The following is a 46,683-nucleotide window of genomic DNA, read 5'->3' on the forward strand; positions in this document are numbered from 1 at the left end:
TTACGGGGGCCGTCAGCAACGACAGCGCGCGGCGCGTCGGGTTAGCAATCGCCAATTCGCCCTTGGTCAAAACGGCTATTGCGGGTGAGGATGCCAATTGGGGCCGCGTCGTAATGGCCGTGGGTAAAGCCGGCGAACCGGCAAACCGCGATACGCTTTCGATCCGCTTTGGCGCAACATTGGTCGCGCGCAACGGCCTTGCGGTTGCGGATTATGATGAAGCGCCAGTCGCGCGCCATTTACAGCAAAAAGAAATCGAGATCGGCGTCGATCTGGGCCTTGGGTCAGGACACGCCACAGTGTGGACGTGCGATCTGACCCATGGTTACATAAGCATCAACGCCGATTATCGCAGCTAGGGCCCTGCCCTTAAAGCGCGGCTTCGAGCCAGCTTTTCAATTGTGCCTTGGGCGCAGCGCCGACCTTAGTGTCGGCAATTTCGCCGCCCTTGAACAGGATCATCGTCGGAATCCCGCGCACGCCATATTTGGCAGGCGTATCGGGGTGGTCATCAATGTTCAGTTTCACAATCTCGACCTGTCCGGCCAATTCTTCACTGATTTCCTCAAGGCTTGGGCCAATCATTTTACATGGGCCGCACCATTCGGCCCAGAAATCGACCAATACGGGTTTGCCTGATGCCAGCACGGTTGCGGCGAAGTCATTATCACCAACGGTTTTGGTAGCCATATCAATCTCCTTTGTTACACCCCATGTATTCGCCCCGCCAAGGACTGACAAGCACCATGCGCAATAGTTTTGCTTGAAGCGTCAAGAGGCGGGGTAATATGTTGCCAAGATAGCATCTGAAAGCGTGATGAAATGCGGCGCGTGGGTGAACAGCAGTGATACTTCAATCCGCGAAGCTGGGAAAATCGTCTGCAATGCGGCGCGATAATGCGCCATTTGCCGCAAATGTGGGACCGGAACACCGTGTTCATCTTGCGGCACCTGCCGACCCGTTTTGAAATCGATCGCACGCACCAGACCGGGTTCAACCAACAATCGGTCAATCCGTCCATTGATAACCGTTTCGCCTACCACGGCAACCAATGGCACCTCGGCGCGTGCGGATGGACCAAAAAACGGGGCCCATTGCGGACTTTCCAAAATAGCGCGAACCTCGGCGATAAGGCTGGCCTGGTCAATATCATTATCAGGCATCTGCGCCGCCAAATATTGCTCCGCCTTTTGCAGCGATACCTTGTCAGTCATGCGCTCCAATAGAGCGTGGATCAGCTTGCCACGGGCCGCCGCTTTGCGCATCGCCGAATTGGCTGGCGCGTCACCATAATCGTCATCGTCCAAACGCGATGGGACTAAAGGACGCGGCGGGCGTTGCTCGGCTGGCGCTGGCGCGAAAAGCCAATGCGGTGCGGCAACCAAAGGTTCCGTCAGTGCAGCGGCATTTATGCTGCCCTCTGGGGGCGCCAAGGAGGCACCATGTAGTCCAACATGACGCATCACCCTGCCCCAGCGCGCTTCATCCTCCCAATCGGCCCCAAGCGCCGCCATGCCCCGCTGCAAAAGCGCATACCAGCTTTCGACTGGCGGCTCTCCCTTGCGGCTAATGCCCAAAGACCCAGCCATAATGAGCCGCTCCTCGGCGCGCGTAATCGCGACGTAGAGCAAACGCTTATGCTCCTGCAGCTCGCGGGTCTTCTGCATGTCGATAATGTCTAACAACCGGCCGGATTGTTCTGCCTTGCGGATCGGCAATAATGGCGTGCGATGCCCCTCGTCCATCAACAGTTCAACAGACTGGTCCGGTTTTTTCGTCGGGTCAGATGTGACATCGGCCAAAATGACCACGGGAGCCTGCAACCCCTTTGCACCATGGACGGTCATGATCCTGACCTCCTTGCTGCTACTGCTATCGCCCTCGCGTTTGATTTCGGCGTCACCACGGTCAAACCATGCAATGAATTTTTGTAAGCCCCCGCTATGTTGCTGTTCAAATTGCAACGCGGAATTCAACATTTCTTCAATGGGTACCAAAACCTCATTGCCCAGCCGCGCGGTGAATTTCCGCCGCGCGCCGATGGGGCCTGACAATATTTGCTCAAGGAAATGATAGACCGTCGTGAAATCGGCCATTGCCAGAATGTCGCGCAGCGGGGCGATCTGTTCCTCAAGCTCAGGCCGATCACGAATATGCTGCCAAAGACTGCCCTTGCGGTCGCCGACATAGCCATATTGGAGCAACGTTTCTTGAGACCAGCCAATAATGGGCGAAACCAACACACAGGCCAGGCTAAAATCATCATTGGGCTGAAGCACAAATTTTATCGCGGCCAGCAAATCCTGCACCACCAAAGGCTGCAACAATCGAAGCCTGTCGATACCGGCAACGGGCACATTGCGTTCGTGCAATTGCGCCACCAGCATCGACGCCATGTCGCCGCGCCTGCGCAACAGAAACATGATATCGCCCGGTTCAAGGGGGCGCCCCTTGCTGACCAACCAAGGTTTTGCGTCAATCAGCGCCTTGACATGGTCCGCCAGCCTTTCGGCCAGCGCGCGTTTTTCGTCGCTGAACCAATCTTCTTCCTCGTCCGAAACACTGTCATCCTGCTCATTGGGTTTGGCGGATATGGGCTCCAGCAACTCGACCATGCCGATATGCGGCTTGTCGCCATAATGCGCGGCGATTTCACCTTTTATGCCGAAACTTTCAGGACCAGCTTCTTCGATAACGGCATTCACAAAATCGAGGATTGGCGGTGTCGAACGGAAGCTTTGCGACAGGGTAAGCCAGTTCAACGCGGATCCCGATTTACCGATACGCTCGGCAAAGGAGACGCCCGCTGCTTCATAGCGTTCAGGGGCGGTCCCTTGGAAACCGTAAATGGCTTGTTTGAAATCGCCGACGGAAAATAAAGTACGTATCCTGTCGGGCTTCACACCCATGCCGCTGTAAAAATCGTCGCTAAGTGCGCTGATGATATCCCACTGCGCGGCGTTGGTGTCCTGCGCTTCGTCGACCAATATATGATCGATCTGCCGATCCAGCTTAAACCGCACCCAATCGGCCATTTGACCATGTTGCAGCAACGCCGCCGTGCGCCGGATCATGTCGTCGAAATCCACCGCCCCAAGCGCGTGTTTCGCCTTGCTATATTGGGCTGCAAATTCTTTGCCCACCAACAAGGCCCGCGCCAACCTATCGGCATATTGCGCGCGCGCGACTTCGCCGAGCAACGCATTGGTCCATACGAACATCTCCAACGCTTGTGCGGCATAATCATCCGAAATTGGTGTAAAGTTCTTAGACGAATTCTGCATTTCGCCGTCCTTGGTTGACCAGCAACCATGGAGCTCCGCGAATGAAGCGGCCCGCTCGGTCGGAGAACAAGACAGCCAGTTCTGAAGCACCGCCGCACGCTTGCCGCCACGGCTGTCGGCTTTATTTTTGCCCCAGACCAAATTGGCGTCTATAATGCATTGCAGCTTAGCGCGCGGAATATGTTCGTCGGCAAACGCCGCCTCCAACATTTCTTCCACGGAACCTGAAAAGCTGACATCCGCCAACCGCCGCGCCCAGACCACTGCGCCTGCGTCATCAGGGATAGACGCCATCACGTCCGGCGCAGCAGCCGTGCGGTGTAAGAAGCGCAAGGCGCCATCCTCACCCATGTTCAGGCTCAATTCCTGCAAATTGGCAATGATCTTGAGGTCATCGCGCGCTTCGGCATCAAGGACCAAGTTTGCAAGCGCTGCGTCGAGCAACTCGCGCTGCTCGCGTCCCTCCACCGGCTTAAAGCCCGGGACCAATCCTGCCTCTTGCGGAAAACTGCCGAGCAACGATTGGCAGAAGCTGTGGATGGTCAAAATCTGCAACCCGCCGCCGGGCGCATCCAGAACCTTGGCGAACAATTGCCGCGCTTTCTTGCGGGCGTCAGGACTATAATCTGCACCGATTGCTTTAAGGTCCTCGCCCAAAGCTGTGCCGTCCATCTGCACCCAAGTCGCCAAAAGCTGATTGATGCGGTCGGCCATTTCGGACGCGCCAGCCTTGGTAAAGGTGATGCACAACAGATTTTCCGGCTCGACATCATTTTCCAGCAACAGCCGAATGACGCGCGCGGTGAGCACTTGCGTTTTGCCTGTTCCTGCCGATGCGCTGAGCCAAATATTGTCGCGCGGCACAACGGCGTCACTTTGCGCCGGTATCAACGGGTGCAGCTTTTTGGATTCCGCGCTCATACCGCCTCTTCCGAAATTGCCTGACGGCCATTCCATTCCTGCAAGCGCATCAATTGGTCATAATCGCCATAAAAAGCGAATTCAGGGTGCAGTTTTGCGGTAAAGGGTGCTTCACCCAATATCCACTTGCCGATCGCGATCTCTGCTTGTTCAACCGCAAAGGCAACGAAGTCTCCGCGCTCCGGCTTGTTGTCCGCGGGGCGCGTGCTTGTGGGCACGACAATATGCCCGAAAACATCCTTTTTCTTGGCAAGGCTCCAATATTCAAAGTTGCTCGCCATGCCTGACACGCCCTTGATAGCCATCTCCTGTGCCATATAACCGATAAGGCCAAGTTGCAGTGCAAAGCCCGCATTAACTTGCTTGGTCGATGGCGGCGTGCCGGTTTTATAATCGATGATGACCAAATCGCCATCTGCGGTCCGGTCAATACGGTCGACCCGCCCCCTGACGGCAATGCCTTTGATATGGACGGTGCCGGGTTGCTCGGCAACCGCCACGACGCGGCCTTTTTCGGTCATCAGGCGTTTGGTTTCATCGGCCACCCAACGTAAACCAGCGGCAATGCGCGGCTGCCATAATGTGCGCAGCAAGGGGTCACTCGCCTCTTGCGCCAGCAACGCATCAGCGCGCGCAACGAGCTTATCAACCGCGCAATCGTCGTGCGTGAACCATTTTTCCAATATATCGTGCACCAGGCTCCCGCGCCAAGCAAAGCTGGGCTCGGCATCAACCTTTTCCAACACCGGAAGTCCCAAGATACGCTTGGCGTAAAAGGAATAAGGGTCAGATTTCAACTGATCGAAATCGGTGACAGACAAGGAAACCAAACGCTGCTCCGCGCTCGGCATCGGCAATGGCCGCGTGGTGAACGGCTCCTTTTCGGTAGGGCGATCCAGCGCGTCGGCCCATGCCAATAGTTGATCGTCAACCGCAAGCGCCTCCCCCATTAGCGCTTTGATCCGCAGCAAAAAGCGCGAAGCGACCGTGGGCCCGCCACGATCCCGCCGCGCGCGCGTCAGCAACACCTCTTGCGCGCCCAACGCCGTCGCCAAGTCATGCGCCGAAAGGCCAATATTCCGGTCCAAAGTCGGCAATTTCAAGTGGCGCCTTATAGCAGGGGCCAGCCAAGGATCGGGCTGCGCAATTTGCGGCCATGTGCCTTCGTTCAAGCCTGAACAAATCAACAGGTCCGCCTGTTGCAGGCGCGCTTCTAACAAACCGTAAATCGCAACGCGGGGGTGCCCACCATAAGGCGGACGAACAACCGCGCCGGAGAAAATTTCCTTGAACGTCGCAACCAAGCCCGTTGCGTCGACACGGCCAAGGGTGGACAAATCGCTCGCGCTTACATCCTCCCAATTTCGTCCCAGTTCGCGACCGCTTGCCCCACGCCAAATCCCGCCATCGGTAAGCGCCGTTGCAACATCGCGCAATGTGGCAAGAACATCGCCAAACGGCTGACCATCGGCGTTCTCTAGCGGTGACAAAAGCGCGGTAACGCCACACCACCATCCGATAAGCGCTTCATTTGGTTTGCGCGCCGTCTGCAACCGCCGCGTGATCGCCGCAAGCCCAATGCCGCTGGCAGTGCCACGCAATGCAAGATCAAGCTGCCGTACATGGTCCAGCCAGTCGAGCCTTTGTGGGCCGGCAAACACCAAAGGGTGCTTGGCAATGGCCAATATGCTCGACGCGGAAAAGCGGCTCCAAATGGCGTCCACCAGCGCGAGCACAAGCGTGCCCGGCGGTGTTTGCAGCAACGGTATGCCTGCGCTGTCGTCAACATCTATATTCCAGCGACGTAGCTGCCCAGCCACCCGAACGGCCAATTCGCGATCCGGCGTAATGAGGGCAACGCGCTTTGCGGCAACTTCCAGCGCGCCCCTAATGCGCACAGCGATTGCCTTGGCCTCTTGCGCGCTGTCTTCTGCCTCAATCCATTTAGCCTGCGGAAGACTTTTGCGCGGTGTTGGCAGCTGCTGCCAATCGATGCTATGTTCCGGCAGGCAGAATATCTCTGAAATCGCCACGGCTTCTGGCTCTGCTCTGGCGGTCGGGAGGACGTCAATCTCGCTGCGGTCGATGCCCATGAGTTCCAACAAATGCTTCAAATGAAACTGCGGATGGACCTCGACATTATGACGGCGCCAAAGGCCTGAGCCATCGTCGATGGAGGGCGATAGATCATCCCAACGCGCGTCAGACAGGTTAAGGTCAACCCCCGGTAAGATGACCTGCCCGTTTGGCATAAGTGCCACACGGCGCAGCAAGCGGGCCACCGCCTTTGCAGAGGTCGTTATTCCCACCGCTATGATGGGATCTGTACCCATATTGTGCGCCAAACGCTGTTCAAGCGCCGCCAACAAATGGTTCCGGCGCTCGGCTGGTCCCATTAATTTGCGCGCGGTTAACGCCGCCTGATATGCGGGCAATATCTGCAAAAGCGCGCCATATGCGCTTTGCCAATGCCCAGCCAAATCGGCTTCGATTTTGATGTCGACGAAATGGCTAAAATCAACCTGATCAACCTCAAGCGCATCGATCAATTCTGCCAACTTGCGTGCAAGTCGCAACGCTTCCGCAGGCGAAAGTGGGTCATCACCGGGCTGCTGGTCTTTCACGAGCTTAGCCAAAAGCATGAGCCGCTCAAATGGAGCAATTACCGGCCATATTGCGCTGTCTACATCAATCGGGTCAAGCATCGGTCCCAAGGCTTCGTCCAATTGCATGTCACCAACGGCAACCATATGCGGCAACAGCATACCGGGCGCTGCCAGCCGGACAAAAGCCTCCGTCATTGCCTTGATTGCGCGGTTATTCGGCAGGAGGAGCAGGTTGTTGCTGATCGCAAGCGGGTCCGCGCCCGCCGACTGCAATATCCATTGCGCGGTTACATCACATAGGTCATTGCCCAAAGGTACATTGAAAATATGGGCACGCGGGGCGGAGCCTTTATCCACCTTATCGTTCCGCCAACTTCGCTTCGGTTGCCGCAATTGCCGCTGGATAGCCGACGTCGAACCACAGCCCCTCATGCACGATACCCATGCAACGGCCTTGGGCTATAGCGCGATCCCAGAATATGTTGGTGGAAAACACGTCCGAAGGCGGATCGACAATGAGGCGCTTTGACAGCATCTGAATACCGGTCCACACATAAGACGCAGGCGCGTCCCCTTGGCGACGCGACAGGCGTCCGTCTGCATCCATGTTAAAGTCACCAATGCCTTGGCTATTATACGCGGTCTCTAACGGAATGAGGAGCATGAGAACGTCCATGCGCTCATCATCCCAATGCGCCATGAGCTGCGAGATCGCATTCTCGCCCGCATTGGTCCACCAATTATCGGCGTTGACGCAAATAAAGGGATCATCGGAAATGAGCGGCAAGGCGTGCACCAAACCGCCGCCTGTGTCGCGCAACAGATCACGTTCGTCGGAGATACGCACATCCAAGTCAGCCGCTGCAACTGCCAAATGTTGCTCTACTTGCTCCGCCCGATAATGGACGTTGACGACGATCTTGCCGACCCCGGCATCGCGCAAATGGCCAAGCACATGATCGAGTAAGGCAATGCCGCTTACTTCGATCAGGGGCTTTGGCCGGTCAGCGGTCAGGGGCATCATGCGCGTCCCCTTGCCCGCCGCCATGATCATCGCTGTATCGACATGCTTAACCATCGACGTTTAAATCCGAAGGTATTTTATGGCGTATGTCCGAAGGGATATGCGTGTCGAACCAAATTTTGATCGGCGCAAGGTCCGGATGGGCCAAGTCGCGCTCCAACAGCCCCCACATGCGGGGCAGGAACGACAAATAACGTTCCTTGCCATCGCGCTTCCATAGCCGGGTAAATATACCAATAATCTTGGTATTCCGCTGCGCGCCTAATAAGGCATAATGAGCGTCAAAATCAGCCCCGGGTTTTGCTGCATCATGATAATATGCCAGCATCTCCGCCTCAAGCGCGGGCGAAACGTCGCGGCGTGCGTCTTGCAGCAAGGACACCAGATCATAAGCCGGATGGCCCACCAAAGCATCCTGAAAATCAATAATCCCCTGCTGTCCATCGTCCAGCAGCATGATATTTTCGGCGTGATAATCCCGTAACACGGTGACTTTTTGATAATCCGCAAGCGGAGCCAGCGCGTGGGTCCAGATGCGATCAAATTCGCGCCCATCAAATGACAATCCCATGGCCGGCATAAACCATTCGGACAACAACTGCACTTCGCGCATATATGTCGTTATGTCATAGCCTTGCGCTTGCACAGGAGGAGTTTGCGCCAAAACGACGAGAGCATCAATGGCTGCGCGATATACTGCGGTCTCATCTTCAGGATGTTCGTCCAGATGCTCGCGCATCCGCCGGTCGCCAAAATCCTCGATCAGCAAAAGGCCGCGGGTCAGGTCGGTGGCAAAAATTTCGGGCGCGCGAAACTGATGTCCGTTCAAATATTGCGCCATATGAATGAATGGGCGCGGATCTTCATGCGGAGGCGGCGCATCCATCAAAATCGCCTTGCCGCGCTTGGCGCAGGCCACGCGAAAATAGCGGCGGAAAGACGCGTCACCTGCAACAGGCGACACTTGCGCGCCTTCCCAGCCATGTAAGCGCAGAAATGCGTCCAAGCCAGCGGGCGGCGCCATGTTAGTTGCTTGTGTCATCATTATCCATTTTCAAAGTCAGTATTCGGCTTCCGTCCGATTGCGGTGCTATGTCGATGCTATGGCTTGGTACCACATAAGCGGAACCAAAGCGTTCGGCCCACTCAACCAGCGTGATGCGTTCACTGCGTTCATCCGCCAGCCCCAGTTCGTCCAATTCGTCTGCATCATCGAGGCGATACAAATCGACATGGGCAACGGCAACCAAAACATCTGGCGGTTCATAGCTGTGAACGATGGCGTAAGATGGGCTGGCGACTTCGCCCTCAAAACCAAGGCCCGATAATATTCCTGCGCACAACACGGTTTTGCCTGCACCAAGCGGGCCATTAATCGCGACCCAATCTGACCGCTTTAAATCTTTAGCGAGTGCATGGCCAAAGGCGCGCATATCCTCATCTGTTGCAATAATCATTTCTTCGGTAGCGCCATGATGATTGTGGTTCCCTCTCCTTGTGCAGAGTGCAAATGGAAAGTGCCTCCATGCGATTCAATGATTTGCCGCGCCAAGGGCAAGCCAAGCCCGCGGGTCATGGCGTCAGCAGCGTCTCCGTCTCCGTCTCCGTCTCCGGTGGGCATACCCTCAGGCGAGAGCCGCTGAACATCTTTATCGTCAATCCCCGGGCCGTTATCGGAGACGACAAGTTCAAGCATGTCATCTCGCCATCGTGCGAAGAACAACACTTCACCGCCCTGACGATGGTAACGAATAGCATTGTCCAATACTTGGCCGACGGCCTGGATAATGCGTTTGGAATCGAGCGATATGCCGCCCTTTGCCTCGCCGCACTCCACCTTTAACATGACGCCAGTTGCCTCTGCCATCTGCGTCTTGGCCGTAGCAATTTGTTCCACTAGGGCTGGCACATCAATATAATCAAACGCGAGCGGCAAGGCACCTGCCTCAACCTGACTATAATCGAGCACGGTATTGATTTGTTCTGAAAGCCGGTCAGCCGATTGCACGATGGCATCGACATATTCCATCGCTTGCGGCGGCAAATCACCTGCGATTCCCGCCTTTAGCAAGTCCGCAAAACCACTTATCGATGTCAGCGGCGTGCGGAATTCATAGCTCATATTGGCCAAAAACTTGCCCTTGATCGCATCTGCATCTTGCAAAGCGCTATTCCGGTCGCGCAAGGCTTGCTCTATTTTCAACGTGTCAGACATGTCGAGCATGGTGAACAATGTATTGCCGTCGGGCAGCGGTATAGTCGCAATTTGGAACATGCGGCCATCAGCGAAGATCGCCTTGCCCTCGCGCTGCGACCGGTTGGACGAAGTCATCCTAATCAGTTCACCGAGGACCGTTATCTGTGTGGGTTCTTTCAGATGCTCTGCCAATAGCGGCAAAAGTTCATCTAAGCGGGGGTGCTTGATCAGTTGATCATCGGATAGTTTCCACGTTTCGGCAAAAAGCCTGTTCCAAATACTTAACCGCCCATCGGCCGCAAAAACGGCAATCGCTCCGAACAGATTATCAAAGGTCGCGGTCCGCACGCGCAGCAAAATATCCCGCGCGCGCGCCAGTTGCGCCTGTTCCGTGCGGTCTTCAAAAATCATAAGCAGCCCCCCATCGGGGATTGGCTGGACCAAAACACGCAAATGTGTGCCGTCAGGAAGCAGCCAGTTTTCTTCGGCAGGGTCGGACGCGCGAAACCACTCCTCACGCTCTTTGCGCCACGCCGGAAAATCACGCACTTCAGGTAGCTTGCCATTTTCGCGCATACGGTCCAGCACACGCGCAAATTCCGGCTTTTCTGAGATCCATTGGTCGCGAAAAGAGAACAGGCTTTGAAATGGCAGATTAGCAAAACTGAGCCCATGGCGCGCATCGAATTGCGCAACGCCCGCAGACATAAGGTTCAAAAGGTCGCGTTGCGCCTCCGACAACTCACGCACTTCTAATTGTGTGTCGACTAGGTCCTGAACATCAATCGCAACTCCGGCGACACCCGATGCGCCCAATGGAATATCGAACACCCGCAACTGACGGCGCTCCCCGTTCAGCGTCGCGGAAACTATACGCTCTTTTTGCGTATTTTCAGCGGCAGCTTCGGCAGCATAATCGGCCGCGCTCCTGCCATTTTCAGGCTCCAGTAATTCAATGCCATCATCGACCACCTGCAGCCCATCCGTCGCGCCCACGGCTTCAACATATGCCTGGTTCACAAAATGCAGGTTCATGTCCGGTCGACGGTGCCACATGGGAATGGGGGCCGCTTCAATCAGGCCAGCCAAGGCCGAAAATGCGGAACGCGCTTCGTCAGATTCGCGCGTCCGCTGTTCCAGTTCACGCACATTTTCGGTGGAATCAAAAAACCACAATGAAGCTGCGCCATTGGGGTAAATGACATTGTCCGCAATACTGCCAACGACCGTCAGCCTCCGGTCGGCCCCTTTAACTGCCAAGTTCAGTGTGAACCTCTTCCCCGTGCGCTGCGTTTCGCGCACGCGAGCTTCCAGTTCGGCCAAATCCTTTTGCCCAAGGCCGGCATTATCGCGTCCGCCCAGTTCCGCAAGTGAGCCGGCAGGTTCGTCCAAACCAAGCATTCGCGCGAAGCGTTCCGCCGCCTCTATCCTGCCATCACTTTTTACCACCACAGGGAAAGCTGGAGCCGTTTCCAAAAGGCGCCCAAGGCGCACCGACTGGCGCAGCACTTGGGCCGCTTTGTTGCGCATCGACAGCCCTATCCAAATAGCAACAGCGGCTCCTACAAGCCAAAGCGCCATTAAAATCCCTATAAGTGCAATGGGCAGGCCAGTGCCTGTCATCGTCATGCGCCCTCTATGTTGCCGCAGATATGCTAATGCCCAAATGCGCTGCACACGCAACGAAAAAAGCCCGCTACGTTTCCGCAGCAGGCTTTCTTTTCATCTCAAACTGAAATGTGATTAATAACGATAATGGTCGGGTTTGAATGGCCCCTCAGTCGAAACGCCGATATATCCGGCCTGCTTGTCCGTCAGCTTGGTCAACTTCACGCCGAGCTTTTCGAGATGAAGCGTCGCGACTTTCTCGTCGAGATGCTTAGGCAGAACATAGACTTGGTTGTTATAATTGTCGCCATTTGTCCAAAGCTCGATCTGCGCGAGCACTTGATTGGTGAAGCTTGCCGACATCACAAAACTTGGATGTCCGGTTGCACAACCCAAGTTCACCAAGCGGCCCTTCGCAAGGACAATGATCTGCTTTCCGTCTGGGAACTGAACGAGATCGGTTCCTGGCTTCACTTCAGTCCAGCTATAGTTTGATAAAGCCGCGATTTGAATTTCACTGTCAAAGTGACCGATGTTGCACACGATGCTCATGGGCTTCATGTTCATCATATGCTCAGCCGTGATAACGTCGGCATTGCCGGTTGCTGTGCAGAAGATATCCGCGCGTTGCACGGCCTCTTCCATTGTCACAACTTCAAAACCTTCCATGGCGGCCTGCAATGCGCAGATTGGATCTACTTCCGTGACCATGACACGCGCGCCGCCATTACGGAGCGACTGCGCCGAGCCCTTACCAACATCCCCAAAGCCAGCAACGCATGCAACCTTACCGGCGAGCATGACATCAGTGGCACGACGAATGGCGTCGACCAGCGATTCCTTGCAGCCGTACAAATTGTCGAACTTCGACTTGGTAACGCTGTCATTGACGTTGATTGCGGGGAATGGCAGCTCGCCCTTCTTCGCAATCTCGTACAAGCGGTGAACGCCCGTGGTTGTTTCCTCCGAAACGCCCTTCAAATTCTTCACCGTTTGCGTGAGATAACCCGGCTTTTTGGCAACAAATGCCTTTAACGCGCGCTGGAATTCGACTTCTTCTTCATTCTCTGGTTCACCAAAGCTTTCGCCACGCTCAAGCTTTGCGCCCCACAAAGCGAACATGGTTGCATCGCCGCCATCGTCGAGGATGATGTTCGCAGTGGTCTCGTCGCCCCAATCAAAGATGCGGCCGACATAATCCCAATAATCCGCAAGGCTTTCGCCCTTGACAGCAAACACAGGAATATTCTGCGCCGCAATGGCGGCGGCGGCATGGTCTTGTGTTGAGAAAATGTTGCAAGTTGCCCAACGCACATCTGCGCCAAGCGCCGTCAGCGTTTCGATAAGCACTGCGGTTTGTATCGTCATGTGCAGTGAACCAACAATGCGCGCCCCCTTCAAAGGCTGTGACGCCCCAAATTCTTCGCGCAACGCCATCAGGCCGGGCATTTCGGTTTCAGCAATGTTAATTTCTTTACGGCCAAAATCGGCCTCGCCTATATCGGCAATGACATAATCGTTAAAAGCCACAGGCTTATTCTCCGGGAGGTTTTAGATGCCCCGGCTCATAGCTGTGGATTTTTTGGAAATCAAATATAAAGATTGCTTTATATGTATTTCCAATAGGTGTGTTGTTCGGAACATAACGCTTTCACATCCCATTAACCGCAAAAAATGGGGCGTTAAACATAGTCTACTTGACTTGGTAAAGCGCGTCCCAGATGAAGCGGCAACACCCTATCTTGCTAAAGGAAATTTCTCATGAGCATCTCTATTGGCGACAAAATCCCTGACGTCAAACTGGTCAAGGCGACCGCCGAAGGCCCTCAACCCGTTCAGTCCGCCGATTATTTCGCTGGACGCCGCGTTGCATTATTCTCCGTACCCGGCGCATTCACGCCGACATGCTCGGCACGCCACCTTCCTGGCTATGTCGAAAAGTCTGCGGAGCTCACTGCCAAGGGCATTGACGAAATCGCGTGCACCGCTGTCAATGATGCCTTTGTTTTGGGCGCTTGGAACAAGTCGGGCGGTTCGGACGCAATCACGATGCTCGCCGACGGAAATGGTGATTTTGCTGCTGCGCTCGGCCTTGAAATGGACGGTAGCGCCTATGGCATGGGCAAGCGCGGGCAGCGCTTCTCGCTCATCGTCAACGACGGTGTGGTTGAGCAAGTCAATGTCGAAGCACCGGGTGATTTCAATGTAAGTTCAGCAGAATATATGCTCGGACAGCTCTGATTTTTCTTAAAATCCGACTAGACGATATTTGAAAGGGAGAGGCGACTCTCCCTTTTTTGTTGCCAAAATCGTAAAATTGGGTGAAGCGTGCTTATGCCTAGTGACTATGCTCAAAACATAATTAATCAACTTGTTACCGAATATGAATCTTCGGTAAAAAGGCTTCAATCCGCGCTTGCTGCTTATTTGAAGGACAGGGTTCCACCCTCTGCAGATCAGCGCGCAAACAATGACTTTTGCTATCCCGAACTCGTCATCACTTATGCTGGTAAGACCCGCGAGAGCAAATCGAACCTCGCCTTTGGCAAGCTGGAGAAGATTGGCACGTTCCGGACGACCTTCACTAAGCCCGATCTTTTTGCCGATTATATTGGCGTGCAGCTCGACCTTTTGGATGAGCAATATGAACTCGAGATTTCGGTTGGCCGCAGTCGCCAAGAGATACCCTTCCCTTATGTTCTCGATGGTTCCGCCGATTTGGAGCTTGGGACCGTTAGCCCGAACGAACTTGCGCGCCATTTCCCCACCACGGAATTGGCCGATATTGGCGACGAAATCGCCGATGGCCTTCTACGCGTCAGGGGCAATAATAGTTCGCCACTCGCTTTGTTTGATGGTCTCCGCACCGATTTTTCATTGGCCCGTTTACGCCACTATACGGGCGCGCCAGCCGAGCATGTGCAGCATTATATCCTGTTTACCAACTACCACCGTTATGTTGATGAATTTGTCAGTTGGGCATGCAAGCAGGTCGGTAAGGGCCGCTATACCGCTTTGTCTGGTGCAGGTGGCCTATATGTGGATCAGCCAACAGATAATGCAACGCAGCTTGTCGCCGACAGCACATGGCGTCGGCACCAGATGCCGGCCTATCATCTGATCGCGCCGGACCGTTCGGGCATAACCTTGGTCAATATTGGCGTTGGGCCATCTAATGCCAAAACGATTTGCGACCATTTGGCGGTGCTTCGGCCCGAAGCTTGGTTGATGATTGGTCATTGCGGCGGCCTTCGTGAGACTCAGCGGATTGGCGATTATGTCCTCGCCCATGCTTATTTGCGCGATGACCATATCTTGGACGAAGTGCTGCCTCCGGAAATTCCCATCCCGCCGATTGCGGAAGTGCAGCAAGCCTTGGCGAGTGCGGCAGAAGATGTGTCAGGCACCAGCGGTGCGGATCTCAAAAGGCGGATGCGCACAGGCACTGTTGTTACCACCGATGACCGAAATTGGGAATTGCGCTATTCCGCCTCGGCGCTTCGTTTCTCGCAAAGCCGCGCGATTGCTATCGACATGGAGTCCGCAACGATTGCGGCGCAGGGCTATCGTTTCCGCGTACCGTACGGCACATTGTTATGTGTTTCCGACAAACCGCTGCACGGCGAGATAAAGTTACCCGGTCAAGCAAACCGTTTTTACGAAGAGGCGATTGCCGCACATTTACAGATCGGCATTCAAACATGTGAGTTGCTTCGTGAGGCTGGAAATAGCTTACACAGCCGCAAGTTGCGCGCATTCAACGAACCCCCATTCCGATAAGCACGCAGGAACGAACGCGGCTCCAAACGATTATCGTCATTGCATTACAACCCAAGGAGGAACGGCTGATGTCAAGAAAGCCCGAAACAAATAGTGTGTTCAACACGATTTTGACCAGATTACGCGATCTGGCCGATACCCTTTCCGGAAAGGCGCGTTCGGCGGCGGAGACTGCGTCTACCACCGCCAAGTCAGCCGTCGATTCCGCCTCTACTGCCGCCGCCAACGCAGGCACAATCATTAAGGAAAATCCGGGCAAGTCCGCTGCCGTGGCTGGCGCTGTTATTGCAACGGCCGCCGCCGCTGCAGTGGCTGGCAAGAAAGCATATGCGCGCAAGACTGCGAGCGATGCGAAGCCTGCGGCGAAGAAGCCCGCGGCCAAAACAGCTGCTGTTAAAAAGACGGCTGTGAAGAAGCCAGTGGTCAAGCCTGCTGCAAAGCCTGCCGCTGCTGCGAAGCCTGCCGCGCGGGCCCAGCCAGCCGCAAAGAAGCCTGCTCCAGCAAAACCCGCAGCAAAACCCACCGCCTAACAGAAATAATGCAAATGGCCCCGCGCTTTGCGGCGGGGCCATTTTTAGCTACCAGCCCTTTTTAACACCCTTATTCTGCGTCTTGAGCCATTTCATCAACGGCGCAAAATATTCCAGCATCGGCTTGCCTGACATTTCGCGCGTGCCGGTAAATGCCTGAAGCGCATCTGGCCACGGCTTTGATGCCCCCATTTCGAGCATTGCGTTCAACCGTGTTCCAACATCCTTGTTGCCGTAGAACGAGCAACGGTGCAGCGGCCCCTTCCATCCGGAAATATCGCAAGCGGCCTTGTAAAACTGGAACTGCAATATGCGGGCAAGAAAATAGCGCGTATATGGCGTGTTGCCGGGGATATGATATTTGGCCCCCGCATCAAAACGGTCGGCCGGGCGTTCCACAGGTGGAATAATACCCTGATACTGCAGGCGCAAATCAGTCCAGCCTTTGTTATAGTTCGCAGGTGCGATTGCGCCGTTGAACACGTCCCAACGCCATTTATCGATGAGTAAGCCAAATGGCAGAAACGCGACCTTGTCCATGGCTTGACGCAGCAACAGGCCATTGTCCTTATCTGCGCCCGGAACCTGGGCCGGATCCAGCAAGCCGATCTGGACGAGATAATTTGGCGTTATCGACAAAGCGATGGCGTCGCCAATCGCCTCGTGAAAACCATCATTGGCACCATTTAAATATAGATAAGGCTGCTTGTTATAAGCGCGCTGATAATAATTATGACCAAGTTCATGGTGAATAGTCACAAAATCGCCCGTGTTGACCTTGATGCACATTTTGATGCGCAGATCATCAACATTATCCACATTCCAAGCTGAAGCGTGGCAAACAACTTCGCGATCGGCAGGCTTGATAAACTGCGCGCGATCCCAAAAGGTCTTTGGCAATGGCGCAAAACCCAGCGACGAGAAGAAGCCTTCGCCAACTTTCACCATGTCTTTTTCTGCTTTGCCACGACTGGCACCAAAATCCGCCATGTCAGTTTGCTTATAACCCTTGGCTACCAGCAATTCGCCAATGTCATAACCGATGTCGCCAGAACCGGCAGGCGCCACAATGTCATAGATATTACCCCATTCCTGCGCCCACATGTTACCGAGCAAATCTGCGCGGATTGGTCCGGTTTTAGACTGAACGGCATCGCCATATTTTTTGTTCAGCTGCGTGCGGACATAGGTGTGCAACTCGTCATAGAGCGGCTTTACCTCACGCCATAATGTGTCGGTCAGCTTGGCAAAGTCATCCGCAGGCATATCATAGCCAGACCGCCACATCGCGCCCACATCGGCATAGCCAAGTTCGGCTGCACCCTGATTGGCTATTTCTACCATGCGCCTGTATTCGGGTCCCATGGGGGCGCCGAGATTGTCGTGCCAGCTTACCCACATTTCCTTCAACTCTTCAGGATTGCGGTTCGAACCCATTTCGGCCTCAATATCGGAACCGTTTATGGCTTTGCCACGCAACGTGCCCCGGCCCTTGCCATAAGCCGACTGCAACTTGGTTGATATGGTCGCAAGCTCCGCCGCCGCATCTGGCGTCGTCGGCGCGGGCAATACTATACCGCCGCGCAGGATATCCAACTTGCGCTTTGTGTCATAAGACAGGCTAGGAAGCGCCTGATATTTGGCAGCTTCAAGTGCATAACTAACTGCCTTTTCTGTGCCGATCTCACCATACCGTGCCGCGATGGCGTCCGTGTCATCGGTCAGATAGGTGGAATTAATCCACGCGACACGGCCAGCCTCGATGGAGAAGTCAAACAGGTCCTTTTCGGCGCGGGCAACAAAGGCATCTGCATCAGATACCGTTGGTGCAGATGCAGTCGCCGGAGCATCCTGCGCCATGGCGATGCTGGGGGCGGAAAGCGTGGCGAATGCCAAAGCGGCAATGGATACAAGATTTTTCATATTAAGGTCCTGACAGGTAATGAGGCGCGATGGTGAAACTTCCGGTCTTTCGCGTCAAGCCGCACGGCTTTTCCAGCTTCGAATGGCCAAGGCGACCAGAACGCCTAAGAATGTCACAAGAAACAATATCATTTTTACAGGCCGCGCCGTTGCCGCCACAGTTGCAAGCATATCATGCCCGCCGGTAACGGCCGCCTGAATGAGTTGGCTTATGGTCTCAGCATAATCGGCAAGGGCAAAACCGACGGCTGCGACCATGATGACCTTACCAAGCCGTGCAGTCATCGCTTGCGGCGAGGCCGCAAACATCCGCCCGCCTGCAAAAGCGCCCCATGCATAAACCCCAATAAAGATGAGGTCTAACTCCATGCTGTAAATGGCCAAGTCCATGACACCTGCGGCCACCCAACCTGCATGAATGGCTTCCACGCGCACTGCATTTCCCGCTGCCTGATGGTCGCTCATGCCCAATGGTGTGGCTTCAGTGACCAGCCAGACATTGGTGACAATTTGTGCCGCAAGCAACAAAATACCGAACAGCCAGAACCTCCAAAAACGTCTTTCCAGAACACTTTCCTCGCGCATAGCTACACAAGCTCCAAAATATTCGCCAACGCCCCTGACAGAGCATCCTCGCGCGTTAGATGATAGGTTGTGTAGTCATGCAATTGCCCGCCATGATCGCGCTTATATTCTAGCACGAGCTTACCGCCCAATCGCTCCACCGCCGTGCGTGAACGGAAATTATCTGCGCCAACCTGAAACACAACAATACGCACAAATTGGAATATATGCCTTAGCATCAGCGCCTTTACCTCGCGATTGATGCCTGTCCGCCAATATGCCGTCGCAAAGAAGGTACCGCCAATTTCTATTTCTGACGTTGTCGGATCATAACTGGCAAAGCGCGTGCCGCCGATGATATCATTTGTCGCGCGGTCCAAAATGGCAAAGGCACCCTGCGATGCCATGGCATCGGCAAAAAAGTCGTCAAAAACTTCCCTTTTGTACCGATCACGAAACGGATGCATGGCCCAAATCTCCGGGTCAGACGCCACGGCATAGAGCGAGTCATAATCCGTCGTCCATAACGGCCGCAGCACCACCCGCTCACCCATCAATTCGGGCTGAATGTCGAAAGGCGGCAACGTCACCATGGGTCACCCGTCAATGCCGCGACACAGGCTTGCCCCAGTTCCGGCTTGGTTACCGCGCTCATATGGTTGCCGGGCACTGTAAACAGTTTCCCATGTTGCAACAGCGCCGCGAGGTCGGCTGCGGAGCCATTATCGTGATCTTGTTCACCACACACAACAGCAACCGGCAGGGTCCAACTGGCAATTTCGGCCGCATCGGTGTCGACAAAGCTATCCAAAATATGCCGCAATGCCGCTGGGTCACCACCGGTGGTTTTCAGGAACGCCTCCGCCATCCATGCAGGCGAGCCCTTTTCATGCTGCCCCAAATTGTCGAAGACATTACGAAAATGCGCGCCCCGGTTTCCGGTATGCGTGAGGCCTTCCAGACCCATGCCTGAAATAATGGCCCTACCGGGTGCTGCGCCACGCGCGAGCATCCGCGAAACCGTCCGCCCGCCAAGCGAATAACCGCCAAGGTCATAATCGGTGATATCCAAATGCGCGAGCAACGCAAATTGGTCATCTGCCAGAATATCGCGCGTATAAAATTTGGGGTCATGGGGTTTGCCACTTATGCCATGCGCGCGCAGGTCCGGCATGATTACGCGGTACCCCGCACTGGCCAGGGCTGCGGCATGGCCATATTTTATCCAATTGGTGTCGGCTTCGGACATAAACCCGTGGATGAGCAGCAACGGTCGCCCCTGCCCCGTCTCGCGCCACGCGATCTCGACGCCATCGGCGGCTTGGAAACTGTCGGATATAATCATCAGTGACTTCTTTGCCTTCTCGGATTTGACCTTGCTCTATTGCCACGCCCGTTTCTGTCAGGGAAGTTTTTTCCGGTGATTGCGCCTTATACCCCTAATCGCCTTGCATATAATAAGCATAGCTATTATGTGCTAAGCATGAGCGACGATCTTGGTTTTCTTTTGGGTGATGCCGCACGCCTGCTGCGACGGTCGTTTGACGAACGGGCGCGGGTCATGGGAGTGACACGTCCCCAATGGCGCGTGCTTGCGTTGCTGAAGCGTTTCGATGGCAGCACGCAAGTAACCGTCGCGGACATGCTTGATGTAGAACCCATCACGCTTGGTAGAATGGTTGACCGGCTGCAGGATGCGGGCTTGGTAGAGCGTCGGGCGGACCCAGCAGATCGCCGGAGTTGGCGGCTTCATCTAACCCCCGACGGCGAGCAAAAAATTGAGGCTTTGCGTCCAACCGCCCTTGCGCTGTTTGACGACGCATTGGCTGGACTGGATGCCGCCCAACGTTTGGAATTGGAAGCCATGTTGAATATCATTCGCGCGAATTTGACACGCAAGCCGCTTGAGGTGTCGCATGGCTGACGCTGACCCGCACATTGACGTCAGGGCAAACATCCCGGCCAAGCCCCGCCGTTTCGCGCGCTTGGCCCTGCTCGGTTCAGTTCCATTGCTGCTCGTCGGCGGTGCGACCGCATATTATATTGCGAACGACCATTATGTATCGACGGACAATGCCTATGTTCAACAGGACAAGGTTTCGATTTCGGCTGAGGTCGGCGGGCGCATTATTGATGTGGCTGTTCAGGAAAATGATGTCGTCAACGCAGGTGATCTCTTGTTCCGGATTGACCCTGCGCCCTACCGCATTGCCATTGAACAAGCCGACGCAACAATTGCGGCCGCACAAGTGCGCGTATCGTCCCTTCAAACCGAATATCAGACCACTGGCGTAGATATCGAAAGTGCGCTTGAAGACGTTGCATTTTACGAAAAAGAATATCAGCGGCAAAGCGCGCTCATGCAGGCTGGTTTTACGACGCGCGCCCGTTTGCAGGCGGCTGAACACGCTTTGTCTGACGCGCGTAGCCGCGTTGCATCGGCTCAGGCCAACGCCACAAAGGCGCGCGCGGCACTCGCCTCTGGCCCTGCCGCACCTGGAATCAATCCGGCCATAAAGGCGGGTCAAGCGCAACGCGAACAAGCGCTGTTGAACCTTGCGCGTACCGAAGTGCGCGCGCCTGTGTCCGGCGTGGTAAGTCAGGCCGACCGTTTACAGCTCGGCCAGATGATGGTTCAGGGCCTACCTGGGGTGACCATAGTTGCCAGCAATAAAAGCTGGATTGAGGCAAATTTCAAAGAAACCGACCTTGCCCATATGCGGGTTGGACAGCCTGCGGAAATAACCTTCGATGCGTATCCGGAACTGAAAGTTCGCGGTAAAGTATCGAGCATTGGCGCTGGGACTGGGTCGGAATTTTCTGTGCTGCCAGCACAGAACGCCAATGGAAATTGGGTGAAGGTAACGCAGCGCGTGCCTGTGCGGATCGCCATTACCGACAAGCCAAAGCGTGCAATGATTGCGGGGCTGTCGGCACATGTCCGCATCGATACCGATAAGTAATCCGCTCGATCAACCGGCCTATCCGGTTAAGCACAAGGCACTGCTGACGCTTGCCGTCATGGGTGCGACGATTATCCAGATATTGGACTCGACCATCGCCAATGTGGCTATCCCACATATGCAAACCAGCCTTGGTGCGACGATGGATACCATCACCTGGGTCCTGACCAGCTACATTGTGGCCAGCGCCGTTGCGATGCCTATCACGGGTTGGCTTGCCGACCGGGTCGGTTCGCGAAATCTGTTTCTGGGCGCGGTGGCTGGGTTTATCCTGGCGTCTATGCTGTGTGGTATCGCAACGAGCCTATCTGAAATGGTGGCGTTTCGGATACTTCAAGGCGTATGCGCCGCGTTCATCGGTCCGCTTTCCCAAACCATCATGCTCGACATCAACAAGCCGTCGGAGGCACCGCGGGCGATGTCGATCTGGGGTATGGGGATCATGATAGCGCCTATCTTGGGCCCGATGATTGGCGGGTGGCTAACCGAAAATTACAACTGGCGCTGGGTATTTTATATCAACCTACCCATCGGCATTCCCACCTTGGCAATTTTGTGGTGGCTATTACCTTCCCGCCCGATCAATCGCCGCGAACTTGATCGCTTCGGCTTTGCTATGCTGGCGATTGGCTTGGCGACCCTACAGTTGTTGCTTGATCGCGGGCAGCAGGAGGATTGGCTGCAAAGCTGGGAAATCATTATTGAGTTGATCATCGTATTGGCGGCACTTTGGATGTTTGCCGTCCATCAAATGACAACGCGTCGTCCAATGTTTGAGCGGCTGTTGGTGACCGACCGTAACTTCCTCATTTCGCTGAACATGATGTTGCTGGTGGGTATGATGATGTTCGGTATTTTCGCATTGTTGCCACCTATGCTCCAGAATCTATATGGATACAGCGTCTATGACACTGGCGTGCTGCTCGCGCCGCGCGGAGTAGGCATAATATTTGCCATGTTTATAGCCGCCAAATTGACCGATAAAGTCGACCCGCGTATCTTGATCTTTATCGGCTTTCTCATGACCGCTGCATCCATGTGGATCATGACCCGCTGGTCCTTAAACATGGACTGGCATTGGATCGTCTACACCGGCCTATTCCAAGGTTTTGGCATGGGTTTAGTTTTCATCCCGCTCAATGGCGTCGCATTTTCCACGCTGCCGATGCGGATGCGGACCGATGGCTCAAGCCTGTTATATTTGTTCCGAAGCTTGGGCGGCAGTTTCGGCATATCTGTCATGACGACCATGCTCGCCCGCAATATGCAGACAAGCCACGAAGACCTCGCATCACATGTCACGGCTTCATCAATGCGCGCAATTGACCCGTCAACGGCGGACCGTTTAGGGTCGATGGGCGAAGCTGCAATGCAAATGGTCAATTTGGAGATCAACCGGCAGGCAGCTATGATTGCCTATCTCGACGACTTCAAACTGATGATGATCATATTGATTGTCGTTAGCCCGCTGGTTTTCTTTTTGAAACCGGGCGACTCCACGCCGGGACAACAACCAGCTATGGCGGACTGACCGCTATTTAGAGCGCTTTGCCAGCCCTTTTTGCTCCATGCGCCAAAGCGCCATATCGATACGATCCTGCCCAAAAAAGGGTTCGCCGTCGAAAACGAGGGTTGGCACACCCCAATGCCCCGCCGCCTCAAGTGCGGCTTGGTTGGCGGCGATTTCTGCGTCAAGAGCTTTTGCGTCGTTGATCGCTTCGGCATCCAACTCTGCCAAATCCAATCCCGCGCGCATTGCCGCACCTGCCAAATGGTCGCCCTCATGCCAGTTTTCTGCCCCGCCCCAAATAAGCCGTGAGACTTCGTCGCAAAAGGCAAGGCTCTTGCCACGCCGCGCCGCCACTTGGCCCAATCGGGTCAGACGAAAAATATAGGGCTGCTCGTCCGCAATCTTGCGTGTACGCACATCCTGCACAATCGGGTCGGGCCTAGGTGGGCCAAACGGAATGCCATGAAACTGCGCGACGCGGAACATATCGGTAAAGGTATAGCGCAACCAATTGGGGTGGCTGCGTTCAAAAAAGTCAGGTTCGCGGATGGCGAGCGGATAGACCGGACGCAAATTTAACGTCAGGTCATATTCTTGCGCGAGCGCACTATATCGCCGCGTAGCAAGGTAGCTATACGGGCTGCGAAACGACCAGAAAACATCGGCTTGCAGCCCCATAACTTATCCCTTTTTCAAATGCCGCCGCCCAAGCAATTCGGCAATCTGCACCGCATTCAGCGCGGCCCCTTTGCGTAAGTTATCCGACACGCACCAGAAGGCAAGGCCATTGTCGACCGTCGGGTCTTCGCGCACGCGGCTGACATAAGTCGCATCGTCACCTGCGGCCTCAATCGGGGTCGTATAGCCACCGTCTTCGCGCTTATCGATCAGCATGATGCCTGGGGCCTCACGCAGAATCTCCTGCGCAGTTTCCGCCGACATTTCCCGCTCATATTCAATATTCACCGCTTCGCTGTGGCCAACAAAGACAGGAACACGCACGCAAGTTGCCGTCAGCTTGATTTTCGGGTCGAGGATCTTCTTGACCTCAACCATCATCTTCCACTCTTCCTTGGTATAACCATCGTCGAGAAAGCTATCGATATGCGGAATGACGTTAAACGCGATTTGCTTGGTGAATTTTTTGGCATCGGCGCTGTCGCCGACAAATATGTTGCGGCTCTGTTCGAACAATTCGTCCATGCCCTCTTTGCCCGCGCCCGACACCGACTGGTAGGTCGATACGACAACGCGGGTAATCTTGGCATAATCGTGCAGCGGTTTCAACGCGACGACCAATTGCGCCGTTGAACAGTTCGGGTTGGCAATGATGTTCTTGCGCTTATAGGTATCGATAGCATCTGGGTTGACCTCTGGCACGATCAATGGAACGTCGGGGTCCATCCGGAAAAGCGAGCTGTTATCGATCACCACGCAGCCAGCAGCAGCGGCAATCGGCGCATATTTCATAGTCGCTTCCGAACCAATGGCAAAAATAGCCATATCCCAGCCCGTCCAATCGAAATTCTCGATATTCTGGATCTTCAGCATCTTATCGGTATCGCCATATTCGATTTCGATACCTTGGCTGCGCGATGATGCCAGCACCGCAACTTCATCGGCAGGGAATGCGCGTTCGGCCAAGATGTTGACGACTTCGCGGCCGACATTGCCCGTCGCGCCTGCAACTACGATACGATAACCCATGTTCACTTCCTTTAATGGCAATAAAAAAGGCCGGGCTCTTTGTGGGAGCCCGGCCTTTTGTGTTTGGTTAGAAACGCAACGCGGCTCCTGCCTTATTCGGCAGCCTCGGTGGTTTTAATAGGACGCGGGTCACGGCGTTCGGCAATACGAGCCTTCTTACCGGTCAGGCCGCGCAGATAGTACAGCTTCGCACGACGCACGACGCCCTTACGGACGACTTCAATGCTTTCAATATTTGGGCTGTACAAAGGGAATACGCGCTCAACACCCTCACCGAACGACATTTTGCGTACAGTGAAGTTGGAGCCCATGCCCTTGTTCGAACGCGCGATGCACACGCCTTCATAATTCTGAATACGCGTGCGCTCACCTTCGATGACCTTCACGCCCACCTTAACGGTGTCACCTGCACGGAACGCAGGAATTTTTTTGTTTTCCGACAAAGCTGCAATAGCTTCGGCTTCGAGTGTTTGGATGAGGTTCATGCCCCATTTAATCCTTATTCTTTTGTCGCACGTCAGAGGCAGGCTGAACCCGGGCGTCTTTGTAACGCCCCCAAAGGTCCGGTCTGCGTAACCGAGTGATTTCCTCTGCCTGTTGTTTCCGCCAAGCAGCTATTTTCGCATGATCCCCCGATCGCAACACTTCAGGGATCATACGCCCTTCCCAATCATTGGGTCGGGTGTAGTGCGGATATTCAAGCAATCCTTGTTCAAAGGACTCTTCGTCACCGCTGGAAGACGCGCCCATTACGCCGGGAAGCAGCCGAATGCAAGCATCTAACAACATTAACGCCCCAATTTCACCACCCGACAGGATGATGTCGCCCATGCTGACCTGCTCAATTTCGGGATGTGCGTCGAAAAGGCGCTCGTCAAAGCCCTCAAACCGGCCACATAGCACGGTTACACCGGGTCCAGCCGAAAGTGCACGGATACCCGCTTGCGTGATTGGCGTGCCGCGTGGGGTCATGGCAAGGATTGGAACATTGGGATGAAGTCCCGCCGCATGTTCCACTGCTGCCGACAGAATATCCGCCCGTAGCACCATCCCTGCCCCGCCGCCTGCGGGTGTATCATCAACGGTACGGTGCTTATCTGTGGCAAAGTCACGGATCTGAACAGGCGTGCAAGCCCACTTCCCCTCCTCCAGCGCACGGCCAGCCAAGGATATCCCGAGCGGCCCGGGAAACATTTCGGGGTAGAGGGTGAGGATTTGGGCGTGGAAGGTCATATGACGAAGTCGGCGTCAATCACGATCCGTCCGTCCGCTTGGGTACCCCATTCGGGTACAGCGTCCGCAGTCATCGGGACCATGAACTTTTTGCCGGGCTTGCCATCAACAGAAGGCATTTGGATTTCGAGCACATCGCTTGCTCCGAAATTTTCGACAGCGACGCAGATGCCAAGGTCAGTGCCATCAGTGGACACGCATGGCAGTCCCAACAGGTCGCTATAATAATATTCGCCCTCGCCCAGCTCAGGCAAAGCCTCTCGCGGGACAGTCAACAATGTGCTGCGCAGTTTCTCTGCGGCGTTGCGATCATTGATTTCGGTGAAGCGCGCGATTGCGCCGTCTTTGGTCGGGCGGAGGGACTTAACCGTCAACGCACCATCGTTGAAACTTTTGTATCGTTTCAAGCTGTCCACATTTTCTGCGAACAGCTTGAGACGGACTTCGCCCGTCACGCCGTGCGCACCAGAAACGGCGGCAAGCGTGACGGTGTTGTCGGTCAAGGTTAGCCCTCGGCCTTTTCTTCAGTTGCTTCTTCAGCAGCAGGCGCTTCTTCAGCAGCAGGCGCTTCTTCGGCTGGCGCAGCTTCTTCAGCGGCAGGCGCTTCTTCGGCTACTACTTCAGGCTCTGGCTCAGGTGCCGGAGCAGCAGCGGCTGCTGCGGCTGCTTCTTCTGCCTCTGCAAGCTTATTAGCCTTGTCTTCCGCACGATCCTTGGCTTTCTGGCCTGGCTCACCCTTGTTCGGGTTGCTCTTGACCTTGCGCTCTTTGACGCCAGCGACGTCGAGGAAGCGGGCAACGCGGTCCGATGGCTGTGCACCAGCGGCGAGCCAATGCTTCGCGCGCTCCGTGTCTAGGATCATGCGCTCGGCGCTGTCCTTTGGAAGCTGCGGGTTGTAGCTGCCGATACGCTCAATGAACTTCCCATCGCGCGGTGCGCGGGCGTCGGCTACGACGATTTTATAATAAGGACGCTTTTTCGAACCGCCCCGCGACAAACGCATTGATAATGCCATAAAACTAACTCACCTTTCTTAAAATACATAAACTAAACAATATATTATTTCTTTTTATTCAAAAGTCTTGCGAGGTCAGGTGGCATCCCGCCACCCCCGCTCATTCCGGGAAATCCGCCCATGCCTGGTGGCATCGCGCCGGGGGGAAGGCCGTGCATCCCCTCCATCGCGCCACCCAAATCGGCGCCACCTTTGCCACCGCCGAACATAGCAGCAAGGCCTTTTAGCCCACCCATTTTGCGGATACGCTTCATGGCGCTCGCCATTTCCTGATGCATTTTGATCAGCTTATTCACGTCCTGAACGGTCATGCCAGATCCTTTGGCAATGCGGATCTTACGCTTGGCGTTCAACAATTCAGGCTTGGCGCGTTCTTTCGGTGTCATCGAACCAATGATGGCGTCCATATGCACCAGCAACTTATCGTTCATTCCGCTGGCGTCCATCGCCTGCTTGGCCTTTTTCATGCCCGGCATCATGCCAGCAAGGGCACCGAGGCCGCCCATCTTGGTCATCTGGCGGAATTGGGTGCGCAGGTCGTCCATGTCGAACTGGCCCTTGGCCATTTTGGCCGCGAGTTTATCCGCGTCCTCTTTTTCGACCATCTCGGACGCACGTTCGACCAAGCCGACGACGTCACCCATACCCAAAATGCGCCCTGCAACGCGGCTTGGGTTAAATGCCTCAATGGCGTCAAGCTTCTCGCCGACACCTGCAAATTTGATTGGCTTGCCTGTAATGGCGCGCATCGACAAAGCAGCACCACCACGGGCGTCACCGTCCATGCGCGTGAGCACGATACCAGTGAGATCAACCCGTTCGCCAAAGCTTTTGGCAACATTCACCGCGTCTTGACCCGTGAGCGAGTCGACGACCAGCAGAATTTCCTGCGGTGCCGAAACCTTCGCTACCGCCTGCATTTCGTCCATCAGTTGCTGATCGACATGTAAACGACCAGCGGTGTCGAGAATGAGGACGTCAAAGCCCTGTAACTTTGCCGCTTGCATCGCGCGCTTGGCGATGTCGACGGGCATTTGCCCTTGAACGATGGGCAAGGTCGCAACATCAGTCTGGGTGCCAAGCGTACCCAACTGCTCTTGCGCGGCCGGACGATTGACGTCGAGCGATGCCATCAGGACTTTCTTGCCCTGCTTCGTCTTCAACATCTTCGCGATTTTTGCAGTCGTCGTCGTTTTACCCGAACCCTGCAGACCAACCATCATGATAATCGCAGGTGGCGCAACCGCGAGGTTCAGGTCGCTTTGTTCAGCGCCCAACATTTCAACCAGCGCGTCATTAACGATTTTAACGACTTGCTGGCCAGGCGTGACCGATTTCAACACTTGCGCGCCAATAGCTTGCTCGGTCACCTTGTCGATGAATGCGCGGACGACAGGCAACGCAACGTCAGCCTCAAGCAAGGCAACGCGCACTTCGCGCATCGCCTCACGCACATCGGCTTCGTTCAACGCACCGCGACCGCGCAGGCGATCAAACACCCCTCCTAACCGGTCACTCAGCTTGTCAAACATCGACATTCCTTACCAAATCACCCCCAAAGGGGCATAAACGAACAAAAAGCCGGTGAGCGAATCTTCGCCGACCAGCCTGGAAACTAAGGATTTCCAACAAATTTTGATTGGCAGCCTTTCTGCCTTGCCGAGGCCATTACCAACCTAGTCATCCGAATGCAAATTATTCCACCCCGAACACCACGCAACATGTTTTCCAGAACGAAGCCCCATGTCGGATTAACAATATATTGACCATTTGCTCCGATACAGGAGGCGATCGGAAAGACAATGGAATCGCAACAAATCCTACCTGACAGATATCTGCCCTCCCGCAAGCCGCGAGATGGGAATAGCCCAATTCGTCGCTTTGTCCTGTTGGCGGCGCTTGGGCTATTTGTGATCATTGGCGGCCAATTAGGTTCCCAAATTGTGCGCACATTCATGGGCTTTGGCGAAGGTACAAACCAGATCATGGTAACTGCCTTACTGCTCAATGTAGCGCTAATCCTCTTAACGTGGCGCCGCACCAATGCCTTAAGTGATGAAATCCATGTCTACCGTCAGGCAGAGGTGCGGGCACGACATCTGGCGATGACTGATCCTTTAACGAATTTGTACAACCGGCGCGCCTTTAAGGAAAAGACATCCGAGATGATCGCGCGCGCCGCGCGTCAAGGCAAGTCGATCGCGTTCCTGATGATCGATCTCGACGGCTTTAAAAAAGTGAATGACACTTATGGCCATGACGGTGGCGATCTTGTTTTACGGGAAGCAGCAGACCGAATGCGCGAGGTCATGCCCCCGAGCAGCATCATCGCACGGTTGGGCGGAGATGAATTCGTGATCTGCCTGATGTTCGAACCCAAATTTCCTAACATGATCGACAAGATCGCCGAACATCTTATCGAAGCCTTTGTGCGGCCAGTTGCCATTGCCGATGCGTCACAAATTGTGACGGCGTCCATTGGTATCAGCCGACCAGAGCGGGAGTGCGATGCCATTGATATCCTAATGCGCCGAGCGGACATCGCGTTATATGCTGCGAAGACGAATGGGCGTAACGGATATAGCTGGTTCGACGCCTGCGCATAAACAATGAAACTTTGCCAAGCGGCTTTTGACTTAACCCAGTCGAGGCAAAGCATGAAGGCAAAGTGGCAATCCCTGGGGCGAACAGAAGGCCAGTTCCGCATAACTAGCATGAGCGGTGGACACTCCGGCCCGCAGCCCCTAAATCGCCGTGGATGGCAAAAAGCGAATTTCACAAGATGCATGGACTGGGTAATGACTTTGTCATTATCGATGCGCGCGCATGTCCGTTGGACATGCCCCGTGCCCGCGCGCGTGCGATTGCCGACCGAAAGCACGGCATTGGCTGCGACCAGCTAATCCTTTTACACAACTCCAAAGTTGCCGATGTCGCGATGCGCATTTTTAACGCGGATGGCAGCGAAGTCGAAGCATGCGGCAATGCCTCGCGCTGTGTCGTTGCTTTGTTGAAGCAAGACCTGCAAATCGAGACACAGGGCGGGATTATTTCCGGGCAATTGTCCGGCAACGACGTGACCGTTGCCATGGGTGAAGCCAAGTTTGACTGGCAAGACATACCCCTCGCTTTTGCCATGGACAGCGCTTCCCTGCCGCTTGCGTGGGAAGAACTAGCAAACCCTATGGCGGTCAACATGGGCAACCCACATGCCGTGTTCTTGGTAAAAGACGCCGATGCGGTGGATCTCGCGCGGCTGGGCCCAATCATTGAGCATGATGCCGCTTTTCCAGAACGCGTAAATGTCAATGTCGCGTCCGTCGACGGCAATGAAATCCGCCTGAACGTATGGGAGCGCGGCGCTGGCCTAACGGGTGCTTGCGGTACAGGAGCCTGCGCTACGGCCGTTGCCGCGATTAGGCAAGGCAAGGTCCAGTCACCTGTTATTGTGCACCAAAGCGGTGGCAGTTTGACCATCGCATGGGCACCTGGGCAAGCTGTTATCATGACGGGAAGCGCGACCTATGTCTTTACCGGACAAGCCGACTGGGATGATTTTGGATGAACGTCCCGCTGCAGAAACCTGAAGTTATCAGCATGGGTTGCCGCCTTAACTTGGCCGAGAGCAATGCCTTGGCCGAGCAACTTGCGGGGCATGACGACATTATCATCATTAACAGTTGCGCCGTAACCAATGAATCCGTGCGCCAAACACGCCAAGCCATTCGTCAGGCTAATAAGCGTCGCCCCGAGGCCCGCGTGTGGGTAACGGGCTGCGCGGCACAAGTGGAGCCTGAAACCTTTCAAAACATGCCCGAAGTCGCTGGTGTATTTGGCAATCATGAAAAGCAAAATGCCGCATTGCTGCGCGAGATAATCCAACGCCCCGATCGACCAGTTGTCGTGTCGGACATTATGACAATCGCGCAAACCGCGCCGCATTTGGTCACCGCTTACGCGGGCAAGACGCGCGCCTTTGTTGAGGTGCAAAATGGCTGCGACCATCGCTGCACCTTTTGCATCATACCTTATGGCCGCGGCAACAGCCGCTCTGTTCCAGCGGGTAGTGTCATCGAACATATTCAAAAACTGGTGGACACTGGTTTTCAAGAGGTGGTGCTGACGGGTGTCGATGTCACCAGCTATGGCCATGACCTGCCGGGACAGCCCAATCTGGGTTCATTGGTCGAACGCATCTTAAAGCTTGTGCCGGACCTTCCACGCCTTCGTCTTTCGTCCATCGACGGCGTAGAAATTGACGCGCGTCTGTTTGATCTGCTGACCGGTGAAGCGCGTGTCATGCCGCATGTCCATTTGTCGTTGCAGGCAGGCGACAACCTGATCCTGAAACGGATGAAGCGACGCCACAGCCGTGAACTGGCGATTGACCTTGTTGCGCGTTTGAAAGCAAAAAGGCCTGACATCGCGATTGGCGCTGACATCATCGCCGGTTTCCCGACCGAGGATGACGCCATGTTTGCCAACAGTGTCGACCTCGTGCGCCAATGTAATATCGTCCATGGGCATATTTTCCCTTACTCGCCCAAAAAGGGCACGCCGGCGGCGCGCATGCCACAATTGCCGCCACAGATTATCAAGGCCCGCGCCAAGGCGTTGCGCGAAGCAGTGACCACCGAGAAGGCCGCTTGGATAAAGGCACTTATTGGCAGCACCCAAAATGTTGCTGTCGAAAGTGGCGGCTTGGCTGGTCATGCGGAAAATTTCGCGTATTTGAAGCTGAATAAGATGATGCCGGAAGGCCAGATCGTATCGGCCCGCGTTACGCATATTCAAGACGAAGTTTTACAGGCAGAGGTTATCGAATGAGCGAGAATGCTGGATGGACGGACCGTTTGTTCGGAGGCCTAAAAAAAACGTCAGGTAAGCTGACGGAGAATATTGCTGGACTTGTGACCAAGGCGAAGCTTGACGCAAGCGATCTTGACGAGATTGAGGATGCGTTGATTGCCTCTGATCTCGGCCCAGCCATGGCATCGCAAATCCGCGACAAGATTGCCGCTGGCCGCTTTGACAAGGGCATTGATGCCGATGGCATAAGGCAGATCGTTGAGGACGAAATTGCCTCCGTCCTTGCGCCGGTCGCGTCGCCGCTGGAAATTGACGCTTTCCCTCGCCCTCAGGTCATTTTGGTCATTGGCGTCAATGGCTCAGGCAAGACGACCACAATCGCAAAGCTCGCCAATCTGTTTCTGGAACAGGATTATGGCGTCATGCTGGCCGCTGGCGATACGTTCCGCGCAGCCGCCATTGGCCAGTTGAAGATTTGGGCAGAGCGCATTGGCGTGCCTATTGTCACAGGGCCCGAAGGCGGCGACGCGGCGGGCGTTGTGTTTGACGCCGTAAAAAAGGCAACAGCCGAAGGGATTGATGTCCTTATCGTCGATACGGCTGGCCGATTACAGAATAAACGCGAGTTGATGGATGAACTCGCCAAAATCCGCCGTGTCTTAGGCCGCCTGAACCCGGCCGCACCGCATAATGTTGTGCTCGTGCTGGATGCCACAACAGGTCAGAACGCGTTGTCACAGATTGAAACCTTTAAAGAAGTTGCAGACGTGACGGGACTTGTGATGACAAAATTAGACGGCAGCGCGCGCGGCGGCATATTGGTCGCGGCGGCCAAGCAATTCGGACTGCCCATCCACGCCATCGGTGTGGGTGAATCCATCGACGATCTGCGCCCATTCAACCCGCAAGATGTTGCCCGCGCGATTAGTGGCGGTTCGTTGTGAGCGCAGCCACGGCAACGCAAAAACCATCGGGTAAGCTGAACTTCGTCCTAGATTTTGGACCATTGTTTTTGTTCTTTATCGCGTCAAAATTGGGCAGTTCCAATACGGACCCGAAGCAAGGCGCAATTATAGGAACTGGAGCATTCATGGCGGCGATCATCGTTGCGGTGATTGTGTCAAAGTTCACACTGGGCAAGATTTCACCAATGCTGAAGCTCACGGCGGCGCTGGGCGTATTCTTCGGCGCGTTGACCATCTGGTTTCACGACGAACGCTTTATCCAGATTAAGCCGACCATCATCTATGTGTTTTTTGCGGCCTTGCTAATTGGTGGCTGGCTGCGCGGCAAAGCAATGCTGAAATATGTTCTGGAGGCCGCCTATCAGGGTCTGAGCGAAGCTGGCTGGTTGAAGCTGTCGTTAAGCTGGGGGCTATTTTTCTTGGTACTCGCGGGATTAAACGAAGTTTTCCGACGCCCCGAATGGTTTTCGTTCGACACGTGGCTTTCGATCAAAGTGTGGGGTGTAACCGCCCTCACCTTCCTTTTCGCCTTGGCCAATATCCCCATGCTCATGCGCCACGGCTTGACGCTCGACGATGATGCCGAACTTCCGCCGCAGGGATAAACGTTAGTTTTGGTCGGCGCGTGATGCTCCGTTGCCATCGAGATTTTCGGCGACAAATTCCCAGTTGATTGCCTTGTTCAACAACGCATCGACGTAATTCGGGCGGGCGTTGCGATAATCGATATAATAAGCATGTTCCCATAGATCGATCGTTAGTAATGGCTTCATATCATGCGCAGCGGGCGTATCGGCGTCATGCAGCGACGTAATTTTTAGCGTATCGCCATCGAGGACTAACCACGCCCAACCGCTGGCAAAATGGCCAACAGCTTCCTCTTTCAGCTTTGCCAACATGCCGTCATGACTACCAAAGCTTTCATCAATCATCGCTTTTAGCTTGCCTGTCGGTGCCTGCTGCTCGGGTGTCAGGCATTTCCAGTAAAAGCTATGGTTCCAGATTTGCGCGGCGTTGTTGAACAATGCCTTGGTACCTTGCTTTTTGGCGGCATCGATAACGTCAATCAAAGAGGCACCCGACAAGGCGGTATCATCTGCAATCAACATGTTGGTTTTATCGACATAAGCCTTGTGATGCTTGCCGTGGTGATAGTCGAATGTCTCGGCGGAGATAAAATCCCCAAAGGCCGATTTGTCGTATGGCAGGTCGGGGAGAATGAAGGACATTGCTTATCTTTCTGTATCAGATGATTTGTAAGCAAACGCGTCAGGACAATAGCCGTTCCGTTGCTTACGCTTTGCTTGCGCAGAAATTATGTGACAAGCCTCTGCCATCCAGATAGGCAGCATCGCATCAGGGGCAACACCACCTGAATGCCTACAGGAGGAAAGAATGGCGAAATTTTTTGGAAATCTTCATCTGGTGCTGGTCGCCGGTCTCGTGCTGTCATTTGCAGTGATGTTTGGCCTCGACGGCGACGGCGTCACGGCGCAATCAATCACGCGTTGGTTGCACACATTTTTCGGGATCGTCTGGATCGGATTATTATATTATTTCAACTTCGTGCAAATTCCCACCATGCCGAAAGTCCCTGCTGAACTTAAGCCAGGCATTTCGAAGCACATTGCCCCGTCGGCTTTGTTCTTCTTCCGCTGGGGCGCGGCGCTTACCGTATTGTTTGGTTTGATTGTCGCGGGTCAAGCTGGCTATGCGCATCAAGCGTTCACCCTGCAAGATCCCTACAAGCTGATTGGCGTTGGTATGTGGCTTGCCGTTATCATGGCATTCAACGTGTGGTTCATCATCTGGCCAAACCAGAAAAAGGCGCTCGGCATCGTTGAAGCCGACGACGCGACAAAGGCGAAGGCAGCAACCACAGCGATGATGACATCGCGTTTGAACACATTGCTGTCAATCCCGATGCTTTACACGATGGTCAGCTTTAACGGCGGCTAAATCTTAGTATCCGCATTTCAAAGAAGGGGTGGCACTTGCCGCCCCTTTTTTTATCCCAATAGATCGTGCTTTTTCAGCGTATGACGTAATTGATCATAGCTGAGATTGAGCGCCTTAGCCGTCTGTCGTTGATTATAGCGACATTTTGCTAGCGCTTGCTCCAGCACGGCCTTTTCAAATTTCTCGGTCGCCTCGCGAAAGTCGGTTACGTCCTCGGCTTGGCTTAGGTCCGTCGAATAACGCGCCTCGGCGGAACGGTTCTGATTGTCGGCTTGCACCTGAGCTGGCGCAGACGCCGCTACGCCGCCGCGCCATGGACTGTCGAACGGATCGAACTGGATATAATCGATTGGCTGTGCCGGGTCCGCCCAGCGATATACGGCGCGCTCCACAACATTGCGCAGTTCGCGCACATTACCCGGCCAGAGATGGTTTTCCAATGCGCGCGTGGCAACTTCGCCAAATCCGGGCCAGCCTTCCCAACCCAATTCAGCCGCCATCTTGCGTCCATAATATTCGGACAGAACCTCAATATCGCCTTCGCGCACACGTAAGGGCGGCAAGGTGATGACCTCAAAACATAGCCGATCAAGCAAGTCGGCCCTGAACCGCCCCTTGTCGACCATATGGGGCAGATGTTCATTGGTCGCAGCGACAATCCGCACGTCAACACGCATGGGTCGCGATGAGCCGATGCGTGTGACCTCACCATATTCCACCGCACGCAATAACCGCTCTTGCGCGCCCATGCTTAAGGTACCAAGTTCATCCAAGAACAGCGTGCCGCCGTCGGCCTCTTCAAAACGCCCTTCGCGCGCCCGCGTTGCACCGGTAAATGCCCCTGCCTCATGACCGAATAACTCAGCCTCAATGAGCGTCTCTGGCAAAGCGGCGCAGTTTATGGTGATCAAAGGACCATCCCATCGCGCACTCAGACGATGGAGGCGTTCGGCAATCAACTCCTTGCCAGTCCCGCGCTCGCCTACGACCAATACAGGACGATTGAGCGGCGCAGCGCGGCTTGCACGCTCCACGGCATCCAAAAATGCTGTTGATTGACCAATGAATTGAACGCTGTCCCGATCCATTTTCAAATATTGGCATATTTCACCATAGAGTGGCAATAATTACCATCAACTCACGAGTATAATTTTTGAGAAACGGCAGAAATACAACAAAAATGCCAATTGGCACGGTCCCTGCAAGGTATCTTCCAAGCCAGTAAAATTGGCAAGCAACACAGGAAAGACATGCAATGCGCAAAGATATCGAAATCGGCAATCATCCAAATGGACAAGATAGCCATCTCTGGTTGGCAGTCGCCTTGTCCTTCGCGATGATCTTTACCAGCTATGCCGTGTCGGTTCTGAACCACCGCAACGGCGGGGAGATTAGCGCGCACACCCAACCGAATAGGCCAATCGTCGTCAGCTATCTTGCCTGACTTTGGTTGCCTGCGACCGGAGTGTCCTAGCTCCCCCGCGTCACAAAGACACCCGGTCGCCACCCTTTTGAATGAAGTCACCAATATTTATTATCGGAGTTACCCCATGGGAATATTTTCACGAACCCGCGATATCATCGCTGCCAATGTGACCGATCTTCTCGACAAGTCGCAGGACCCGGCCAAGATGATCCGCATGATCATATTGGAAATGGAAGAAACATTGGTCGAAGTCCGCGCCTCTGCCGCGCGCACGATTGCTGACCAGAAAGAATTGCGCCGCCATATCGACAAGTTGAACACGCTGGAAACCGACTGGACCGACAAAGCGCATCTGGCGCTGTCGAAGGACCGTGAGGATCTTGCAAAAGCGGCCTTGTTGGAAAAACGCAAGGCGACGGATATGAGAGAGCAATTAACCGCAGAGGTCGACGTTCTGAACGATGCGTTGAAAGCTTCGGAGCAGGATATTCACAAGCTGCAGAAAAAGCTCGCCGACGCCCGTAGCCGTCAGAATGCGCTGATGACACGCTTGGAAAGCGCCGAAAATCAAGTCAAGCTGCGCACGATGTACAATGGCGACAAGGTGCGCGAGGCATTTTCCCGCTTTGATGTCCTCGAACGCCGCGTCGATGAAGCGCAGGGATATGCGGACTCGCTCGCCATCGGTTCGGATGCGCCGCGCACTTTGGGCGATGAAATCGCGGCACTCGAAAGCTTTGATGTCGTCGACGCCGAGTTGGAAGCAATGAAAAAGGCCATGAAGGCCGACCACAAAAAGGAAGGCTAAGCCATGGAAGACATACTTGTCCCCGTCATGGTCGTGGGAATGCTATTTGTCGCACTCCCATGGCTCGTACTCCATTATGTCACGCGCTGGAAAACCGCTGCAACGCTAACCAATGATGATGAGCGGATGCTCGGCGATATGCACGAACTGGCGCGCCGGTTGGAGGATCGCCTCGATACGGTGGAGCGCTTGGTCGCGCAGGAAAATCCTGATTGGAAACCACGCCGCATGGAACTCGATACGCAAGATTTTGACCCAGAAAATATACGTAGGCTGGAAAGGAACCGCTGAAATGTCAGGGAAACACACCAAATTCTATCTCGATAAGCAGAATGCCAAATGGAAAGGCGTCTGCGCTGGGATTGCGGACTACACTGGCGTTGACGTTCTCTGGGTTCGTCTGGGCACGGTCATGCTCACGCTCATGGGCGGCTTCCCCTGGACGCTGATCGCTTATGTGATCACCGCCTGGATGGCCCATCAGAAACCAGTGCATCTGTATACCGACGACCGCGAAGATCAGAAATTCTGGCAAGGCGTGCGTCAATCACCCGCCCGCACCACCCGCGACATTCGTTCACGCTTTCGGGAAATCGACCATCGCTTGGCCGAAATGGAAACTTATTATGTGAGCAACAACAAACAGCTGGCCGACGAAATCGAAAGCCTGCGTTAATCAAGGGCTAAGAAGGGATCTATAATGAACTTTGGTGGACCAAATTTCGTCATCACAATTATTGCTCTGTTTACAGTCGGTTGGCTAGTCAACAACTGGATCCGCGCCAAACATGGCTACCCCTTAGAAGATGAATGGGGCGGCAAGACAGCGCTGACCGACGGCGACTATCCCGAAGCCGAACGCAAGATCATGCTTTTGAGCCACGAGAATGAAACGCTCAACGGCAAGATCGGCCATTTGGAAGAACGCGTGGCCGTGCTGGAACGGATTGTGACGGATAAGGCCGGGCGCTTGTCCGCAGAAATCGAACGACTGCGTTAAAACAGGAGGCATGATATGGACCCCGATAAACTGACGATGATAACGGCCCTTGGTCCCATGATCGGTATCGGCATCGTTGCGATTTCCGTAGGATGGGTGCTGACAACATGGATGCGTGTCAAAAACGGCTACCCGCTCGATGGTGCATGGGGACAGGCAGTATACCCCAAAAACAATCAGGAAGCCGTTGAACGGGTCAAACTGCTCAGCCAAGAAAATGCCCAATTACGGGCGGAACTTGGGTCGATAAAGGATCGTCTCGCCATTGTGGAAAGGATCATCGTCGACGACAGCCACAAGCTGAGATCCGAAATAGAGGCCCTTCGCGGGCCAAGCAATTAAGCATTTTATCACTACGCAGCAGGTGCGACGTAACTTGAGGAGGACTTTATGGGCCCGTTTGAAATGGTCGTTGCGATCATATTAATCGTCACCGTCGGCAAGATTATCCAGACAAAACAAAAAGCCAAGCATGGCATAGTGGAGGATCAGGACTTTATGGGCACAAAAACCCATCGCCTGTTGAACAACGCGGAGACGCAGCAGATGCAAGACGAGATCAAGGCACTGAAAGAACGTATTCAGGTACTGGAACGCATCGCGACCGACAATGAAAGCGCCAATGATCTTAACCGTCAGATTGAAGAACTGCGCAGCCGGTAAGGGCGCTCGGATCGAAAGGAAGGAACCATGGAACAGGATCCTAATTTCTACATCATCATCGGCGCTTTTGCCGTGCTGTCGATCGGCATTGTCTCCGCACTCGGGTTGCGCGGATGGCGCGATTGGCTTGCGCTGAAGCATGCCGAGTTGGACATTGCTCGCCGCAGCAGCCTTGCGCCAGCACCCTCGGCTACCTCGCGTATCGAAGTCGCGGACTTAAAAGAGCGCGTCAAAAAGCTTGAGGCTATCGCGGCAGGGATTGATATCTGACCCCCGCAGCCATATGCGGGGCCCATGACCACACTCACCGACATTCAAGAAGAATATGCATTCCTCGAAGCCGACGACCGTTATCGTTTGTTGATCGATTTGGGCCGCGAACTTGCGCCAATGCCCGATGCGCTGAAAACCGACGCGAGTTTGGTCAGGGGCTGCTCGGCAAGTGTCTGGGTGTATCCCGTCACCGACAACAATCAGCTTTCGTTTATGGCAGACAGCAATGCCGCGATCACCAAGGGTATCATCGCGCTTGTGCTAAAGACCGTGGACAACAAAAATGCCGCCGAAATTTTGGGTACGGATATCGAAAATGCCCTCGCCCCGTTTGACCTGAAGAACCAACTCAGTTCAAACCGAACGCAGGGCATTCCCAATATGATATCGCTTATCCGCGAGACTGCCGCGCGTTATGCCGTCTGAGCTGGCCTGATCCCCAGCCAAATCGCAAAGGCCGGAAGGCGGGGCAACAGCAACCGGTCGAACAGCCATAGGACCAACAATGAAATGGCAAGCAGCGGCAACAATATGGCCATCACACCGATGATGACCACCACCCCACCTATTTTCTGCGGCACTGCAGGGGCAGTCGGCGCCCCAAGCGCGTCAACGGGCTTACGGCGCCGCCACATCATAAAGCCCGATACGACCAACGTAATCAGGCCAAAAGCGGTGAGAACGGCAATAAGCTGATTGATCCAGCCAAAAAGTTGCCCCTCATGCCAAGCAATTCCGTAATTGACGGCGCGATCAATGACATGCTTGTCCGCAAAATCAGTTCGTGACAGTTCCTTGCCTGTCGCAACATCAAAGCTGATGCTGCGGTTTAGCGGCCGGTTTTGTGCCTCCGACTTAATCGTCCAAGCCATTGGCGTGGGAGGGCCAAAACGCTCAGGCGCCCCTGGCGGTTTCACGAAAACCGGATGCGGCAGCTTTTCCAACTGCGCCTTGGCCACCATATCGGCGAGGCCAATAAGCGGTATTCCAGCAGCCTGCATTTTCATCATGGCGTCATGATCATGCTCGGCATGGGGGGCATGGCTGCCTGTTTTCCAGTCTTGCGCGCCTTGCACAAGGCCAAGTTCCGCCCTTGCCAAGCGAAAGGCATCGCCCCAAACACTTGCCCACGGCAATCCAGTGGTTAGCAAAACAAGCGCGAGCCCCGAAACCCAAAAGCCCGTCACCGCATGCAGATCGCGCAGGAATATACGCTTACCGCTCCTTAATCTGGGCCAGATGACGCCGCGAACCCCCTGCCCGCGCGGCCACCACATATATAGTCCGGTCAGGATCATTACGATGGCCCAACAGGCTGCCAATTCAACTATCCAATCCCCAACCCTGCCGATTAAAAGCGAACCATGAATGCGTGAGACGGTTGCGGAAATGCGACTGTCAGGGTCAACACTCCCTAAAACCTTGCCCTGCGGCGACACATAGACGTCACGCATGGTCCGCCCATCGGCGAGCCCGACATGAATCACGGCAGCGTCCCCTTCCCGCGCGGGCAACCGATACCCGTGAAACTGCGCGCCCGGATGAGCATCCATGACCGCGGCCAATTGTGCATTGGGGGACACCGCCTCATGGGTCGAAAGATTGCTAAAGGCGCGCTCCTCCCAACGGTCCAATTGCGGCTTGAACACATAGATGGCACCTGTTGTCGCCAACAGAAGCACCAGCGGCATGACGAACAAAGAGGCATAAAAATGCCAGCGCCAAATTGTGCGGTAGAATGATGTATTTTCCATGCCTTACCTCCTAAAACCGTGCACGGATGCCGCCATAAATGGCACGGCGTTCCACGGGATAGTAAATGGCCGAAGCTGGCGTCGCCAATATTGCGGCCGATACGTCGCCAATGGCTTTCACGCCTGTCAGGTTTCGAGCATCGACGAATATATCAACGCCGTTTTTGATGCGCGCGCCGGCAGATACGCCCCACAATGTATAGCCTGCATTACGGGTTGTGTTCCGATAATCCGCCCAGGCACCGTGGGGCACCCATTCCACATTGGGCGAAATATGAAAATCATCGCCGCCCAGCCGAAGCTCAGACCGCAGGACGTGGACTGGAACGACTGGCAATCGGCGGTTCCCATATTGGGCATCTTCCACGAATCTAAAATCCGAATATTGCCAGATTTGCCGGAAACGCAGCCAATTGGTCGGCGTGGCGCTGAACGCAGCTTCAACGCCCTGATGGAGTGTCTTGTTCGCATTGAAGGTTGCCGCAGGAATGTCCGGCCCGACTGTAAACTGCAGCATCTCCCGTTTGATATTGGCGCGATAAACCGCCACATCCCAGCTTACCCATCCTAATGTTCCGCGCGTGCCGATCTCCGTCGTCCACGCGGTTTGTTCCCGCACCGGAACAAAGGCCGCAATTTGTGCGAGTTCGACAAAGGTTGGGAATTCCGCTGATTTGCTGTAATTCGCAAAAAACTGGATTTCAGTTGTCGGTTCCCACAGTACACCCAATTTTGGTGAAACCGCATCAAACGAAGCCTGCGCCGCGACCGCTATGGGCACAATTTGCGATTGCTTGCGAAATCCGTCAGCGTAAATGCCGCCTGCGATCACGGTTAGCTTTTCGATTGGACTGATCCTGATTTCACCATAAATATTGGTCGTACGCGCCGTCTGATCGGCGTCGAATGTCAGCGCGCCCCGTTTACCGCTCAGGTTAACAAAACGCTTCGCATCAATGGTCCCCCAGCGTGATTCACCCCCAAAAGTGATATTCCAGACATCACCCGCAAGGTCATAGCGGGCGAACACGCCACGATCTGTCGAAACTTGATCCACCACTTGAAAAATCGGGTGATACAATTCCTTGGAATTTAAAAAGGCGCCGACATCCAAATAGCCGCGGTCCCAGTCGAAGCGGGTCCGGTTCTGGATACGGATGGAATTGATGTCACGGGCCTGATCGCCAACGAAATTGCCACTGCGCGGTGAAGTCAATGCCGTTGCACGATTCATTGCGCCCGGTAACTCCTGATCCAATGTCGTCATGCTGCCGTAGAATCGCGTGGATATGATATCCGAAACGCGCAAGCCGACATTGCCGTTAAACCGTATGGAATTCCGCCGCGCATGTTCGCGATCCCCCTTATGGCTATCCGCGCTGATCGCAGCCCAAGCATTTGCGCTTTCGTCGCCCATGCCGAACGACGCCAAACCGCGATAAAAATCAAAGCTACCCACATCAGCGCGCAGGTAAAGACCCGCTGCATTATCCCCCGTTGGCGTGACACCGTTAATTGCGCCGCCAAGCGTTCCGGAACCAAAGCGCAGGGCGTTCGCGCCACGATAAACCGCTAAATGATCGAAGAATATCGGCTCCAGTTCTTGAAAATCGCCATTGTCATCAGCAAGATTGATGGGAATACCGTCCTGCAATAACGTCAAACCGCGCATATGAAACCCACGCGACAGGCCAGAGCCGCGAATGGAAATGCGGATTTCCTGCCCAAAGCGTGGCTGGGTATATACGCCGGGTGAAAAGGCCAATGTATCACGCAAAGACACGACTGTCTTATCGGCATAATCCTGATGACCGACAATATCGGTACCGCCTGCGGTCTTCTGTGCGGTTACTTCAGCTTGGTCGGCAGCGGTGCGACCCGTGACAATGATTGTGGCATCCGATGTATCTTCAGCGGCTGCAGGGGTAATGATTGCACATAGGCTGCACGCCGCAGAGGCGCGCAAAATGGATGAAAATTTCATGATTTCTTCCTAAATCTAAACGAGAAATAAGCCGCGAAGCAGCCCGTTGATTTAGATGTAAGAAGGTGGCCCAATGGCGGGGGGTGGCGGCGCGGCGAGGCCAGCGCCAATCGATACTTCGCGCTTGGCAAAAACGGGTATCGCCAGCGCAACAGGCGGCATGGCAATTTGCACAGCGGCGGGAGGGAAATCCGCCGTGATAACAGCACCAGCAAAAGCACAAGGTTGATGTTCAACCGACTTGCCTTTTGAAGGATCTTCCTTGTGCAGCTTGCCCGATTTATCCATCCAGACGGTTTGGGTATCCATCCCCGCACAGATGGTAAGCGCAAAACCCCGTTCCGAAGAGGGCATATAGCCGGACGGAATGATGACACGCATCGCCAGGGCCAACATTATGAATGCGGCGGCAAGGCTGCGGATAGGCGTCAATGTCCGAATCACACAGGCGCTATGCACTTGCGATTTCAACCACACAAGAAGCTAGCCCTTCCACTCACGGCGTTCTTCCGCGACGCGCAGGACGTCATACGCCGCTTGCCCTGCCTGAAACGCCTTGGCCGCATTGGCATTGCCGGGGTTCACATCAGGATGCGTTTCCTTGGCAATTTTGCGCCACGCCTTTTTCGCATCCTCAAAAGTGGAATCGCTTTCGAGGCCTAAAATATCCAGCGCATGCATTTCATCGCGGCTTCGGCTGCCATCACCGGACCCTGCCCAGCCATAATGCGCAGATTCCTTATAGCCCGAAGAATCTCGGCGCTCATTGGCCTCGCGCTCGTCAGCCTCTTCCTTGGTCAGGCCTTCAAAATAGTCATAGCCGCGATTATACTCGCCCGCATGTTCTTCACAGAACATCCAGCGTTCGGGATTGTTAGGGGATTTTGGCGCGGGGCAGTTTCCAGCCTTATTGCAGCCATATCGGTCACACAGGCGAACTTGTTGCGCCTCGCTGCTACTGCCATAGCCACGCCAGCGGGGAAAACCCCAGTCATTTCGTCGCGTAGATCGCACCATGCCGCCGACTTAGCGGCGACATGCGCATTTTGCTAGGGGCGTAAACGCAATTTATGCGCCGGACAGCGCGCCACCCGTCATTGGATTACCGATAGACGTCGAAAATAGCAGCCCTGCGGCAATGCCAGCTATGATGAGCGCGAGAACCACATAGATGACCACGATAACGACGGTAAAGCTGGCAACTTTCTCCTTTGGAACGCCGAGTACGGGATGCAATCCGACATAAATCAGATAAACCACATAAACAATTGCCCCAAGGCCAAGGAACGCACCGAGAAAGGGAATCCAGCTTACCAATGCGACAACCCAGGTCGGCGTGCTGGCGTACGTCATCAACTTCATGGCCTGCACCTTGTCCGAATTGCCGTTAAAGCTGGGCGATACGCGCTTAACGATCATTGCCATCACAAACAGCATGACCAGAGACACTATGAAATCAACAACTGCACTGCTCGCTATCGCCATAAGGCCCGTCGGCATACCACTGCCAAGCCCCATCATGTCTAGGGCTGAAATACCCAATAGCCCTGTAAACAATATGGTGGAGACCAAGGGTATCAACGCCAAAGGCGCTGCATAACCCGTAAACAGCCCAGCAATTGTAGCGGGCTCCGATGCAATGACATTCCATTCATCCGCTGGTTTGATAATGATATTCTTGGCGCGTTGCACAATCGACATAGACTTAGCCCTCCAGAATTAGCTTGGAATGAAGCAGAACATATTGATAGCAATATGTAAATATTGACGTTCGCGTCAACTCGCGAGCATGCGCGCATGGGATAAAAAGCCAGAGGGTCTGTAAGCCGGGTTCTGTCCTCCACCTTCGCTAAAGCTTCGGCGGATGTGCGACCATTCATCTAGGCGACGCATTGCTGCGGCACTCATGCAACCAACCCGGGCGACTGGCAGGAGGATGCCATATGCCGCCCCTATTCGGTTTTGCTCCCGGTGGGGTTTGCCCTGCCATTTCTGTTACCAGAAACGCGGTGCGCTCTTACCGCACCGTTTCGACCTGGCCGCATCGAAATGCGGTGGACTATTTTCTGTGGCACTTTCCCTAAAATTGCTTTCGCCGGACGTTATCCGGCACCGTTCCTCGCTGGAGCCCGGACTTTCCTCCCCTTAGCAGTTACCCACTAAGCGGCGGTCGCCCAACCCTCTGGCGCGTGTCAGATAACAGAACTGCCCTCAACCGCCAAGAGCAAGCTGAGCAAGATCGCGCGACATTCCCCGTCGATTGCGCCGCCGATGTTTTCGGGGCGAAATCGACGCTGAAATGCAACTGTGGCCGCTCGGCCATCGGCTATGCCATAGCCATAACGTTCAAGCGCCAAAAGAAAGGCGCCGTCGGACCAACCGGGATCAACCAGATTTGCACGTGGCCGTTCTATGGCAAGGCCAAGCTTGGCAAGTCGCTCCCAATCGAACAACTCGCCCGGATCTTCCTTGCGGGCCGGGGCAACATCGCTGTGTCCCACAACGTTGCGCGGTTCAATACCATAGGTCCGAACTAAGGCCGCAACCAATTGGGTGACTGTATCCATTTGCGCTTCAGGAAACGGGCGATAGCCAAATTCGTGACCGGGATTGGCAATCTCAATGCCAATGCTGGCGCTATTGCAATCGGTTACGCCGCGCCAATAAGAAAGTCCGGCATGTTGGGCGCGTTGTTCTTCGCGCACCATATACACCAACTGCCCATCTTCATCGACCACATAATGCGCCGAAACCTTGGACGCCGGGTTCGCCAGCCAGTTAATGGCAGCCGCGCCGGACTGCATGCCGGTATAGTGCAGAACAAGCATGCTGATGGGCAAGCTACGCTCGCCGAAATTGGGTGATGGGTTCCAGATCATAGTCATGACCGGACCATAGGTAAGTCCGGAGCGACGTGCAATATCAGGTCCGCACACTCTTTACGCCGCGTCCTGCATTACATTGGTCCTGACCATAAGTTTAAACGCGGATAAGCGCGCCAATAACCAGATGTTCCGCATCGGGCTCTGCCAGTTGCAACATGCCACCACCTTGGACCGCGAGTGTGTGCGCCATCCATGCTGCCGCCGTCCGCGAATCCACCGCTTCACGGTCAAGCTGGCCAGTCAGCGCCTCCCGAATGGCCGGATCCATTATAAGCTTGGGGCCACTCGCCCGAATGACAATCTCCTGCTCGCCGGAGCGCGCTTCGGCACCCACGAACAATGTCCCGCCACGCACCAACGCCTCATTGGCCAACAGAACGAGATTCAGCAATATTTTCACGGCCCGTTTAGGCATCAACTGCTCAGGCACGGCCCATTCGAGGACAGTCCGTCCGCTTGACGTTACCATTGGTTCAATCACCAACTTTGCCTCTTTGGGATCAACTTCGGCGCCAAACCCACCAGCGGCCCCAAAGGCCAAACGGAAAAACTTAAGCTTATCAGCCGCCGCCTTTGCACTCTCCGCCAGCAAATCCATGCACCGTCGACGCATTTCGGGATCATGCTCATCCGCCAAAAGCTCAAGGCCATTATTCATCGCGCCAACGGGGCTTAACAGGTCATGGCACAGGCGCGAGCATAGCAGGCTGGCAAAATCGATTTCGGTTTCGGACATTATGTAAAATTCCTGATGGTATCTGGCGTCATGCCGCCGCTCATGGACCGAGTTGGCGGGTGTTTCAACCCTCGACCAATAAGGTGACGGGCGCAAATCCGGTTACTTGAGCGCCCACAACCACAGGCTGCCACGCGGTGATCGCGCGATTGGCAATGATCAGCCAAATATGCTGATCGGGTTCTGCTTGCGCGACGTCGGTCGGGGACGGCGCCGCCATTCCATTGGGGTGCGAATGGAAAAATCCCAACACAGGAATTCCGCCACTTCTCACGTCCTTAGCTGTTGAGATCAATGCGGCCGGATCGATTTCGAAATAGCTTGCAGGATCGGTAGCGACATTCTGCGTCAGTTCCACCGCAGCGACACGATCCCCCGTCCCCCGCAATATACCACAGCACTCATGATCCCCCGCCGTTTCGGCCCAGTCCAGAAGTTGTCGCCAGTCGCTGCTTGATAAATGCAAAGCCATCACCCATGTCTATGCGATGTCAGGGGAAATTACCACATTTTCGGGTGTTTTGGGTGAGGGGCGGCTCGATAGTGCGCTGGCCG

General features: G+C 54.8%; 51 protein-coding genes and 1 other RNA gene. 22 read left to right on the plus strand and 30 right to left on the minus strand.

Features of this window, described 5'->3' with window-relative positions; all coding sequences use genetic code 11:
- The coding region (locus ACILP3_RS06450) for a bifunctional ornithine acetyltransferase/N-acetylglutamate synthase (RefSeq protein WP_395615835.1) at positions 1-359 on the plus strand (359 nt) is incomplete at its 5' end.
- A gap of 10 nt (positions 360-369) precedes the next feature.
- Here the strand turns inward: ACILP3_RS06450 and trxA are convergent.
- The 8 genes from trxA to ahcY form a co-directional block, all read right to left on the minus strand.
- Positions 370-690 (minus strand): thioredoxin, encoded by a 321-nt coding sequence (gene trxA / locus ACILP3_RS06455; protein ID WP_295446243.1) that lies wholly within the window; start codon positions 688-690, stop codon positions 370-372.
- An 81-nt stretch (positions 691-771) separates the two neighbouring features.
- Positions 772-4,206, minus strand: a complete 3,435-nt coding sequence (gene addA / locus ACILP3_RS06460) for a double-strand break repair helicase AddA (protein WP_395615836.1) — start codon at positions 4,204-4,206, stop codon at positions 772-774.
- On the minus strand, positions 4,203-7,169 hold the full coding sequence (gene addB / locus ACILP3_RS06465) for a double-strand break repair protein AddB (RefSeq protein ID WP_395615837.1): 2,967 nt from the start codon (positions 7,167-7,169) through the stop codon (positions 4,203-4,205). Before addB ends, addA begins: the two co-directional genes overlap by 4 nt.
- Position 7,170: 1 nt before the next feature.
- Complete coding sequence (locus tag ACILP3_RS06470) at positions 7,171-7,890, minus strand: nucleotidyltransferase family protein (protein WP_395615838.1); 720 nt, start codon at positions 7,888-7,890, stop codon at positions 7,171-7,173.
- Positions 7,883-8,860, minus strand: a complete 978-nt coding sequence (locus tag ACILP3_RS06475) for an aminoglycoside phosphotransferase family protein (protein WP_395615879.1) — start codon at positions 8,858-8,860, stop codon at positions 7,883-7,885. Before ACILP3_RS06475 ends, ACILP3_RS06470 begins: the two co-directional genes overlap by 8 nt.
- 1 nt (position 8,861) lies before the next feature.
- Positions 8,862-9,293, minus strand: coding sequence for a tRNA (adenosine(37)-N6)-threonylcarbamoyltransferase complex ATPase subunit type 1 TsaE (gene tsaE / locus ACILP3_RS06480; protein ID WP_395615839.1), 432 nt, complete (start codon positions 9,291-9,293; stop codon positions 8,862-8,864).
- Positions 9,290-11,662, minus strand: a complete 2,373-nt coding sequence (locus ACILP3_RS06485) for a PAS-domain containing protein (protein ID WP_395615840.1) — start codon at positions 11,660-11,662, stop codon at positions 9,290-9,292. The genes tsaE and ACILP3_RS06485 overlap by 4 nt, the downstream gene beginning before the upstream one ends.
- A 114-nt stretch (positions 11,663-11,776) precedes the next feature.
- Positions 11,777-13,171 (minus strand): adenosylhomocysteinase, encoded by a 1,395-nt coding sequence (ahcY, locus tag ACILP3_RS06490; protein WP_395615841.1) that lies wholly within the window; start codon positions 13,169-13,171, stop codon positions 11,777-11,779.
- Between the two features lie 231 nt (positions 13,172-13,402).
- Between ahcY and ACILP3_RS06495 the strand changes: the two genes are divergently transcribed.
- From ACILP3_RS06495 to ACILP3_RS06505, 3 genes are all read left to right on the plus strand, one after another.
- Positions 13,403-13,882: a peroxiredoxin gene (locus ACILP3_RS06495; RefSeq protein ID WP_395615842.1), complete on the plus strand. Its 480-nt coding sequence runs from the start codon at positions 13,403-13,405 to the stop codon at positions 13,880-13,882.
- 93 nt (positions 13,883-13,975) lie between these two features.
- Positions 13,976-15,421, plus strand: a complete 1,446-nt coding sequence (locus ACILP3_RS06500) for an AMP nucleosidase (RefSeq protein WP_395615843.1) — start codon at positions 13,976-13,978, stop codon at positions 15,419-15,421.
- Positions 15,422-15,489: 68 nt separating this feature from the next.
- A complete protein-coding gene (locus ACILP3_RS06505) occupies positions 15,490-15,951 on the plus strand; it encodes a hypothetical protein (protein WP_395615844.1) in 462 nt (153 codons plus the stop codon).
- Between the two features lie 48 nt (positions 15,952-15,999).
- On the opposite strand, the gene ACILP3_RS06510 is transcribed toward ACILP3_RS06505, so the two are convergent.
- The 4 genes from ACILP3_RS06510 to ACILP3_RS06525 are packed head-to-tail and all read right to left on the minus strand — an operon-like array spanning position 16,000 to position 19,783.
- Complete coding sequence (locus tag ACILP3_RS06510; RefSeq protein WP_395615845.1) at positions 16,000-17,874, minus strand: M2 family metallopeptidase; 1,875 nt, start codon at positions 17,872-17,874, stop codon at positions 16,000-16,002.
- A gap of 54 nt (positions 17,875-17,928) precedes the next feature.
- Positions 17,929-18,459, minus strand: coding sequence for a hypothetical protein (locus ACILP3_RS06515; protein ID WP_395615846.1), 531 nt, complete (start codon positions 18,457-18,459; stop codon positions 17,929-17,931).
- A gap of 2 nt (positions 18,460-18,461) precedes the next feature.
- On the minus strand, positions 18,462-19,031 hold the full coding sequence (locus ACILP3_RS06520; RefSeq protein ID WP_395615847.1) for a GNAT family N-acetyltransferase: 570 nt from the start codon (positions 19,029-19,031) through the stop codon (positions 18,462-18,464).
- On the minus strand, positions 19,025-19,783 hold the full coding sequence (locus ACILP3_RS06525; RefSeq protein WP_395615848.1) for an alpha/beta fold hydrolase: 759 nt from the start codon (positions 19,781-19,783) through the stop codon (positions 19,025-19,027). The genes ACILP3_RS06520 and ACILP3_RS06525 overlap by 7 nt, the downstream gene beginning before the upstream one ends.
- 138 nt (positions 19,784-19,921) lie before the next feature.
- Between ACILP3_RS06525 and ACILP3_RS06530 the strand changes: the two genes are divergently transcribed.
- The 3 genes from ACILP3_RS06530 to ACILP3_RS06540 are packed head-to-tail and all read left to right on the plus strand — an operon-like array spanning position 19,922 to position 22,932.
- Positions 19,922-20,362 (plus strand): MarR family winged helix-turn-helix transcriptional regulator, encoded by a 441-nt coding sequence (locus ACILP3_RS06530; protein WP_395615849.1) that lies wholly within the window; start codon positions 19,922-19,924, stop codon positions 20,360-20,362.
- Complete coding sequence (locus ACILP3_RS06535) at positions 20,355-21,401, plus strand: HlyD family secretion protein (protein ID WP_395615850.1); 1,047 nt, start codon at positions 20,355-20,357, stop codon at positions 21,399-21,401. Before ACILP3_RS06530 ends, ACILP3_RS06535 begins: the two co-directional genes overlap by 8 nt.
- Positions 21,376-22,932 (plus strand): DHA2 family efflux MFS transporter permease subunit, encoded by a 1,557-nt coding sequence (locus tag ACILP3_RS06540; protein WP_395615851.1) that lies wholly within the window; start codon positions 21,376-21,378, stop codon positions 22,930-22,932. Before ACILP3_RS06535 ends, ACILP3_RS06540 begins: the two co-directional genes overlap by 26 nt.
- A 3-nt stretch (positions 22,933-22,935) precedes the next feature.
- Here ACILP3_RS06540 and ACILP3_RS06545 read toward each other — a convergent pair whose 3' ends face one another.
- The 7 genes from ACILP3_RS06545 to ffh form a co-directional block, all read right to left on the minus strand.
- On the minus strand, positions 22,936-23,589 hold the full coding sequence (locus ACILP3_RS06545) for a 2-hydroxychromene-2-carboxylate isomerase (RefSeq protein WP_395615852.1): 654 nt from the start codon (positions 23,587-23,589) through the stop codon (positions 22,936-22,938).
- 3 nt (positions 23,590-23,592) lie between these two features.
- Positions 23,593-24,618: an aspartate-semialdehyde dehydrogenase gene (locus tag ACILP3_RS06550; RefSeq protein ID WP_395615853.1), complete on the minus strand. Its 1,026-nt coding sequence runs from the start codon at positions 24,616-24,618 to the stop codon at positions 23,593-23,595.
- Between the two features lie 92 nt (positions 24,619-24,710).
- Positions 24,711-25,103, minus strand: coding sequence for a 50S ribosomal protein L19 (rplS, locus tag ACILP3_RS06555; protein WP_295446215.1), 393 nt, complete (start codon positions 25,101-25,103; stop codon positions 24,711-24,713).
- A gap of 7 nt (positions 25,104-25,110) precedes the next feature.
- Positions 25,111-25,851 (minus strand): tRNA (guanosine(37)-N1)-methyltransferase TrmD, encoded by a 741-nt coding sequence (trmD, locus tag ACILP3_RS06560; protein WP_395615854.1) that lies wholly within the window; start codon positions 25,849-25,851, stop codon positions 25,111-25,113.
- Complete coding sequence (rimM, locus tag ACILP3_RS06565) at positions 25,848-26,354, minus strand: ribosome maturation factor RimM (protein WP_395615855.1); 507 nt, start codon at positions 26,352-26,354, stop codon at positions 25,848-25,850. The genes trmD and rimM overlap by 4 nt, the downstream gene beginning before the upstream one ends.
- 2 nt (positions 26,355-26,356) lie before the next feature.
- A complete protein-coding gene (gene rpsP, locus ACILP3_RS06570; protein ID WP_395615856.1) occupies positions 26,357-26,866 on the minus strand; it encodes a 30S ribosomal protein S16 in 510 nt (169 codons plus the stop codon).
- Between the two features lie 44 nt (positions 26,867-26,910).
- On the minus strand, positions 26,911-28,398 hold the full coding sequence (ffh, locus tag ACILP3_RS06575; RefSeq protein WP_395615857.1) for a signal recognition particle protein: 1,488 nt from the start codon (positions 28,396-28,398) through the stop codon (positions 26,911-26,913).
- Between the two features lie 270 nt (positions 28,399-28,668).
- Between ffh and ACILP3_RS06580 the strand changes: the two genes are divergently transcribed.
- From ACILP3_RS06580 to ACILP3_RS06600, 5 genes are all read left to right on the plus strand, one after another.
- On the plus strand, positions 28,669-29,472 hold the full coding sequence (locus ACILP3_RS06580; protein WP_395615858.1) for a diguanylate cyclase domain-containing protein: 804 nt from the start codon (positions 28,669-28,671) through the stop codon (positions 29,470-29,472).
- Between the two features lie 152 nt (positions 29,473-29,624).
- Complete coding sequence (gene dapF / locus ACILP3_RS06585; RefSeq protein WP_395615859.1) at positions 29,625-30,431, plus strand: diaminopimelate epimerase; 807 nt, start codon at positions 29,625-29,627, stop codon at positions 30,429-30,431.
- An 8-nt stretch (positions 30,432-30,439) separates the two neighbouring features.
- Positions 30,440-31,693 (plus strand): tRNA (N(6)-L-threonylcarbamoyladenosine(37)-C(2))-methylthiotransferase MtaB, encoded by a 1,254-nt coding sequence (gene mtaB, locus ACILP3_RS06590; RefSeq protein ID WP_395615880.1) that lies wholly within the window; start codon positions 30,440-30,442, stop codon positions 31,691-31,693.
- The gene (gene ftsY / locus ACILP3_RS06595; RefSeq protein WP_295499016.1) at positions 31,690-32,619 is read left to right on the plus strand and encodes a signal recognition particle-docking protein FtsY; all 930 of its coding nucleotides are present in this window, start codon (positions 31,690-31,692) and stop codon (positions 32,617-32,619) included. Before mtaB ends, ftsY begins: the two co-directional genes overlap by 4 nt.
- The gene (locus ACILP3_RS06600; RefSeq protein WP_395615860.1) at positions 32,616-33,245 is read left to right on the plus strand and encodes an inner membrane-spanning protein YciB; all 630 of its coding nucleotides are present in this window, start codon (positions 32,616-32,618) and stop codon (positions 33,243-33,245) included. Before ftsY ends, ACILP3_RS06600 begins: the two co-directional genes overlap by 4 nt.
- Before the next feature lie 3 nt (positions 33,246-33,248).
- Here ACILP3_RS06600 and ACILP3_RS06605 read toward each other — a convergent pair whose 3' ends face one another.
- Complete coding sequence (locus ACILP3_RS06605) at positions 33,249-33,869, minus strand: superoxide dismutase (RefSeq protein WP_395615861.1); 621 nt, start codon at positions 33,867-33,869, stop codon at positions 33,249-33,251.
- A 166-nt stretch (positions 33,870-34,035) separates the two neighbouring features.
- On the opposite strand from ACILP3_RS06605, the gene ACILP3_RS06610 reads away from it, so the two are divergent.
- The gene (locus ACILP3_RS06610) at positions 34,036-34,599 is read left to right on the plus strand and encodes a urate hydroxylase PuuD (protein WP_395615862.1); all 564 of its coding nucleotides are present in this window, start codon (positions 34,036-34,038) and stop codon (positions 34,597-34,599) included.
- 50 nt (positions 34,600-34,649) lie between these two features.
- Here ACILP3_RS06610 and pspF read toward each other — a convergent pair whose 3' ends face one another.
- Positions 34,650-35,687, minus strand: coding sequence for a phage shock protein operon transcriptional activator (pspF, locus tag ACILP3_RS06615; RefSeq protein ID WP_395615863.1), 1,038 nt, complete (start codon positions 35,685-35,687; stop codon positions 34,650-34,652).
- 167 nt (positions 35,688-35,854) lie between these two features.
- Here pspF and ACILP3_RS06620 point away from each other — a divergent pair, with 167 nt between their 5' ends.
- The 9 genes from ACILP3_RS06620 to ACILP3_RS06660 all read left to right on the plus strand — a co-directional run bounded on the left by ACILP3_RS06620 (position 35,855) and on the right by ACILP3_RS06660 (position 39,195).
- Entirely contained in the window at positions 35,855-36,043 is a 189-nt protein-coding gene (locus ACILP3_RS06620; RefSeq protein ID WP_295492275.1) for a hypothetical protein, read from the plus strand.
- A gap of 106 nt (positions 36,044-36,149) precedes the next feature.
- The gene (gene pspA / locus ACILP3_RS06625) at positions 36,150-36,833 is read left to right on the plus strand and encodes a phage shock protein PspA (RefSeq protein ID WP_395615864.1); all 684 of its coding nucleotides are present in this window, start codon (positions 36,150-36,152) and stop codon (positions 36,831-36,833) included.
- 3 nt (positions 36,834-36,836) lie between these two features.
- Complete coding sequence (pspB, locus tag ACILP3_RS06630; protein ID WP_395615865.1) at positions 36,837-37,124, plus strand: envelope stress response membrane protein PspB; 288 nt, start codon at positions 36,837-36,839, stop codon at positions 37,122-37,124.
- Position 37,125: 1 nt separating this feature from the next.
- Positions 37,126-37,509 (plus strand): envelope stress response membrane protein PspC, encoded by a 384-nt coding sequence (pspC, locus tag ACILP3_RS06635; RefSeq protein ID WP_395615866.1) that lies wholly within the window; start codon positions 37,126-37,128, stop codon positions 37,507-37,509.
- Between the two features lie 24 nt (positions 37,510-37,533).
- Positions 37,534-37,833: a hypothetical protein gene (locus ACILP3_RS06640; RefSeq protein ID WP_395615867.1), complete on the plus strand. Its 300-nt coding sequence runs from the start codon at positions 37,534-37,536 to the stop codon at positions 37,831-37,833.
- 15 nt (positions 37,834-37,848) lie between these two features.
- Positions 37,849-38,175 (plus strand): hypothetical protein, encoded by a 327-nt coding sequence (locus tag ACILP3_RS06645; protein WP_395615868.1) that lies wholly within the window; start codon positions 37,849-37,851, stop codon positions 38,173-38,175.
- 48 nt (positions 38,176-38,223) lie between these two features.
- Positions 38,224-38,496 (plus strand): hypothetical protein, encoded by a 273-nt coding sequence (locus ACILP3_RS06650; protein ID WP_395615869.1) that lies wholly within the window; start codon positions 38,224-38,226, stop codon positions 38,494-38,496.
- A 27-nt stretch (positions 38,497-38,523) separates the two neighbouring features.
- Complete coding sequence (locus tag ACILP3_RS06655) at positions 38,524-38,766, plus strand: hypothetical protein (RefSeq protein ID WP_395615870.1); 243 nt, start codon at positions 38,524-38,526, stop codon at positions 38,764-38,766.
- Between the two features lie 24 nt (positions 38,767-38,790).
- Positions 38,791-39,195, plus strand: coding sequence for a SufE family protein (locus tag ACILP3_RS06660; RefSeq protein WP_395615871.1), 405 nt, complete (start codon positions 38,791-38,793; stop codon positions 39,193-39,195).
- Here ACILP3_RS06660 and ACILP3_RS06665 read toward each other — a convergent pair.
- The 9 genes from ACILP3_RS06665 to ACILP3_RS06705 all read right to left on the minus strand — a co-directional run bounded on the left by ACILP3_RS06665 (position 39,183) and on the right by ACILP3_RS06705 (position 46,600).
- Positions 39,183-40,523 (minus strand): PepSY-associated TM helix domain-containing protein, encoded by a 1,341-nt coding sequence (locus ACILP3_RS06665; protein ID WP_395615872.1) that lies wholly within the window; start codon positions 40,521-40,523, stop codon positions 39,183-39,185. The two genes, ACILP3_RS06660 and ACILP3_RS06665, sit on opposite strands and share 13 nt — an antisense overlap.
- Before the next feature lie 10 nt (positions 40,524-40,533).
- A complete protein-coding gene (locus tag ACILP3_RS06670; protein ID WP_395615873.1) occupies positions 40,534-42,507 on the minus strand; it encodes a TonB-dependent receptor family protein in 1,974 nt (657 codons plus the stop codon).
- A 51-nt stretch (positions 42,508-42,558) separates the two neighbouring features.
- Complete coding sequence (locus ACILP3_RS06675; protein WP_395615874.1) at positions 42,559-42,951, minus strand: hypothetical protein; 393 nt, start codon at positions 42,949-42,951, stop codon at positions 42,559-42,561.
- A 39-nt stretch (positions 42,952-42,990) separates the two neighbouring features.
- Positions 42,991-43,524, minus strand: coding sequence for a J domain-containing protein (locus tag ACILP3_RS06680; RefSeq protein WP_395615875.1), 534 nt, complete (start codon positions 43,522-43,524; stop codon positions 42,991-42,993).
- Positions 43,525-43,575: 51 nt separating this feature from the next.
- The gene (locus ACILP3_RS06685; RefSeq protein WP_395615876.1) at positions 43,576-44,208 is read right to left on the minus strand and encodes a Yip1 family protein; all 633 of its coding nucleotides are present in this window, start codon (positions 44,206-44,208) and stop codon (positions 43,576-43,578) included.
- A gap of 105 nt (positions 44,209-44,313) precedes the next feature.
- Positions 44,314-44,693, minus strand: an RNA gene (rnpB, locus tag ACILP3_RS06690) — RNase P RNA component class A.
- A gap of 6 nt (positions 44,694-44,699) precedes the next feature.
- Entirely contained in the window at positions 44,700-45,386 is a 687-nt protein-coding gene (locus ACILP3_RS06695; protein ID WP_395615881.1) for an N-acetylmuramoyl-L-alanine amidase, read from the minus strand.
- Between the two features lie 100 nt (positions 45,387-45,486).
- Positions 45,487-46,128: a histidine phosphotransferase family protein gene (locus ACILP3_RS06700; protein WP_395615877.1), complete on the minus strand. Its 642-nt coding sequence runs from the start codon at positions 46,126-46,128 to the stop codon at positions 45,487-45,489.
- A gap of 64 nt (positions 46,129-46,192) precedes the next feature.
- Positions 46,193-46,600, minus strand: coding sequence for a Mov34/MPN/PAD-1 family protein (locus ACILP3_RS06705; protein ID WP_395615878.1), 408 nt, complete (start codon positions 46,598-46,600; stop codon positions 46,193-46,195).
- Between the last annotated feature and the right edge of the window lie 83 nt (positions 46,601-46,683).

The sequence above is a fragment of the Sphingorhabdus sp. genome, assembly GCF_044239665.1.
Lineage (GTDB): Bacteria > Pseudomonadota > Alphaproteobacteria > Sphingomonadales > Sphingomonadaceae > Sphingorhabdus_B.

Coding starts and splice junctions, on each gene's coding strand:
- ftsY (WP_295499016.1), top strand. CDS start 31,690: ATGAGCGAGAATGCTGGATGGACGGACCGTTTGTTCGGAGGCCTAAAA.
- ACILP3_RS06640 (WP_395615867.1), top strand. CDS start 37,534: ATGAACTTTGGTGGACCAAATTTCGTCATCACAATTATTGCTCTGTTT.
- ACILP3_RS06475 (WP_395615879.1), bottom strand. CDS start 8,860: ATGGCGCCGCCCGCTGGCTTGGACGCATTTCTGCGCTTACATGGCTGG.
- ACILP3_RS06610 (WP_395615862.1), top strand. CDS start 34,036: ATGGCGAAATTTTTTGGAAATCTTCATCTGGTGCTGGTCGCCGGTCTC.
- ACILP3_RS06660 (WP_395615871.1), top strand. CDS start 38,791: ATGACCACACTCACCGACATTCAAGAAGAATATGCATTCCTCGAAGCC.
- ACILP3_RS06670 (WP_395615873.1), bottom strand. CDS start 42,507: ATGAAATTTTCATCCATTTTGCGCGCCTCTGCGGCGTGCAGCCTATGT.
- ACILP3_RS06495 (WP_395615842.1), top strand. CDS start 13,403: ATGAGCATCTCTATTGGCGACAAAATCCCTGACGTCAAACTGGTCAAG.
- rplS (WP_295446215.1), bottom strand. CDS start 25,103: ATGAACCTCATCCAAACACTCGAAGCCGAAGCTATTGCAGCTTTGTCG.
- ACILP3_RS06580 (WP_395615858.1), top strand. CDS start 28,669: ATGGAATCGCAACAAATCCTACCTGACAGATATCTGCCCTCCCGCAAG.
- ACILP3_RS06525 (WP_395615848.1), bottom strand. CDS start 19,783: ATGATTATATCCGACAGTTTCCAAGCCGCCGATGGCGTCGAGATCGCG.
- ACILP3_RS06540 (WP_395615851.1), top strand. CDS start 21,376: ATGTCCGCATCGATACCGATAAGTAATCCGCTCGATCAACCGGCCTAT.
- ACILP3_RS06695 (WP_395615881.1), bottom strand. CDS start 45,386: ATGATCTGGAACCCATCACCCAATTTCGGCGAGCGTAGCTTGCCCATC.
- ACILP3_RS06620 (WP_295492275.1), top strand. CDS start 35,855: ATGCGCAAAGATATCGAAATCGGCAATCATCCAAATGGACAAGATAGC.
- trxA (WP_295446243.1), bottom strand. CDS start 690: ATGGCTACCAAAACCGTTGGTGATAATGACTTCGCCGCAACCGTGCTG.
- ACILP3_RS06550 (WP_395615853.1), bottom strand. CDS start 24,618: ATGGGTTATCGTATCGTAGTTGCAGGCGCGACGGGCAATGTCGGCCGC.
- pspB (WP_395615865.1), top strand. CDS start 36,837: ATGGAAGACATACTTGTCCCCGTCATGGTCGTGGGAATGCTATTTGTC.
- ACILP3_RS06650 (WP_395615869.1), top strand. CDS start 38,224: ATGGGCCCGTTTGAAATGGTCGTTGCGATCATATTAATCGTCACCGTC.
- ACILP3_RS06545 (WP_395615852.1), bottom strand. CDS start 23,589: ATGGGGCTGCAAGCCGATGTTTTCTGGTCGTTTCGCAGCCCGTATAGC.
- pspF (WP_395615863.1), bottom strand. CDS start 35,687: ATGGATCGGGACAGCGTTCAATTCATTGGTCAATCAACAGCATTTTTG.
- ACILP3_RS06530 (WP_395615849.1), top strand. CDS start 19,922: ATGAGCGACGATCTTGGTTTTCTTTTGGGTGATGCCGCACGCCTGCTG.
- ACILP3_RS06470 (WP_395615838.1), bottom strand. CDS start 7,890: ATGGTTAAGCATGTCGATACAGCGATGATCATGGCGGCGGGCAAGGGG.
- ACILP3_RS06510 (WP_395615845.1), bottom strand. CDS start 17,874: ATGAAAAATCTTGTATCCATTGCCGCTTTGGCATTCGCCACGCTTTCC.
- ffh (WP_395615857.1), bottom strand. CDS start 28,398: ATGTTTGACAAGCTGAGTGACCGGTTAGGAGGGGTGTTTGATCGCCTG.
- addA (WP_395615836.1), bottom strand. CDS start 4,206: ATGAGCGCGGAATCCAAAAAGCTGCACCCGTTGATACCGGCGCAAAGT.
- ACILP3_RS06535 (WP_395615850.1), top strand. CDS start 20,355: ATGGCTGACGCTGACCCGCACATTGACGTCAGGGCAAACATCCCGGCC.
- ACILP3_RS06505 (WP_395615844.1), top strand. CDS start 15,490: ATGTCAAGAAAGCCCGAAACAAATAGTGTGTTCAACACGATTTTGACC.
- rpsP (WP_395615856.1), bottom strand. CDS start 26,866: ATGGCATTATCAATGCGTTTGTCGCGGGGCGGTTCGAAAAAGCGTCCT.
- ACILP3_RS06485 (WP_395615840.1), bottom strand. CDS start 11,662: ATGACGATGACAGGCACTGGCCTGCCCATTGCACTTATAGGGATTTTA.
- trmD (WP_395615854.1), bottom strand. CDS start 25,851: ATGACCTTCCACGCCCAAATCCTCACCCTCTACCCCGAAATGTTTCCC.
- ACILP3_RS06645 (WP_395615868.1), top strand. CDS start 37,849: ATGGACCCCGATAAACTGACGATGATAACGGCCCTTGGTCCCATGATC.
- dapF (WP_395615859.1), top strand. CDS start 29,625: ATGGCAAAAAGCGAATTTCACAAGATGCATGGACTGGGTAATGACTTT.
- tsaE (WP_395615839.1), bottom strand. CDS start 9,293: ATGATTATTGCAACAGATGAGGATATGCGCGCCTTTGGCCATGCACTC.
- ACILP3_RS06500 (WP_395615843.1), top strand. CDS start 13,976: ATGCCTAGTGACTATGCTCAAAACATAATTAATCAACTTGTTACCGAA.
- ACILP3_RS06515 (WP_395615846.1), bottom strand. CDS start 18,459: ATGCGCGAGGAAAGTGTTCTGGAAAGACGTTTTTGGAGGTTCTGGCTG.
- pspA (WP_395615864.1), top strand. CDS start 36,150: ATGGGAATATTTTCACGAACCCGCGATATCATCGCTGCCAATGTGACC.
- ACILP3_RS06685 (WP_395615876.1), bottom strand. CDS start 44,208: ATGTCGATTGTGCAACGCGCCAAGAATATCATTATCAAACCAGCGGAT.
- ACILP3_RS06680 (WP_395615875.1), bottom strand. CDS start 43,524: ATGGTGCGATCTACGCGACGAAATGACTGGGGTTTTCCCCGCTGGCGT.
- ACILP3_RS06700 (WP_395615877.1), bottom strand. CDS start 46,128: ATGTCCGAAACCGAAATCGATTTTGCCAGCCTGCTATGCTCGCGCCTG.
- pspC (WP_395615866.1), top strand. CDS start 37,126: ATGTCAGGGAAACACACCAAATTCTATCTCGATAAGCAGAATGCCAAA.
- ACILP3_RS06705 (WP_395615878.1), bottom strand. CDS start 46,600: ATGGCTTTGCATTTATCAAGCAGCGACTGGCGACAACTTCTGGACTGG.
- ACILP3_RS06520 (WP_395615847.1), bottom strand. CDS start 19,031: ATGGTGACGTTGCCGCCTTTCGACATTCAGCCCGAATTGATGGGTGAG.
- ACILP3_RS06655 (WP_395615870.1), top strand. CDS start 38,524: ATGGAACAGGATCCTAATTTCTACATCATCATCGGCGCTTTTGCCGTG.
- ACILP3_RS06605 (WP_395615861.1), bottom strand. CDS start 33,869: ATGTCCTTCATTCTCCCCGACCTGCCATACGACAAATCGGCCTTTGGG.
- ACILP3_RS06665 (WP_395615872.1), bottom strand. CDS start 40,523: ATGGAAAATACATCATTCTACCGCACAATTTGGCGCTGGCATTTTTAT.